Here is a 56,920-nt window from a genome sequence, read left to right as displayed (position 1 = left end):
TTCCTGAACTACGACCTCTTGGCGGTGCGCTGGGTACCGTACGCCTATATCTACCCCTATGCGGAAACGCTGGCGGGCCTGCTGATGCTCGCCGGCGCGCTGATGTGGATTTCGATTCCCGTGGCGCTCGTCATCGGCACGATCGGTGCCGTTTCGGTTTTCAAGGCTGTCTATGTCGACAAGCGGGAGCTGAAATGTGCCTGCGTCGGCGGTGACAGCAATGTCCCGCTCGGCTTCGTCTCGCTGACCGAAAATGTCATGATGGTGGCGATGGCGCTGTGGATGCTTCTGACAGGTGGCGCGGCGATGCTTTAGGCCGCTTTCCAGCGACAGTTGAACGGCGGGTCGCTTTCAGCCTGGCAGCGCGTCGCGGATCATGCGCTGGCAACGCTCCGCCATGAAGTCGATGAAGAAGCGCACCTTGGGGTCCTGAAAATTCTTGTGCGGATAAAGAGCGGCGAACTGGGCCGGAACGGGCGGTGTGTGGGTCAGAACGGCCCTAAGGGCGCCAGAGCGCAGATGCGCCTCCACCTCGAAGCGCGGCTTGTTGACGATGCCGCGTCCGGCAAGCGCCCAGTCCGTGAGGACATCGCCGTCATCAGAATCATAGGGGCCGCCGACGTTGAATTTTTCCGGCCCGTCCGCCGTGCGCAGAACCCAGAAATATTCGCGCGATCCGGGAAAGCGCAGCAGCAGACAGGCATGCCCTTCATCGATGAGCGCATCGGGCGAGGCCGGTTCGCCATGCTTGTCGAGATAGGATGGTGCGGCACAAAGGACACGCTCGCATTCCATGATGCCGCGCATGCGAAGATTGGAGTCCTCGATAACGCCGAGACGAAAGGCGATGTCGATGCTCTCGGTCATGATGTCGACATTGTGGTCGGAGAGCCGCAGCCGAACCTCGATGTCCGGATAGAGATCGCGAAACTCCGGTATCCCCGAAGCAATGAGCCGGCGACCAATACCGAGCGGTGCAGTCACACGGATCGTGCCCTTGGGGTTGCTGGTCGACGTGGCGACGGCGGCCTCGGCTTCGTCGACAGCCTCGAGAATCTTCTTGGCGCCAGAATAGAAAAGGTGACCGTGCTCCGTTGGCGTCAGCTTGCGGGTGGTGCGGTTGAAAAGCCTCACGCCGAGATGCGCTTCCAGTTCCTTGATCCGGTTGCTGGCGACGGCCGGCGAGACGCGCTGATCGCGGCCCGCTGCTGACAGGTTGCCGAGTTCGACCACGCGAACGAAAACCTGGATGTTGTTCAGGTAGGACATGGCAATTGCGCTACCACTTCCAAGAAATTTTTGAAAGTGATGGCGTGCTCTCCGTACTTCTCCGCTGCCGCTGGGTCTGTCACTTCTCGATGAAAGCGTCGGGAGGTCCGTCATGTACGAATTCGCCATCGCCTGGGAGTGGCTCGCCTTTGCCGCCCGCTGGCTTCATGTCATCACCGCAATCGCGTGGATCGGGTCGTCGTTCTACTTCATCGCCCTCGATCTCGGGCTGAGGAAGCATGCGGATTTGCCTGATGGTGCTCATGGCGAGGAGTGGCAGGTCCATGGCGGCGGCTTCTACCATATCCAGAAATACCTCGTGGCGCCTGATCGGATGCCGGAGCATCTGACCTGGTTCAAGTGGGAAAGCTACGCCACATGGCTCTCGGGCTTCGCCCTGCTCGCCATCGTCTACTATGCGGGCGCTGATCTCTATCTGATCGACCGCAATGTGCTGGACGTGACCGCACCCGTGGCCATTCTCATCTCGCTTCTGTCGCTGGCGCTCGGGTGGGCGCTCTATGATCTGTTGTGCAAGTCCCCGCTCGGCCGCGATGACACGCTCTTGATGGTGACGCTCTACGCCCTTTTGGTTGCGATGGCATGGGGCTATACTCAGCTGTTCACCGGCCGCGCGGCGTTCCTGCATCTCGGCGCCTTCACGGCGACGATCATGTCGGCGAACGTCTTCATGATCATCATTCCGAACCAGAAAAAGGTGGTCGCCGATCTTGTCGCAGGGCGCACACCCGATCCCAAGCTTGGACTGCAGGCCAAGCAGCGTTCGACACACAACAACTATCTGACGCTGCCCGTCCTATTCCTGATGTTGTCGAACCACTATCCGCTGGCTTTCGGCACGCAGTACAACTGGGTGATCGCCTCGCTGGTCTTCCTGATGGGAGTGACCATCCGGCACTGGTTCAACACGCGCCATGCCCGCAAGGGCAACCCGACCTGGACGTGGCCCGCGACAGCGGTGATGCTGATCGCGATCATGTGGCTTTCCACCGCGCCGCAGCAGATCGTGCCATCAACCGGCGAAGCGCAGGCAAGCGAAGACGCCGTCACGCAAGAGGTCGCTCCCCCATTTCAGCGTTTCGTCACTGATGCGCATTTCGAGAGTGCGCGGGATGCAGTGACGACTCGCTGCACGATGTGCCATTCGCAGACGCCAGGCTATGAAGGGATTCTGTGGGCTCCGAAGGGTGTCACGCTTGAAACTGAGGCCGAGATCGCCGCGCATGCGCGTGAGATCTACCTTCAGTCCGGCCGCAGCCACGCCATGCCGCCCGGCAATGTCTCGCAGATGACCGAAGCGGAGCGGCAGGCGATCAACACCTGGTACGAGAGCGCAGTGGAGGCGCGGCGATGAGCGAGATTCTGATCCGCGGCCGGGTACTCACCTTCAATGAGCGGCCAGCTGGCGTCGAGGACGATGCGGCATATCGCTATCTCGAAGATGGTGCGATCCATGTCATCGGCGGCAAGATCAAGGCGGTCGGCACGTTCGAAGAGTTGCGGCTTGGTGCACGGGCGGCGGACGTCGTCGACCACCGGCCGCATCTGATCGTACCCGGCTTCATCGACACGCATCTCCATTTTCCGCAGATGCAGGTCGTCGGCTCCTATGGCGCGCAGCTGCTCGATTGGTTGAACAAGTACACCTTCGTCGAGGAGCAGAAATTTGGCGACGATGACCACGCCGCCCGGATCGCGACGGCGTTCTTCGATGAACTCGTGCGCAATGGCACGACGAGCGCGGTCGCCTATTGCTCGGTTCACCGCCAATCCGCTGATGCCTTCTTCTCAGAAGCCGAGCGGCGAGGGATGCTGGTGATCGGCGGCAAGGTGATGATGGACCGCAATGCGCCAGCGCCTCTGCTCGACACGGCCCAGTCGTCCTATGACGACACGAAATCACTGATCGACAGCTGGCATGGTCGAGGCCGGGCGCGCTATGCGATCACACCGCGCTTTGCCATCACCTCGACACCGGAGCAAATGGAAGCGGCTGGCGTACTGGCCCGCGAGCACCCGGACTGCCATATCCAGACGCATCTTTCAGAGAACCGGGACGAGATCGCTTTCGCCAAGGATCTCCATGGCTGGGCGCGTGACTATCTCGACGTCTATGAGCGCTACGGGCTGTTGGGTCGCAAGAGCCTCTTCGGTCATTCGATCCATCTTTCCGATCGTGAAGTCGGCGCGATGGCGGATAGCGGCTCGGTTGCCGTGTTTTGCCCGACTTCCAACCTGTTCCTCGGTTCGGGTCTGTTCGACTGGTCACGGATGCACCAGGCGGATGTGCGCGTTGCAGTCGCCACCGACATTGGCGGCGGGACGAGCTATTCGATGCTGAGGACGATGGACGAGGCCTATAAGGTCGCGCAGCTTCAGGGCGCCAGGATCAATCCCTTGGAAAGCTTCTATCAGATCACCCTCGGCAATGCGCGGGCGCTGTCGCTGGACAATGCGATCGGACGCATCGTGCCAGGCGGCGATGCCGATTTCGCGGTGCTCGATGCGGGTGCGACGCCGGCCATGCGGCTCAGGATGGAGACGGCGACGACGCTCGCCGAAGAGCTTTTCGTCCTGCAGACGATGGGCGACGATCGCGCAGTCGACGAGGTCTATGTTGCCGGGCGCGCCATGAAATCGATGCTCGGCTCAAAAATCCTCGGGCCGGCGGCCGCCGAGCGCGGCCGTCAACGCGTCAGCGCTTGAGCGTACCAGCTGTCCGAGTTCTTCGATCCGTGCGTCGCAGAGCCTGACCGTCGGGCCGGATACCGACAATCCCGCCAGCGTCTCGCCGTGCTCTTCATAGACTGGCGCGGCGATGCAGCGCATGCCGGCCGTGTGCTCCTCGTCATCGATGGCGTACCCACGCGAACGGATGCTCTGAAGATCGCTGAGCAGAGAGGACGTACCGCCATGTGTCTTTTCTGTGAAGACAGTCAATCGGCCCGACATTCTACGTGCAACCGCTGCGTCCGCCCAGGTGGACAAGATCGCCTTGCCGATGCCCGACGCATGGATTGGACCGCGTCGTCCGGGACGGAAAAAGGCCCGGATCGGTGCGTGGCTTTCCACCTGCGCCACGAAGACGATCTCGCCCTCATCCTCGATCCCGATATTGGCGGTCTCGCCCGTTTCTTCCGATAGCGCCTTCAAGAACGGGCGTGCGACGATCTCCAGTTTGCGGCCTCGCCGGAAGGCGTTCCCGATCTCGAACGCCTTGACACCTACGGTCCAGACACCCGTCTCCGCATCACTCGTCACCATGCGGTGCTCGGCAAGCGATGTGAGCAGCCGATGGACGGTGGACGGCGCCATGCCGGTCTGTGCTGCAAGGCCGGACAGGGTGGAGCCGTCCCGCTCCGCGATGCGTCCAAGCAGCGCCAGCGACCGGTCGAGAACCTGCACGGAACTTTGCTGCACCCCCGATTTGCGGCGGCCATGGCCTTCGGTTCTGTCTTCTTCATCCGTCATGGCCGGTTCTTATCGCAGCGGTGGCGCGTGGCAAGCCATTACCCGTCAATTCGTTGAAAGAGATTGTTTTCCGTATCGTGGAATGCACTTCCATTATGGATTTCCCAATCGCTGATCATGCGCTAACGTTCCATCATTGCGACAGGAGGAAAAACCATGGCAAAGATGCGCGCTGTCGATGCAGCGGTTCTGGTTCTGGAGCGGGAGGGCATCTCGAATGCCTTCGGCGTTCCCGGAGCTGCGATCAACCCATTCTATTCCGCGCTGAAGGCGCGGGGGTCGGTTCGTCATATCCTGGCGCGCCATGTCGAAGGCGCCTCCCACATGGCAGAGGGGTATACGCGCGCCGGGCACGGCAACATCGGCGTTTGCATCGGCACCTCCGGCCCGGCCGGGACCGACATGATCACGGGGCTCTATTCTGCCTCGGCAGATTCCATCCCGATCCTTTGCATCACGGGCCAGGCGCCGCGGGCCAAGCTCGACAAGGAGGATTTCCAGGCTGTCGACATCACGTCGATCGCCAAGCCGGTGACCAAATGGGCGGTCACTGTCATGGAGCCGGCACTGGTTCCATATGTCTTCCAGAAAGCATTTCACGTCATGCGGTCGGGTCGGCCGGGTCCGGTTCTCGTCGACCTGCCACTCGATGTGCAATTGGCCGAAATCGAGTTCGACATCGACACATATGAGCCGTTGAAGCCGTACCGGCCGGAAGCGACGCGCTCGCAGGTCGAAAAGGCGCTTGCCATGCTGAACGCGGCAGAGCGGCCCCTGATCGTCGCCGGCGGCGGCATCATCAACGCCGACGCGTCAGATCTTCTGACGGAGTTCGCCGAAATCGCCGGCGTTCCGGTCGTCCCGACGCTGATGGGCTGGGGCACCATCCCCGACGACCATCCGTTGATGGCCGGCATGTGCGGCCTCCAGACGTCGCACCGCTATGGCAATGCTTCGCTGTTGGCGTCCGATTTCGTGCTTGGAATCGGCAATCGCTGGGCGAACCGGCATACGGGCAATGTCGAGACCTATTGCAAGGGCCGAAAGTTCGTCCACGTCGACATCGAGCCGACACAGATCGGCCGGGTCTTTGCGCCTGATTACGGTATCGTCTCGGATGCCGGTGCTGCGCTCAAGCTCTTTCTCGATGTCGCCACAGAATGGCGCGCGGCTGGCAAGTTGAGGGATTGGTCCGGTTGGGCCGACGCATGCGGCGAGCGCAAGCGGACCATGCTCCGCCGGACCAACTTCGATGCGAGCCCGATGAAGCCGCAGCGTGTCTATGAGGAGATGAACAGGGCCTTCGGCCGCGACACCTGCTACGTCACGACGATCGGAAACAGCCAGATCGCGGGCGCACAATTTCTGCATGTCTATCGCCCGCGCAACTGGATCAACTGCGGGCAGGCCGGACCGCTCGGCTGGACGTTGCCGGCAGCGCTCGGTGTGCGCGCCGCCGATCCGAAGCGCACCATCGTCGCGCTTTCGGGCGATTATGATTTCCAGTTCATGGTCGAGGAGCTTGCCGTCGGAGCGCAGCACAAGCTGCCTTACATCCATGTCGTCGTGAACAATGCCTATCTTGGCCTGATCCGTCAGGCGCAGCGCGGACTCAACATGGATTTCGAGGTCAGCCTGGCTTTCGACAACGTCAACGCAACCGCTGATGCCGAGGCCGGGTATGGCGTGGACCACGTTGCGGTCGCCCAGGCGCTTGGCTGCAAGGCGATCCGGGTGAAGAAGCCGGAGGAGTGCCGCGCCGCTTTTGAAACGGCGCGCGACCTGATGGCAGAGCACCAGGTGCCGGTCGTGGTCGAATTCATCCTGGAAAGGGTGACCAACATCGCGATGGGCGCCGACATCGACGCGATCAACGAGTTCGAGGCATTGGCGGAAACGCCTGCCGATGCGCCGACGGCGCTTGCCACGCACTGAGCGTGCGCGCAAACATGAGAAACGGAGGACCGACCATGCCGAAATTCGCGGCAAACCTTTCCATGCTCTTCACCGAAGTGCCGTTCCTGGAACGATTTGGACGGGCGGCGCACGCCGGGTTCGATCTCGTCGAATGTCAGTTCCCCTATGCCGAAACTCCCGAGGCGATCGCTGCGCAGTTGCGCAAGCATGGGCTTACCATGGTCCTGCACAACCTGCCGGCGGGCGACTGGGAGGGTGGCGAGCGTGGCATCGCAATTCTGCCCGACCGTATGGAGGAATTCCGCCGTGGCGTGCGTGAAGCGATCGGTTACGCGATGGCGCTTGGCGTCGGACAGTTGAACTGTCTCGCCGGTGTCCAGCCAGAGGATATTTCGCATCAGACCCTGCGAAAGACATTTCTCGACAATCTGCGCTTTGCGGCCGAGGCGCTCGGCGAAGAAGGCATCCGGCTTTTGATCGAGCCGGTGAACCGCCGCGACATCCCCGGCTTCTTCCTCGATACGGTGGAGGATGCGGTTGCGCTGATCGAGGAAACCGGCAGCAGCAACATCGCCGTCCAGTACGATCTCTATCACCAGCAGCGCACGCGCGGCGAACTTCTCGGCACCTATCGGATGAACGCTGAGCGGATCGGTCACATACAACTTGCCGACAATCCGGGTCGAAACGAACCCGGTACGGGAGAGATCAATTTCGACCACGTCTTCTCGGCGCTGGACGAAGCCGGCTATGACGGCGTCATCGGCTGCGAATACAAGCCGCGGGGCGTGACGGAAGACGGCCTTGGCTGGCTGCCACAACTGAAGATGGCTGCACGCCGCGTCGGCTGAACGACCATCCAGATCGGCATTTCATGCATTTCTTTGCTTGCGTCGGCGGACAACCTGCCGCCCGACGAGCATCCTCGTCAATCAAGGAGACAGGCTCAATGGCACATACGGGCTTCATCGGTCTTGGCATCATGGGCACGCCCATGGCGTTGCACCTGCAAAAGGCAGGGCATTACCTCTATACAAATCGCTTCATCAACCAGCCGGCGAAGGCGCTGACGGATGGCGGGCTGAAGGTGCTCGACAACCCAAAGGCTGTCGCCGAAGCTGCCGACATCATCTTCCTCATGCTTCCTGACACGCCCGATGTGGAAGCCGTTCTGTTCGGTGAAGGCGGATTGGTCGAGGGACTTTCCCCCGGCAAGCTGGTCGTCGACATGAGCTCTATCGCGCCGATCGAAACGCGCCAGTTCGCCGAAAAGGTGCGCGCGGCGGGCTGCGACTATCTCGATGCTCCCGTGTCCGGCGGCGAGGTCGGTGCCAGGAACGCAACGCTGACGATCATGGTCGGCGGCAACGAGGCATCCTTCGAGCGAGTTCGCCCGATGTTCGAGCTGATGGGCAAGAACGTCACGCTCGTCGGTGATGTCGGTGACGGACAGGTGACCAAGGTCGCCAACCAGATCATCGTCGGCCTCACGATCGAGGCGGTGTCGGAGGCCCTTGTCTTCGCATCGAAGGCGGGTGCCGACCCCGGCCGGGTGCGCGAAGCATTGATGGGCGGCTTCGCGTCATCCAAGATCCTCGAGGTCCATGGTGAGCGGATGATCAACCGGACCTTCGATCCCGGTTTCCGCATCTCGTTGCACCAGAAGGATCTAAACCTGGCGCTGCAGGGCGCCCGCCAACTCGGCGTCGCTCTCCCCAATACGGCGGCAACACAGTCTCTGTTCTCTGCCTGCGCGGCCAACGGCGACAGCGATCTCGACCATTCGGCGCTGGTGACGGCGCTGGAGCGGATGGCCAACCATCCCGTGGCATGAGACGCCGGTTCGCCGATCAGGCTTGGCCGGTGATCTCGTCGGCGATCAGTTCGATAAGTTCGCGGCCAAGAGGCCCAGGGCGACGATCACCGGGCCAGACCGCGCCGACGGTTCGCGACGGATGCAATTGCGCATCGACGCAGCGAAGTTTCCTGACGAGACCGGTAGCGACCTCTTCCCTGAAGAAGCCATCGGTCGAAAAGCACCAGCCGATCCCGTGGCGGATCAGCAGCCGGATATGCTCCAGATCGTTCGACGTCCAGACATCGGAGCTGAACAGCCGTCCGGTACGCTCCATGTCGAGGCTGTGCGAGCCGATGTAGTAAATCTGACGATGACCCTGGAAATCGCTGACCGACAATGGTTGGGGTTTGGCGGCGAGTGGATGGGTGACGGCAGCGACCGGGTTGAGCACGACCTGATGAAACGAGCGCGCCTCCATGCCAAGCGGGATCGCCGTCATGAGGGCAACGCTCAGATCGAACCCGCCGGTTCGCAGATCGTCCCAAAGGCTGTTGAGCGAACTTGTGAACAGTTGCAGGCGAACCCGTTCGTGCCGTTCGGCAAAGCGCTGCAAGGCGCGGTGAAGCGGCATCGAGGGGAATAGCACGTCGACGGCGATACGGATGCGCGTTTCCTGTCCGCGTTCCAACGAGGCGGCATGCGATTTGAACCGGCGTGCATCCTCGACCACCGATTTGGCCTCTGCGAAAAGTGCGCGTCCCCGTGGCGTGAGCTCCGACTGACGTGGGCCACGTTCCAGAAGAGGAAAGCCGCAATAGGCTTCCAGCTGGCTCATGGAATAGCTGATCGACGATACGGCGCGGTTCAACTGGCGCGCGGCAGCCGAGAATCCGCCCGTTTCGGCAACGGCGACAAACGTCGCGAGATGATCGACCAGATTTGGGTGCATTCGAAACTTTCGAACAATTCATCCGAGTTTTTCCATATTATCAGAACGCCACCCTGCTGCTAGCCTCCACTCGTCCAATATCCGTGTGGAGGCGGCTTGGACGGCTGGCTTTTGGGAGGAGGCAAGCGATGAACGCCAAGGATGCAATCCGTCTGAAAATCGCTGGCTTGCGGCTGTGATGGGCGCGCCGACAAACGGCGACCGTTCGCCGGTTCTCGTTTGCGACAATGTCAGCCGCTGGTTCGGCGGCCTGCACGCGCTCAAGCATGTGAACATTTCGGTCGCGAAAGGCGAGGTCTTCGGACTGGTCGGCCCCAACGGTTCCGGCAAGACGACGCTGGTCAACGCGATCACCGGGTTCTATCCGCCCCAGGAAGGCAAGATCCTCTTCGAAGGCCGTCAGATCAATGGCCTAAAGCCCTATCGCATCGCTGAGACCGGCATTGCCCGGACGTTCCAGAACGTCGCGCTGTTCAAGGGCATGAGTGTTCTCGACAACATCCTGATGGGGCGGCACATCTACATGAAGCCGAACCCGCTCGCCTCGCTGTTCTACTGGTGGTGGGCGAAGAAGGAAGAGATCGCCCATCGCAAGAAGGTCGAGGCGGTGATCGACCTTCTTCAGTTGGAAAGCGTGCGCGACGAGCATGTCGACGTCATCCCGCTCGGCCTGCAGAAGCGGGTGGAACTGGCGCGGGCGCTTTCGGCGGAGCCTCGGCTGCTCGTTCTCGACGAGCCCATGGCCGGGATGAACCAGGAAGAGAAGGAGTACATGGTGCGCTTCATCCTGGACGCCCAGGAAGCGCTCGGTCTGACGGTCCTTATCATCGAGCACCACATGGATGTCGTGACCGCGATCTGCGACCGCATCCTGGTGCTCAATAACGGGTCGATGATCGCCGAGGGACCGCCGCGCGAAGCGATCGCCGATCCGCAGGTCGTCGAAGCCTATATCGGGAAGCAGCGCGATGCAGCTTGAGACGAAACGGGCAGGCGCCGCGGCGCAATCAGCCGAGACGCTGCATCCCAACTGGAAGCGTGAAGACCATCTGATTGCGGTGTTGGCGAAGAATGCCCGCGAGCACGGCAGCGAAGTGGCAATGCGCGAGCGCGACCACGGGATCTGGCAGGAATACGACTGGAAGACCTATCACGATACGGTCGTTGCATTCGCCGCCGGCCTCGACGCACGGGGTATCGGCGCGGACGACATCGTCACGGTCATCGGCGACAACCGACCCAACCTCTATTTCGCCATGCTCGGCGCGATCTGTCTCAAGGCCATTCCTTCGCCGGCATATCCCGACACGCCGCCCGAGGAACTGCTGGGGCAGTTGAAGCGCGAGGCCGTCCGTGTTGCTGTCGCCGAGGATCAGGAGCAGGTCGACAAGCTGCTCGACCTCAAAGAGGACTATGCCGGGCTCGAATTGATCATCTACGACGATTCCCGCGGACTGGCAGGCAAGGAGCCCGAAGGGGTTGTCGCCTTCGACGCGATCGTCGCCGAGGGCAAGGCGCGGATCGACACCGAACCGGATCTTGCGGCCGATCTGATCTCGCGCGCCAGCATTCACGACACCGCGATCCTGCTCCATTCGTCAGGGACGACCGGGGTGCCGAAGGGTATCCCGCTCAAACACGGGCATATCCTGTCCGGTGTGCGAAACGCTGCGGCCGCGGGATATTTCCGCAATGGCGAAGTCCACATGGCCTATCTGCCGATCGCCTGGGTCGGCGACTTCATATTCTCGGTTGGGGCGGCGCTGGAACTCCGGTTCACAGTCAATATCCCTGAAGGGCAGGAAACGGCGCTTCACGATCTGCGCGAGATCGCACCGACGCTCTACTTTTCCTCGCCGCGGGCCTGGTCCAGCATGTTGACGCGAATTCAGGTGGGCGTGGCCGAATCGACCCGTTTCAAGCGGTGGCTTTACGAGCGTTTCATGCCGTTTGCGGTCGAGCTGGAACGTGCGCGGCTTGCCGGCCACAAGCCAAGCCTCGGCGAGCGCTTGCGGCATCGCGTCGGCGATATTCTGATCTACGGGCCGATCCGAGATCAGCTCGGGCTTGCGCGGGTCGAGCGACCGTATACGGCCGGGGAGGCGATCGGCGAGGATATCTTCCTGTTCTTCCGGGCGCTTGGGCTCAATCTGCGCCAGTTCTACGGCCAGACGGAGAATTGCGCGCTGGCCGTCGCGCAGGCGCCTGACGACATATCGCTTTCGACAGTCGGTCGCGCTTTTCCGGGCGTCGAAGTAAAGATCGACGAGAACGGTGAGATCCTGGTGCGGGGAGACAACGTCTTCGACGGCTATCACGACAATCCGCAGGCCACGGCCGAGGCGCTGCGGGACGGCTGGCTGCACACGGGTGATGCGGGCTATCTCGACGGCAATGGCGAAATCGTCGTGCTCGGCCGTGTTTCCGAGGTCGTCCATACAAAAGATGGCACCCGCTATATCCCCACCTATGTCGAAAACCGGCTGAAATTCAGCCAGTTCGTCAAGGATGTCTGCGTGGTTGGGAAAGACCGGCCGCATCTGGCGGCAATCGTCTGCATCGATATCGATGCGGTCGGACAGTGGGCGCAGGAGAATGGTGTCGCCTACACGTCCTACGCCGATCTGTCGCAAAACAAGGCGGTCTACGATCTGATCGAAGGGCTTGTCGCCAAGCTCAACGCGCAATTGCCTGAAGGGATCGCGATCCGCCGCTTCGTCGACCTTCACAAGGAGTTCGACCCCGACGATGGCGAGGTGACGCGCACGCGCAAGCTCAAGCGCGACGTCATCGACGATCGCTACGGCGCAATCATCGATGCTCTCTACTCACGCGATGACGAGATCGAATTCGAGGCCCGCATAACCTATGAGACCGGACAGACCGGCGTCTTGAAGCGCCGGCTGGCCATTCGCGACGTCGCCGACGGGAAGGCGTGAGACCATGGCCTATTTTCTTGAACTCGTGATCAACGGCGCGCTGACCGGTCTGATGTATTCGTTGGCCGCGCTCGGCTTCGTCCTGATCTACAAATCGGCTGGCGTTCCGAACCTGGCGCAGGGCGCCATCGTCATGCTGGCCGGCTATGTGGTCTGGCTGATCGCCTCGTTCGGGATACCAGTCTACCTCGCCATCGTGCTGGGGGCGGTGGTGATGTTCGGATTCGGGCTTCTCACCGAGCGCATCCTGCTGAGACGCATGGTCGGACAGCCGATCATCATGATCGTCATGCTGACGCTGGGGCTGGAAATCTTCCTGCGCGGGTTCGGGCCCGGCATGCTCGGTGCAGCACCCAAATCGCTGGATCTCGGCATCGGACTGGCGCCGATCATCATCGGCGACATCTTCATCAATCGCGCCTACCTCGTGGGCGGAACGGTTGCCGTTCTGCTGATCGGCGCCTCATTGTTGTTCTTCCGCACCCGTCTCGGCACGAAGCTTCGTGCGGTTTCCGACGATCATGTCTCCAGCTGGGCGGTCGGTATTTCGGTGGAGCGTGCGATCGGTATCTCGTGGGGTCTTGCCGGTATCGCCGCGGTCGCCGCCGGCACTCTGTGGGGTTCGGTTCAAGGGGTGGACTGGACACTCTCGACCTTGCTGTTCCCTGCCGTCGCGGTGGTGATCCTCGGGGGTATCGATTCCATCTGGGGCGTCCTGGTAGGGGGGCTGCTTGTCGGTATCCTCGGCAGCGTCATACCTGGATACCTCGATTCCATCGTCGGTGGCGGCACGCGCGACGTCGTCACCTCCCTGATCATCCTTTTGACGATGATGATCCGCCCCTACGGCATCTTCGGCCGCGAAGACATCGAGAGGATCTGACGGCGATGTTCTACAGACTGGCTGGCGTTCATCATACGCGCTACGAGACGGCTCGGGCCCTCTGGCCGATCCCCGCCGATCGCAAGCAGGTGATCGTCGCGGGGTTGATTGCGCTCGTCGCGCCATTCTTCCTGTCGACGCTTTATCTCGGCAGCTACATGCTTCCCTGGTTGATCTGGAGTTCGGCAGCACTGTCGCTGACGTTGCTCATGGGCATGGCCGGTCAGCTGCATTTCGGTTTCGCCTCCGTCATGGCGATCGGTGCCTATACGTCGATCCATCTGGCGCGTCTCGGCATACCGTTCGAACTGGCCCTCATCGGCGCGGGTGCGATGTCAGCCGTCATCGGCACGGTGTTCGGTGCCGCGGCGTTGCGGGTCAAAGGGCTCTATCTCGTCATCGCTACGCTGGCGATGCAGTATCTCGTCGACTGGGTGATCATCAACGTGCCGGCGATCTCCGGCGGTGCCCAGGCCACGCTTCGTACTCCGGAAGTGTCGTTTCTCCTGTTCCCCATCGAAAGCCTCACCTCGCGATATTATCTCGCGCTTGGCTGGGCCGCGCTGCTCGCGGTTTTCCTGATGAACGTCAAACGCACCAGTTTCGGCCGGGCGTTGACGGCGATCCGGGACAAGGATTTCGCCGCTGCCGTGATCGGCGTCGATCCTTTTCGCTACAAGCTCATGGCGTTCTTCACCTCGTCCTTCATGGGCGGTGTGACGGGGGCAATGCTGGCATTCTGCTTCTACCGCGCCGTGACGCCGGAGCAGTTCAGCTTCAACGTGTCGATCCAACTCGTCGCCATGGTGCTGGTCGGCGGGCTCGGCAGCGTCATCGGTGGGTTCCTCGGAGCGGCCTTCGTCCTCTTGATCCCCATCGTGCTGACGAATTTCGTCGCTGGTCTGGCGGCCTCTGGCTGGTTGGCGATTTCGTCGAACCTCCTGGCCCATGTTCCCCTGATGATCTACGGCGCGCTGATCATCGGATTCCTGCTTCTCGAGCCGCTGGGGCTGGCGAAGATCTATGACAATACCCGCAAATATTTCCTGGTCTGGCCGTTCCGCCATTCCAGAAGCTGACGTGCGTTCGGAGGAGAAACCATGAATGGAGGAATTGGCATGAGAAAGTTCAAAAGGGGATTGCTCGCCGTCGGCCTTCTGGCCGGAGTGGCTTTCAGTGGGGTGGCCCATGCGCAAGACAACGAGCCGATCAAGTTCGGCCTGCTTCAGGATTTCACCGCCGTCTACACCTTCGTCAGCGGCGAGTACAATCAGGGCCAGCAGGATTATCTGACGCTGATCAACGAGGAAGGCGGCGTCGACGGCCATATGGTCGAAGCCATCGTGCGCGACACCGGCAACGAACCGCAGCGCGGCATCGAAGCCTACAACCGTGCACGTGAGGAGGGGGCCATTCTCGTTGACTTTCTGTCGACTCCGGTGTCCCGCGCGCTCGTTGATCGTGTCCTTTCCGATGAGATCGTGATGATCACCGCTCTCCACGGACGAGGGGATGCCTCAGCCGGGGAAACCTTCCCCTATATCTTCCCGATGATGGCGACCTACTGGTCGCAGGCGACCGTGCTTGCCCAGTATATCAAGGACAATGAAGGCGGTCTGGAGGGCAAAAAGATTGCCCTCGTGCATATCGATTCACCGTTCGGCCGCGAACCAGTGCCGGTGCTGGAGGACCTCGCCGAGAAGGAAGGCTTCGAACTTTCAACCTTTCCCTATCCAAGCCCCGGCAACGAGCAGTCGGCCGTATGGTCCGAGGTGCGTCGCTTCCGGCCTGACCACGTCATGATCTGGGGCGCGGGCGGTGGACAGCCTGTCTCGGTGCGCGAGGCGATCCGTAACGGGATTCCCGCCGATCAGATCTATTCGGTCGTGTGGCTCGCCGAAACGGATGTCGAAAATGTCGGCGCCGACGTGATGACGGGCGTCAAGCGCTTTGAGGCAGTCTCGACGGGCACCGATAACCCGATCCTCGAACGGATCCAGGAAACGGTGATCGACGCCGATCTCGGCGCCGGCGAGGCCGACAATGTCGGTACGACCTACTACAACATCGGCGTTGCCACGATGGCGGTCGCGGTCGAGGCTGCGCGGCTTGCGTTGGAAACCGAAGGCGCGCCGCTGACCGGGCCGAAGCTCAAGGCCGGCTTCGAGATGATCAAAGACTTCAACGCCGAGCGGCTCATGCCGCCGGTCACGATCACGGCTGCCGACCACCAGGGCGGCGGTGCCGGCCGCGTTTCGCAGTGGAACGGAGAGGCCTGGGAGCCGGTGGGCGAATGGGGCGCAGCCTATCAGGACGTCGTTCAAATGGAGATCGACGCTGGCGCGAAAGCCTTCGCGGAGGGCAACTGACGCCATGGTCGCGCTCGCCCTTTCGAATGTCGAAGTCGTCTACGACAAGGTGTTCCTTGCCATCAAGGGCGTGTCGCTCGAAGTCGGGGAGGGCGACATGGTCGCCCTTCTCGGAGCCAACGGCGCAGGCAAATCAACGACGCTGAAAACGATCAGCGGATTGCTCGGACCGGAGCGTGGCGTCGTTACGCGTGGCACGGTGAGCTTTGACGGCCGTGACATCCTGCCGCTCGGCGCTCCGGATCGGGTTGGCATGGGGCTGGTCCACGTCCTGGAGGGTCGCCGCATTTTCGAGCATCTCACCCCGGACGAGAATCTGACCGCAGCGTTTGCGAGCGGTGGCAGCGCGGCCCGCCTCGCAGAACTCAAGGAGCGGGTCTACACCTACTTCCCGCGGCTGAAGGAGCGCATGCGCTCGAAGGCCGGCTACCTCTCGGGCGGCGAGCAACAGATGCTCGCCATCGGTCGCGCACTGATCACCGAACCGAGGCTGATCATGCTGGACGAGCCGTCCCTCGGCCTTTCTCCGATCTTGGTCCAGGAGATTTTCGCGATCATCCGCGAGATCAACGAGAAGGAAGGCGTCAGCGTGCTGCTTGTCGAGCAGAACGCGACGGCCGCGCTGGAGATCGTGCGGCACGCCTATCTGATCGAGAATGGTCATGTCGTCATGAGCGGCGCGGCCGACGTGCTAAGGCAGAACCCGGACGTGCAGGAGTTCTACCTCGGCGGCGCCGGCAAGGTGAACTACCACGAGGTCAAGCACTACCGCAGGCGTAAGCGCTGGCTCGCCTGAGCGCGGCGACCGACGAACGAAGGTTTTCCATGTCCGACCTATATGACGAACGCGACAGCGCAGCGCCCGGTATTCGCGACGCGCAGAACATCGCCAGACTGCGGTCCCTGATCGAGGCGGCGAAGACGAGCCAACCGTTCTGGGCCGAGCGCCTGGCTGATATCGATCCGGCTACGATCGACTCGCTGGACGCGCTTGCCGGTCTGCCGCCGATGCGCAAATCCGAATTGCCGGCGTTACAAAGGGCCCATCCGCCATTCGGGGGTCTCAATGCATCTGCTGTCGGCGATCTTGCAAGGCTCTTCATGTCGCCGGGCCCGATTTTCGAACCGGAAGGGCGGGGCGACGACTGGTGGGGCGCGGCACGCGCGCTTCATGCGGCGGGTGTGCGCGGCGGCGACATCGTCCTCAACACATTCTCCTATCATCTGACACCGGCGGGCGCGATGTTCGAAAGCGGGGCGCAGGCGCTCGGCGCCGCCGTCATTCCGGCGGGACCTGGCAACACCGCCGATCAGATCGCGATGATCGAGCAGTTTCGGCCCTCTGCCTATGTCGGCACACCGGATTTTCTGAAGATCCTGTTGGACAAGGCGGCCGAGTCGAAGGCCGACGCCTCCTCGATCCGGCGTGCCCTAGTGTCCGGAGCTGCGCTGCCACCGTCGCTCGCAGGCGAATTCGAGCGGCGCGGGGTGATCGTGCGGCAATGTTACGGGACGGCGGACCTCGGCATCGTCGCCTATGAGACCGGGGCGGCGGGCATGGTCGTGAACGAAGACGTCATACTGGAGATCGTGCGTGCGGGAACGGGGCAGCCTGTGGCGGCGGGTGAGGTGGGCGAGGTACTGGTCACGCGCCTTAACCGCGACTATCCGCTCTTTCGGTTCGCCACGGGCGACCTTTCCTGTTTCGTGGACAGTGATGACCCGTCGGACAGACGGACCAATCGGCGGATAAAGGGATGGCTCGGCCGCGCCGATCAGACGACCAAGGTCAAAGGCATGTTCGTCCGGCCGGAACAGATCGCGGCTGTCGCGCAGAGCGTCGATGGGGCGGGGCGGCTGAGGCTGGTCGTTCGCCGCGAAGGCGAGCAGGACGTGATGGTGCTGCGCGTCGAGCACGGCGACCCCACCATCGGGGCCGCTCTTTCTGAGACGCTGACGACAGTGACGCGGCTGAAGGGCGAGGTTGAGATTGTTCCTATCGGCAGCCTGCCGAACGACGGCAAGGTCATTGCCGATGAGCGTCGGTACGACTGACCTTCAAGCCGATACGCAAACTTCGTTCTTCGTTGCGCCGGGCTGCCGATCAGTCGCCAGAGCCGAACGCAGCTTCTCCAGTGCGCGGTTTTCGATTTGTCGAACGCGTTCCTTGGAGATGCCGAGCGCAGAGCCAAGCGACTCGAGCGTCGCGCCGTCCTCTGCAAGTCGACGCTCGCGGATTATGCGCAGCTCGCGCGGGTTCAATTGGTCGAGCGCGGTGCGCAGCCAGGCCGACCGTCGCTCGTCGTCAATCATGCGACTGACCTGCTCGTCCGGAAGCGGCGCCTCACAACGCAGAAAATCCATCCGGTCAGAACTGCCGTTGTCGCCGTCTCCGACAGGCGCGTTCAGCGACGTGTCGGCACCGGAAAGGCGTGCGTCCATGACTGCGACATCCTTGACCTGTACGCCGAGCGCCGTGGCGATCTCGGCATGGATGGCGCTGTCCGTCAAAATTTCATTGCCCTGTGCCAGTCGTGCCCGAAGACGGCGCAAATTGAAGAAGAGTGCCTTTTGCGCGGAGCTTGTGCCGCCTCGCACGATCGACCAGTTGCGCAGGATGTAATCCTGGATCGAAGCACGTATCCACCACGTAGCGTAGGTGGAAAACCGCACCTCACGATCAGGCTCGAAACGGGCTGCAGCTTCAAGCAACCCGACATGGCCTTCCTGGATGAGGTCGCTCATCGGCAGTCCGAAGTGACGAAACTTCGCCGCCATCGCAATCACCAGGCGCATATGCGCCATCGTGATTGTGTGAAGTGCCTCCTGGTCGCGATCATCCTTCCAGCGACGCGCCAGTTCGTGCTCTTGCTGTCGTTCGAGATAAGGCGCCGCCATGGCTGCCTTGACGAGTTGCCTGCGCGCTCGGTCTTCAATCATCCCTACCTCCATCGGCGGCTGATGGACAACGATACGTAAGGAGAAAGGTTGCAGATCAGATGAGCCTAAAACGACGATCGTCGCGGACAAGACAACGCGGGATTATTGCCGAAGCAGCATAGTCCCAAAGTACAACTGAGCCATTACGAAAAAACCCGGCACTTGGCCGGGTTTTTCATCTGGTTCCATGGCTGTCTGAGACGCCTCAGGCAGCTTCGTCCTGAGCCGCGTCATCCTGCGCGTCTTCATCCTCGACGGATTTGCCACGCTTGGGGCCCTTGTTGAGATTGGTCTCGATCAGGCGAACCGCTTCGGTTTCCGACATCTTGTTGACCGCTCCGATTTCGCGGGCCATGCGGTCCAGAGCTGCTTCATACAGCTGGCGCTCGGAATAGGACTGTTCGGGCTGGTTCTCGGCACGATAAAGATCACGAACGACTTCGGAAATCGAGATCAAGTCGCCGGAGTTGATCTTGGCATCGTATTCCTGCGCGCGGCGCGACCACATCGTGCGCTTCACGCGGGCGCGGCCCTGGACGACCTTGAGGGCGCGTTCGACGAAGTCGGTCTCGGCGAGCTTGCGCATGCCGATGCTCATGGCCTTGGTCACAGGGACTTTGAGGCGCATCTTGTCCTTGTCGAAATCGATGACGAAGAGTTCAAGCTTGTGGCCGGCAACTTCCTGCTCCTCGATGGCAACGATCGTTCCCACGCCGTGGGCGGGGTAGACGATCGATTCACCGGTCTTGAAGCCCTGGCGCTGCGACGATTTCTTTTGTTGGGTTGTCATTCGTTCTTGGAACTCCCTGTTACACTCCCCGGATCGCGCCGGGGCGGGCATGTGACCCGGGTACTCCCGGGCGAAAAGCGGAGAAGGCACCTTGCCTCGCCGCGCTGGACGACGTACCAGACGGGAACGCGAACAGAATCATCGAACAAAGCACTTGCGGCAAACTGGGATTTGCCATCGTGAAGTGTAGATCGATCAGAGGATTAAATCTTTCGTGGTGCTATCGCGGTCGCGTGTCGTCGTGACATCGACAATTCTGCATAGATAACACAAAAAACTTCCGAAATCAATTATTTGCCGTTGCGACGTCCACAGCGCCGGCGCACGCCCGATTCGGCATGCCCTTCAAAATGAACGTGTATCGCGGTGCGGCAGCGCGACCGTCGGATGGGCTGCGACAGACTGTCTCAGTCCCCTTCGCCTGGCGCCTCGGAGAAGTATTTTTCGAACTTGCCTTCTTCGCCGTCGTACTTTTCAGCGTCGCCTGGCGCGTCCCGCTTGACCGTGATGTTTGGCCACTTCTCGGCATACTCGGTGTTGACCTGCAGCCATTTGTCGAGACCCGGTTCGGTATCGGGCTTGATGGCTTCGGCCGGGCATTCCGGCTCACAGACACCGCAGTCGATGCATTCGTCGGGATGGATGACCAGCATGTTCTCGCCTTCGTAGAAGCAATCCACGGGGCAGACTTCCACGCAATCCATGTACTTGCAGCGAATGCAGTTGTCGGTAACCAAGTATGTCATGGGAACTCCAGGCAGTGTGCGCCGGACCGATGGCTTGAAATATGGTCCGGACCGATCGAATGCACCGGCCACCACCCTCACGGGGCGATGCAGGGTAGCGTTCAGCTACCGGCTTTGCCGCAGCTTGGCAAGGGCGGGGCAAGGCGCTGAGGCACATTCGAGAAAGCCTTCTCGCCGTACCCGTACCGGCGCAAAATCATGCCACCACGAGGGCCGAGCGGGCAAGGCGATTTCGAGACGGCAGCCTCAGTCGACGATCAGCTTGACGCGTGTTCCGGGCGCAAGCCCCGCAGCAGAGCCCAGGCCGTTCAGCGTGCGGAAAAGCGCTTCCGGGCGATCGGTGCCTTCCATGCGCCGCGAGAGAGATGCAACGGTGTCGCCTGGGCCGGCGCGCTCGACATTCACCCGCAACGGCTGGAGAGCGACCGCTTCGCCTGCCGAGAGTTCGCGGAATCCGCGCCGAAGTACTGCCGCAGTCGGTTGCAGGTCGTTACTGCCGCGGGGAGCGGCGGTCAGGAAGCGATAGATCTGGTTGTCGAGCCGAACGACGGTCACGTCGAATTCCCACCGATCGGCGGCCGCGCGTGCGCTCACTGCCTCCAGGCCGTTCACGTCCAGGGTCGTTATCGAACTCTCATCGAGACCTGTGACCCAGCCACTGCGGATGTAATCCTGAAGACCAACGCCGCGCTCGGCCTCGACACCGTCGAAGCGGATCGCGACATCGCGCGGGCCGGTTGCCAGAACGGCTTCAGCGGTATTGTCGATTTCGAATCCCTCCGGCACATCGAAGCGGATCTTCAGGCGCGGATGCAGGAATGTGCGGCCGCGGACGTAGCCTTCATCCGGGCTGTCGCCGAACAGCAATCCGGAGATCCCGTCGAGATACCGGTCGCGATCCCTGTCTCCCACGCCTTCCGGGCCGAACGCGCGGGCATGACGACGGGCCAGTTCGATGCGCTGGGGTGCGTTCGGATGGCTGGCAAGGAAGTCCATCTGCGGATCGTCATCCGGCTCGGCAGTGCGATACCGGCTGAAGGCCGCCATGGATTCCAGGAACCGCGCTGCGGCATAGGGATCGTATCCGGCCTCGCCGAGCATGCGGATGCCGATGACATCGGCCTGGAGCTCCTGATTGCGCGAAAAGGCGGCAAGGCGCATTTGTCCGCGCGCCAGGGCCTGGCGGCCGGCCAGATCGCCAGAAAGCACCTCGGAGACCACCCGGCTGGCGATCTCTTCGGCTTCCTCACGACGCTGGCGCTCTATGCCGTGATTGGCCGTGACGTGCGCCATCTCATGCGAGATCACGGCGGCGATTTCGGCCGAATCGTTGGCGAGAGCCAGCAGGCCACGCGTGATGTAGAGATATCCGCCAGGAAGAGCGAAGGCATTGATGGCGGGTGAGTTGAGAACGGTCACCCGATAGGTCTGTTGCGGATTTTCGGAAACCTCCGTCAGCTTGCCGACGATCCGGGCGAGCAGGAGTTCGGTGCGCTGATCCTTGTATTCGCCGCCATAGCTCGCAACGATGCGCGGATGCTCGCGCGCACCGAGTTGGGCGCGGGGATCGTCGCGCGACAATTGCTCGACCGTCTGCGGGCTTTGCGACGGCGTCAACAGGACGGTGTCGGTTTCCGACAGCGACGTCTGGCAGCCGGCTGTTGCCGAAGCGAGCATCAGGATCGCCAGCAGACGCGGGCGCAAGACGTTCCGGCCGCGCGCCGTCATCGCGGCGCTGTGCCGCGCCGAACGATTTCTCCAAACCCGTTGCAGCGGTCCGATTCCGTAGCTGAGTGCCATGGGTGCGAGCTTTACAACAGCCCTCGCGGTGTTGAAATAGCGCCGATCGGCGTGGGAGGGGCTTTTGCCGCTCTCCCGCGGCGGATGCCACCAAAGTGTGACATTTTTGCCGGCGCCGGTCAGCGTGTCGGATTCAAGCCGAGATAGTCGTTCCAGGCCGGCAGATCGGTTCCGTCGAACAGATTGTCCGTTGGCGCGTTCGCAGCGATCGATCCGCGGTCGATGAAGACTACGCGATCGGCGATGGCGCGGGCGTCGGAGGGCTGATGCGTTATCATCAGCGTCGTCAATCCGGCCTCCTCATGCAACGCCTTCACCAGGGCCAGCATGTCGTCGCGCAGGCGCGGGCCAAGTGCGGCGAAGGGTTCATCAAGGAGCAGCATGGGGCGCTTGCGCACCAGCGCGCGCGCAAGTGCGACGCGCTGGCGTTCGCCGCCGGAGAGAGAGGCCGGCAGGCGCATCTCGAAGCCCGAGAGCCCTACACGCTCCAGCGCTTGCGAGACGCGACCGCGATCGTCGCCAGACAGGCGCCGCCTCGGATCAATACCAAGGCCGACATTGGTCATGACGTCGAGATGGGAAAACAGGTTGTTCTCCTGGAAAACATAGGAGATCGGTCGCTCTGACGGCGCGCTCGTCGTCACGTCCTCACCGTTGATGTGGATCCGGCCGGCCTGTGGCTGCTCGAATCCGGCGATGAGGGCAAAGAACGTCGACTTTCCTGAACCCGACGGTCCCATCACGGCGGAGAGGCTCCCCGCCGGAATGGCGGTGTCGAACATCATGGGAGCACCGTCGGGCCCATAGGCAAAGCGCACGTTCTCAAGGCTGAGCGCTGGTGTTGTCATCATACTGTTCCGCTGCCGCCCGATGGCATGGAGCGCGTCCCGAGCATCATCAGCAAGAGGCATACCACCCCGATCAGCAAGGCCAGGCCCGCGGCGTCGTCGGTGCGATAGCTCCCCATGCGCTGCAGCAGCAGATAGGGCAGCGTGACGAAGTCCTGATTGCCAAAAAGCGCGACCGCACCGAGATCACCCAGCGACAAAGCCATCGCGAAGGCGGCGGCCATCGATACTGGACGAATGAGGGCTGGCACGTCGATGCGCCGAAGCCGGTTGAGACCGGTGAGGCCGAGCTGCGCGCTGAGATGGTCGGTCCGCATGGCATGGCTTCTGTGCGCCGGTTCGAGCACCCGCATGACGAAGGGCAGGGCCATCAGCGCATTGATCCCGACCACGACGACCGGAGCGGCGGCGAAAACATCGACCTTGCCACGCAGGAAGACGAACCAGCCGGCACCGAGCACGACCGGCGGCACGAGAAGAATGAGAGATGTGGTTGCGCCGAGCGTGGTGCGGAAAGCGTTGTGCCAGCGCGAGCCATTCCGTCGATCGGCGGCGTGGCGCGCGTAGATGGCGGCGGTGGCGAGGCAAAGAGACAATGAAGCGGCCATGAAGGCGACCGAAAGGCTGGTCAGCGCGGCATCGCGAACGGAGGATTCGCCCGCAAGGCGGCCAAGATCGGCGGCGAGTCCCGAAATGGCGACGGCCACGAGTGGCGAGACGACGAACGCTGCGCCGAACCCGATAAACAGGGTATCGACCGCCGTGCCGACCCGACCAGAGGCATCGAAGCGCCTGACGATGGCTCCGGCGGTCGGCCCTTCCTCGGCGCGCGGCAGGATGGAAAGTGCAAGCAGAATGGTCGCCGTCAGGCCGATCTGGAGCAGCGCCAGGAGCACGGCGCGCCCCGGATCGAAATCGAAACGCAGCGACTGGTAGATCGCAACCTCTATGGTCGTCGCGCCCGGCCCACCGCCAAGCAGCAGCACAAGCGTGAAGCTGGTGGCGCACAGCATGAAGACGAGTCCCGCAACGCCGGGCAGGACGCGCACGATCGCCGGCCACTCGATGATGCGAAAGACCCGACCGGAAGGCAGGCCAAGCTGCGCGGCGGTTCGCCAATACTCGGCGGGCGTGCGTTCGAGTTCGGCGAGGATGAGCCGCGCTGCCAGCGGCATGTTGAAGAATACATGGGCCAGCAATATGCCCGGCAGGCCGTAGATCGAGATCGGGGCGTCGAGGCCGGCAGAGCCGAGTGCGTCGTTGACAAAGCCCTGCCTGCCCCAGATCCCGATGAGGCCGAGGGCGGCTACGATCGCCGGCAGGCCGAGCGGCACGGCGAACAGCCGAAGAAGCCAGTTGCGCCCCAAAAAATGGGGCCTTCTTGCCAGTGCGCGCGCGACCGGCAGGGCAAAGCCGATCGAAAGGGCGGTGGACAGCAGGGCCTGGACCAGCGTGAACCGCGTGATGCGCCAGATATAGGCGTCAAAACCCCCGCCATCGGCCGTCATGCCCATCGAGGTGCGCAGCAGACCCCAGACGGCGACAAGGACGACCAGCCCGATGAAGACGAGGGCGCCAGCGCCGGCGGCAATGGCGCCGCGCCGTTCAGAGGTGGCCAGCAAGCGTTACTCGCTCATCACCGCCAGCCATTCATCGACCCATGCGCGCCTGTTCTGCGCCACTTCCTCCGGGGTGAAAAGCAGCGTTTCTTCGGGCGTGACGAGCCCGGCGAAGGCGTCCGGCAGAGCCTGGCTGACTGGCCCTGCGGGCATCATCCAGTTCGATGTCGGGATGGCGTCCTGAAAGTCCTCGGTGATCATGAAGCGCAGGAAGTCGCGCGCGAGTTCCGGATCAGGCGCATTCTTCAGGATGCCGGCGACTTCGATCTGGAGATAGTGACCCTCATCGAACGCGGCCGCCTGGTAGCGGTCGGTGTCTTCGGCGATCATGTGATAGGCGGGTGAAGTGGTATAGGAAAGAACCATTGGAACCTCACCGTCGGTGAAGAGCCCGTAGGCTTCCGACCAGCCCGGCGCGACGGTTAGGACACGGTCCTTGAGATCGGCCCAGGCATCGACCGCGTCTTCGCCGTAGACGGATTTCATCCAGAGCAGCAGGCCGAGGCCGGGGGTGGAGGAACGTGGGTCCTGGATGGCGATTTTCTCGTCCGGGTCGCCCTCCACGAGTTCCTTGAGGCTCGTCGGTGGATTCTCGATCGCCTCAGTGTCGTAGACCACGGCGAAATGTCCGTAATCGTAGGGAACGAACGTGTCGTCGCTCCAGTTGCCGGGCACGTCGACGGCCGTCGTATCTATTTCGTGCGGGGTGAAAAGACCGGTCTGCTTGGCGTCGACCACAAGGTTCGTGTCGAGGCCAAGAACCACGCCCGCCTTCGCCTGGTCGCCTTCCAGCAGCAGCCGGTTGAGCAGGGCGACGCCATCGGCCACCGCCACCCATTCGAGCCGGCAATCGCACTGGGATTCAAAGGCTTCCTTCACGATCGGCCCGGGTCCCCATTCGGCCGTGAAACTCTCGTAGGTGTAGACCGTCAGGGTGCGATCCTGGGCAAGTGTCTCAGCGGGCAGGGCGAAGGCCGCGGTGGACAGGAAGATGGCGGAGACAATACGCATGGCAGGCGCCTTTCGTGCCGTTTGACGGTATCGGAGGAAAGGCGCTGGCGACGCTGCTAATCCCTCCGCCGGTACAAACCGGATCAGGTTCCGCGGGTTGGCCTGGCGGCCTCTCAGCCCCCCGCAAAAAAGCGTGAGGCACCCCGTTAGAGCTATCGACGTGTTTAATGCCGACGCAGGACGCTGGCAAGGGTCGGCAAACCTGCTATTGGGACGTCCGATGACACGCGATGCCCCCTCCGACCTGTTTCTCATACTGCTCAGCGGCGACGTGACGGTGACCGAGCGCCTGCGCCGCCAAATCGACGGCGCGCGCGTCATTGCCGCCGATCGCGGCATGCGCCATGCTGGTGCATTGGGCGTCACACCGGAGCTCTGGGTCGGCGATTTCGATTCCGCCGACGCACATTTGCAGGCGACGTGGCGGACCGTGGAGCGTGAGCTTCATCCTGCGGCGAAGAACGCAACGGACGGGGAGATTGCCGTCGATGCCGCGCTGCGGCGCGGTGCCCGTTCGATTGTCATCGCGGGGCCGTTCGGCGGTGCGCGCTCCGATCATGCCTTTTCGCATTTGGCGACCGGGCTTGCCCTCGCCGAAAAAGGCACGGAAGTGATGCTGACGTCGGGCGAGGAGGAGGCCTATCCGCTTATCGGGGCGCCCTTGACGCTCGATCTTCCGGCCGGCAGCCTTTTTTCAGTTCTTGCCTTCACCGACGTCGAGAACCTATCTATCGCCGGTGCACGCTATCCGCTGGCATCTCACTTCGCCGCGTTCGGCGATACCCGCACGATTTCCAATGTTGCCGAAGGGCCCGTCACCTTCAGCCATGCCGGCGGCCGCGCAATGGTGATGGCACGCCCCTTCGATCGATCCGGAGCCTGACATGGCGCCTCCCATCCTGAAACTCGACGACATCCATCTCACCTTTGGCGGGACGCCGCTCCTTGCCGGTGCATCGCTGCAGGTTGAAGCCGGCGACCGCATCTGCCTCGTGGGGCGGAACGGATCCGGCAAGTCGACGCTGATGAAGATCGCCGCCGGCATTGCCGAGCCGCAATCGGGAGACGTCTTCCGCCATCCGTCGACGACGATCCGTTATCTGTTCCAGGCGCCGGACTTTGCCGGCTTTGCCGATGTGCAATCTTACGCGGAGGCCGGTCTCGGGCCGAGCGACGATCCTTATCGCGTGACTTATCTGCTGGAGCATCTTGGCCTTACCGGCCGGGAAGAGCCGTCACGGCTGTCGGGCGGGGAAGCGCGGCGCGCGGGCCTGGCACGCGTGCTCGCACCACAACCCGACCTTCTGCTGCTGGACGAGCCGACCAACCATCTCGACCTGCCCACCATCGAGTGGCTCGAGCAGGAACTGTCTTCATCGCGCAGCGCATTGATCACGATCTCGCACGACCGCCGCTTTCTCGAACGGGTATCGCGTGCGACGGTTTGGCTCGATCGCGGAACCACGCGCCGGCTTGACCGCGGTTTCGCCCATTTCGAGACGTGGCGCGACAAGGTGCTCGAAGAGGAAGAGCGCGACCTGCACAAGCTTGGCAAGGCTATCGAGCGCGAAGAGCACTGGCTGCGCTATGGCGTGACGGCACGGCGCAAGCGCAATGTGCGGCGGCTGTCGGAACTGCAGGATATGCGTAAGAACCATCGTGAACACCGAGGTCCGACCGGACGCATCGAGGCGGCCACTTCGGATGCTGCGCAGTCGGGCAAGCTGGTCATCGAGGCGGAGGGGCTGGGCAAGGCGTATGGCGCTTTCAAAGCCGTCGACGGCTTTTCGCTGCGGGTTCACCGCGGCGACAGGATCGGTCTTGTGGGGCCGAACGGTGCAGGCAAGACGACGTTGCTCAACATGCTGATCGGCAGGCTGGAACCCGACGCCGGCACGTTGAAGCTGGGCACGAATCTCGATGTCGCGGTTTTGGACCAGAAGCGCGAGGATCTCGACGAAAACGACACGCTGGCTCACTATCTCACCGACGGGCGCGGCGATACGCTGCTGGTCAATGGCGAGCAGAAGCACGTGACCGGCTACATGAAGGAGTTTCTCTTCCAGCCGGAGCAGGCGCGCACGCCCATTCGCGAACTATCGGGTGGTGAGAGAGCGCGCCTGATGCTGGCGCGAATTCTCGCACGGCCCTCCAATCTCCTGATCCTCGACGAGCCTACCAACGATCTGGACATGGAAACGCTGGATCTTCTGCAGGAGATCGTCGCAGGATTCGCTGGCACAGTCATTCTCGTCAGCCACGACCGCGATTTTCTCGATCGCACCGTCACGTCGGTGATCGCGCCGGCCAATCCGCTCGCCCCTGACGGGCGGTGGATAGACTATGCTGGCGGCTATTCGGACATGCTGGCGCAGCGCGGCGAAGAGCAGAAGACTGCGGCAAAGGCCGCAAAAGCCAAGCCCGCCCAATCGTCGGATCGACCTGCGGGCCGATCTACGGTGCCTTCGAAGCTCTCCTACAAGCAGAAATTCGCATTGGAGACGTTGCCCGGCAAGATCAAGGAGGCCGAGATCAAGGCCGCCAGCCTTGAGGGGCGCATGGCAGCGCCCGACTATTTCGCCAAGCAGCCCGATGCTTTCGCGAAGGATGCCAAGGAACTGGAGCGACTGAAGGCGCAATTGGCCGACATGGAAAACGAGTGGCTCGAACTGGAAATGCTGCGCGAAGAACTCGGAACCTGATCAAGGCGTTGGTCTGCGGGCAAGGCGCGCCTGCCAAAAGACGAGCAGCGGCACGACGACCAGTTCCATGAAAAGACCCGCCATATGGCCGGCAGAGGGCGCACCGAGAAGGCCGAGGGAAGCAAGGCGGGCAAGCCCACCGACGACCGTGGCGCATGCGAGCAGCCGAAAACGCGCCGTCTTCGTTTCGATCGCAGGGATGCAGCTCCACCAGGCAAGGCCGAGGGCCAGGAAAACACCCGACAGGAAACGCAGATGGCTGTCGAGATCGGTGGGGGGCGGAGCATCGAGTCCCAGAAACGCCGGTCCGCGCAGCACACCGAGCAGACCGGCCGAAATCGGTACGAGTGCAAGCGTTGCAACCGTTGCCTGCAATAGCCGGAGGCTCAACTGTGACTTGGCGGGCATCGCCATCCCTTTTCGTTGCGTCCTGGTGTCCTTCCAACGCGGACGGAAACGGTCTAGTTTCGCGCCGCACAAGAATGAGGATGCTGTTTCATGCACTTTGACGGGACCGACGCCTATATCGCCGAAAAAGATCTGACGGTCGCCGTCAATGCCGCTATCCAGCTCGAAAAGCCGCTTCTGGTGAAAGGCGAACCGGGGACGGGCAAGACCGAACTTGCGCGGCAGGTCGCCTCGGCGCTCGGCCTCGAGCTTCTCGAATGGCATGTGAAGTCCACCACCAAGGCACAGCAGGGGCTTTACGAATACGATGCCGTCTCGCGGCTGCGTGACAGCCAGCTCGGCGACGCGCGCTTTAATGACATCCGCAACTATATTCGCCGCGGCAAGCTATGGGAGGCATTCGCGACCGACCAGCGCGTCGTGCTGCTGATCGACGAGATCGACAAGGCCGACATCGAATTTCCGAACGATCTCCTCCAGGAACTCGATCGCATGGAGTTCTTCGTCTACGAGACGGGGGAAACGATCCGCGCGCGCAACCGGCCGATCGTGATCATCACGTCGAACAATGAAAAGGAGCTGCCCGACGCGTTCCTGCGCCGTTGCTTCTTTCACTACATCAAGTTTCCTGATGCCGAGACCCTGTCGCGGATCGTCGATGTCCATTATCCGGGCATAAAGCGATCCCTCGTCAACGCGGCGCTGGCGCAGTTCTACGATCTGCGCGAGGTGCCTGGCCTGAAGAAGAAGCCGTCGACTTCGGAGGCGCTGGACTGGATCCGTCTCCTCGTTGCGGACGACGTTCAACCGGAAGATCTGCGCGGCGACGCCAAGAACGCGTTGCCGAAGCTCCATGGGGCGCTCTTGAAGAACGAGCAGGACGTTCATCTCTTCGAGCGGCTTGCCTTCATGGCCAGGCGGCAGGGCTGAGTTTTCATGATCCGCGCATTCGCGCGATAGGGTGAGCCATGTTCATTCCCTTCTTTCTCGAGCTCAAGGCGGCGAAGGTTCCCGTTTCGCTGCGCGAGTTCCTGACATTGCTGGAAGGACTGGACGCCGACCTCGTCACCTATGACGTGGAGGGGTTCTACTATCTGGCCCGCGCAGCGCTGGTGAAGGATGAGCGTTTCATCGACCGTTTCGACCAGGTTTTCGCCCATGTCTTCAAAGGCATCGAGGCGGTTTCCGGTGACGGCGGCGTCGATGCCGCCAATCTCCCGGAAGAGTGGCTGCGGCGTCTTGCCGAGAAGCATCTGAGCGAGGAAGAGAAGAAGCTGGTCGAGGCACTGGGTGGCTTCGACAAACTGATGGAGACGCTTAAGAAGCGGCTGGAAGAGCAGAAGGGGCGCCATCAGGGGGGATCCAAGTGGATCGGAACGGCCGGAACGTCGCCGTTCGGCGCCTATGGCTACAATCCGGAAGGCATTCGGATCGGGCAAGACGCCAGCCGCCATCGGCGCGCCGTCAAGGTCTGGGACAAGCGCGATTTTCGCAATTTCGACGACAATGTCGAAATCGGCACGCGCAACATCAAGGTCGCGCTGAAGCGTCTGCGCCGCTGGGTCCGCGCCGGTGCCGACGAGGAATTCGACCTCGCCGGCACGATCCGATCGACAGCCGAGCATGGGTATCTCGACGTCAGGACCCGGCCGGAGCGGCGAAACGCCGTCAAGCTCTTGATGTTCTTCGATGTCGGGGGATCGATGGACGACCACATCCGCGTCGTGGAGGAGCTTTTTTCCGCGGCGCGCGCCGAATTCAAGCACATGGACTATTTCTACTTCCACAACTGCCTCTACGAGGGGGTGTGGAAGGACAATCGGCGACGGCACTCCGAGGTGCTTCCAACATTCGATGTTCTTCGCACCTACGGCTCGGACTACCGCGTCATCTTCATCGGCGATGCCGCGATGAGCCCATATGAGATCGCCTATCCGGGTGGTTCGGTCGAGCACTGGAACAAGGAGGCGGGTCACGTCTGGCTGTCCCGGCTGCTCGGCCATTTCCCCCATGCCGCATGGATCAATCCGACGCCGCAAAATCACTGGAATTACACGCATTCCATCGGCATGATCCGGGAGCTTTTCGCAGGCCGCATGTATCCGTTGACGCTTGGCGGTCTCGACCAGGCGACGCGGGAGCTGTCACGCTGAGCGGCAATTCGACGGAACGCCGGGCACCGCTCGTCGTTCGCCTGATGACACGACTGATGAACGAAGGGACAGGATCATGCTCACACGCACAAGCCGTTTTCTGAAGGAAGCCAACCTGATCGGTGGCGAATGGGTTCAGGCCGATAGCGGCGAGACGATCGACGTGGTCAATCCGGCGACAGGCCAGCGCATCGGCGGCGTTCCGAAATCGGGCGCGGCCGAGACCAAGCGCGCGATCGAGGCGGCGCACAAGGCATTCGGCGAATGGAAGGCCACATCCGCGGCGCACCGTGCAAAGCTGATGCGCGCGCTGCACGATGCGATCATGGACAACCAGGATGCGCTGGCGGAGCTCCTGACGATGGAGCAGGGCAAGCCGCTGGCCGAGGCCAAGGGCGAGGTCGGCATGTCGGCCGGCTATGTGCTCTGGTTTGCCGAAGAAGGGCGCCGGATCTACGGCGAGACGATACCTTCGTCATGGGCAGACCGCCGCATGATGGTCATCAAGCAACCGGTCGGCGTCGTTGCGGCGATCACGCCGTGGAATTTCCCGTCTTCCATGCTGGCGCGCAAGATCGGGCCAGCGCTCGCAACCGGGTGCACGAGCGTCGTAAAGCCGGCGACGGCAACGCCCTATTCCGGCATTGCGTGGGGCATGCTGGCCGAAGAGGCCGGCATCCCGGCCGGTGTCATCAACGTCGTGACCGGCAGCTCCGGCGCCATTGGCGGCGAACTCACGTCCAACCCGCTGGTCCGCAAGATCACCTTCACGGGATCCACAGAGGTCGGCCGCAAGCTGATTGCCCAGTCGGCAGACACCGTGAAGAAGGTATCGATGGAGCTTGGCGGCAATGCGCCGTTTGTCGTCTTCGACGATGCCGATCTCGACCGCGCCGTGGATGGGGCGATCGCGGCGAAGTTCCGCAACACGGGCCAAACGTGCGTATGCACCAACCGGTTCATCGTCCAGTCCGGCATCTATGACGCCTTCGTTGCCAAGCTGAGCGAAAAGGCCAAGGCGATGAAGGTTGGTGATGGCCTCGAAGACGGGACGGTCCAAGGACCGCTGATCGATCAGGACCAGCTGGAAAAGGTCGAGGAACTGGTCGCCGATGCCAGGGAAAAGGGCGGCAAGATCGAGACTGGTGGCAAGCCGCATGCGCTCGGCGGCACGTTCTATGAGCCGACCGTCATTTCCAATGCGACGAAGGAGATGCGCTTCACGCAGGAAGAGATTTTCGGGCCTGTGGCCCCGGTCTACAAGTTTCAGACCGAGGAAGAAGGTGTCGCGCTTGCCAATGACACGATCTATGGCCTTGCATGCTACTTCTACACCAAGGATCTCGGCCGCGCCTATCGTGTCATGGAGAGCCTCGACTATGGGCTCGTAGGTGTCAACGAAGGCGTGATCACTGCCGTCGAAGCGCCGTTTGGCGGCGTCAAGCAGTCTGGTCTCGGCCGCGAAGGCGGCCATCAGGGCATCGAGGAGTATCTTGAGGCCAAATATGTCTGCCTTGGCGGCCTCGGCTTCTGAGCCGCAATGGCGTGCACGCTATTCGGAACCATGCCGGCGGGCGAAGCCGTCCGCCGGATCGCCATCACCGGCGGCGGCCTGACGGCGCATATCCTGACCTATGGGGCGGTGCTGCAGGACCTGAGACTGGAGGGGCATCGACCACCGCTCGTGCTCGGATTCGACAACCTCCCGGACTATCTCAACCACTCCCCCCATTTCGGTGCGACGCCGGGGCGCTTTTCGAACCGCATCGCCAGGGCGAGATACACGTTCCAAGGCCGGACAGTCGAGCTTGAAGCAAACGAGAATGGCAATCACCTTCATGGCGGTTCGGCCGGGCTTGGCCGGCGCAACTGGCAGGTGACAACGCAGACAGACGACAGCGTCACGCTATCGATCAGCGTTGTCGACGGAGACATGGGCTATCCGGGCGAATGCACGGTCGAAACCACCTATCGGCTCAAGCCCGGCGGGGAACTTTCGATTATGCATGTGACGCGAAGTGACAAAGCCGCGCCTGCCAACATCACCCATCACAGCTATTTCAATCTCGATGGCGCGACGACCATCCTCAACCATGAACTGGCGCTATCTGCCGACCACTATTTGCCCACGGACGCCGAACAAATCCCCACGGGCGAAATTGCGCCGGTTGCCGGCACGGTGTTCGATTTTCGACAGATGCGCGCAATCGGCCTTGAAGGCGGGCCGCCGAAAGTGAATTACGATCACAATTTTTGCGTCGCGCGGCAGCGGCGAGCCATGCGGCCAGTGGCGCTGGCGCGAGGTGTCTTGTCCGGCGTGGAAATGGCGACGCACAGCACCGAGCCGGGCGTGCAGTTCTATTGCGGGCACAAGATTGGCGTCCCGGTCAAAGGCCTGCAAGGTCGAGAATATGGACCCTATGCGGGCTTCTGCCTGGAAACACAGAACTGGCCCGACGCACCCAACCATCCAGAGTTTCCGCCGTGTTTCGTCGAGCCAGGCGTGCCGCTGCGGCAGGAGACCTCTTATATCTTCAAGCGGCGCTGACTGGTCAGTTGAGCAAGATCCGCCCGACGATCTCGGGCAGCTCGCCGCCTTCCGGGACTGGTGCGAGAATGATGGCTTCGCCTTCCCGCGCGTCGCTTCCTGTCAAGGCGCGGATATTGCCGGCATGGGTGATCAAGACCTGGTTGCCCGGTCCTTGAAATCCGTTGATCAGCGCGATCATGGCATCGATCTGCGCCGCTTCGTCATCCGAGGCTTCCAGCGGGTTCAGTGCCGCGCTTTCTTCGACCGGATATGAGCCGAAAGCCAGATCGGCGGTCTCGAGGGTCCGGCAATACGGGCTGGCGATGATCGCAGTCAGGTTGACGGCACGTGCCGCAAAGCGTGTGCCCTGCCGGCGCGCCTGCTGGCGGCCATTGTCGGAAAGATTTGCCTGCGTCGAACAGTCGGATATGTCGACGCCCGGAGGATCGCGCGAGCCCAGCATCTGCGTGTGGCGAAGAAGGATCGTGTATCCGCCATTACCGATTCTGGCCCACGCGGCTTCCGTCGCCTCGGCAACGGGCGCCAGAAGAAGCGCGATCAAGGGCCCGGCGAGCCAAATCCAGCTTCGTGAAGAGAACGCTACAATCATCTCACCGGATACTTAAGCTTTGTGACAGCCATTGAAAGGGGCGAGTGGTCGCGGGGCACGCTGAGGACGCACAGCCCGCTCGCACCGCGGCGACCGCGAACTATCCGTGCGGGTGCTGGTCGATTTCGTGGTCGCGGCTGCCGATGTCCCAACTCCATCGCATTGACATCGGCAACCGGCTGTATCACTTCAAGCAGGCAGTCGGGACCAACGACGCCGGATCGAACCATGCTTGACAAGACTGAAACATTCCTGACCGAGCCGCTCAGGCGCCGCGCCTCGGTGGCAGTTGACGTGGGCGGCGTCATGGTCGGGGGTGGCGCGCCGGTGGTCGTCCAGTCCATGACCAACACCGACACGGCTGATATCGACCAGACGGTCGCGCAGGTTGCCGCATTGCACAAGGCGGGCTCCGAGATCGTTCGCATTACGGTTGATCGGGCGGAGAGCGCGCGCGCCGTGCCGCGCATCAGGGAGCGTCTCGACCGGCTCGGGGTCGACGTGCCGCTCGTCGGCGATTTTCACTATATCGGCCACACGCTTCTCGCCGAGCATCCAGACTGTGCAGCGGCCTTGGCCAAATATCGGATCAATCCCGGCAATGTAGGCTTCAAGGACAAGAAGGATCGTCAGTTCGCCGCCATCATCGAGACGGCCATTCGTCATGACAAGCCGGTACGGATCGGCGTCAATTGGGGTTCGCTCGACCAGGAGCTTCTGACACGGCTCATGGACGACAATCAGGACAGGGGCTCGCCTTTGACGGCGCAAGAGGTCACGCGCGAGGCGATCGTGCAGTCCGCGCTCCTGTCGGCCAGCCTTGCCGAAGAGATCGGCCTGCCACGCAATCGTATCATCCTGTCGGCCAAGGTGAGCCAGGTGCAGGATCTCATTGCAGTCAATCTCGAACTGGCGCGGCGCACCGATCACGCCCTGCATCTCGGTCTGACAGAGGCCGGAATGGGCACCAAGGGCATCGTCGCGTCGGCGGCCGCGATGGGCATCGTGCTGCAGCAGGGCGTAGGCGACACGATCCGGATTTCGCTGACACCGGAGCCGAATGGGGATCGTACCCGGGAAGTCCAGGTGGCGCAGGAACTCCTGCAGACGATGGGGTTCCGCCAGTTTCTGCCAGTTGTCGCCGCCTGCCCAGGTTGCGGGCGTACGACATCGACGGTCTTTCAGGAACTGGCCCAGACGATCGAGCGGGATCTGAGGACGAACATGCCCGTCTGGCGCGAGCGTTATCCCGGGGTCGAGGCCCTGCAGGTCGCCGTCATGGGATGCATCGTCAATGGTCCGGGCGAATCAAAGCACGCGGATATCGGCATTTCATTACCCGGTACGGGGGAAAGCCCGGCGGCTCCGGTTTTCATCGACGGCAAGAAGGCCAAGACCCTGCGCGGACCGACGATCGCCAATGATTTCCAGGCGATGGTGGCGGAATATATCGAGCAGCGTTTCGGACGCGGGGAAGGTCGGCACTAAGCCCTGCGGCGGACGGAACTGCGCTCCTCCAGCCAATGGGCGATCTTTGATGCCAGCATGTCCGGCGAGATGGGCTTGGACATGTAGTCGTCCATTCCCGCTTCAAGGCATTTCTCGCGATCGCCCTTGAGCGCATGTGCGGTGATGCCGACGATCGGCGTGCGTGGCAAGTCGAGCGCTTTTTCCCTCTTGCGGATTTCCATCGTGGCTTCGTGGCCGTTCATCTCCGGCATGGAGACGTCCATGAGGATCAGCGCCGGACGAAGGAGTTCCCACTTCATCAGGGCCAACCGGCCATTGCCGACGATCTTGAAGCTGTGGGGCAACTCCTCCAGCGCCTGCGTGAAGACGATTTGGTTCACCTCGTTATCTTCGGCGACGAGGATGTCGATCCGGCGCTGGTCTGCCGCTTCTGTCGGAGCGTGCGTTTGCGGCGGCTGCGTTGCCTGTGTGACATCCTTGGCGGGGCGTCTTGGTTCAGCCGGCGTTGGGGCATCCGGCACCACGGTCACGGCCCGCTCCGCAGCACCCGCGCGGCGCGTCTGAATGATGGAGGTCACCGTCTCCAGGAGCAGCGATGAACGGGTCGGTTTGCTGAGGTGCGCTTCGATCGCAAGCTCACGCACAAAACGCATGTTTTCAACCTGGTCTACCGACGAGAGGACCATGATCGGCGTTGCGGCGATGTTCGGCTCGCTGCGGATGATCTCAGCGACATCGGCGCCCGTCATGTCCGGCATCTGGTAGTCGAGGACGACAAGATCGACGCTTGCGCCCATCGCGTGAGCCTGGCGCAGGAAGGCGATGCCTGATGGCCCGTCTTCAACGGCGGCGCAATCGAAGTTCCAGCTTTCGAACTGCTCGATCAGGATGGCGCGGTTCACGGCATTGTCTTCGATAATCAGGATTCCCGCGCCGGAGATATCCATCGGTGCCACAATGCGGCGTGAAACGGCGTGTTCATGGACGGGCAGATCGATCGTGAAGCCGAAACGGGATCCTTTGCCGACTTCGCTGGAGGCGCCGATGTCGCCGCCCATGAGCTGGACGAGGCGCCTTGCGATGGCAAGTCCAAGGCCGGTTCCTTCATGGCGGCGCGTTGAAGATGCGTCGACCTGGCTGAACTTTTCGAACACGCTCTGCAACTGGCTCTCGGGTATGCCGATGCCGGTATCCTCGATGGTGAAGGTGAGCGTGGCTCGGCGCTCCGAAACGCGTCCGGATACGTCGACGAGGACATGCCCCACCTCGGTGAATTTAACGGCGTTGCCGACGAGGTTTGTCAGGACCTGCCGCAGCCGGCCGACGTCACCGGCCAATGTCTGCGGCAGGTCCGGTTGAACGCGTACGATCAGTTCCAGGTCCTTCTCCGCGACCCGGCCGGACACGAGTGTCGCGACATCTTCCACCGTTTCGGGCAGGTTGAACGGGGCAGGATCGAGTTCGATCTGGTTGGCGTCGATCTTGGAGAAGTCGAGAATATCGTTGATGATCGTCAGGAGAGCGTTGCCGGACTTGACGATGACGTCCGCAAAGGTGCGTTGGCGGGCATTGAGATCGGTCTTGGAGAGAAGCTCTGCCATGCCCAGAACGCCGTTCATCGGGGTGCGGATTTCGTGGCTCATATTGGCCAGAAACTCCGATTTGGCCCTGTCCGCCGCAAGCGCCTTGATCATCGCCTGATCCGCTTCGGCGGTCTTTTTCGCAAGCCTGCGCATCATCCTCTGGATCGCGATGTCGACGGGAATGAATACCAGCAGCAGTAGTGCGGCGAGCGCTGCGAGGGTGATCAGAAAGAAATGCGCGAGGCTGTTGCCCTGCTTGCGCGAAAGATCTTCCAGATACCCTCGAATCTCCGCCTGTGCATGGCGAGTCGATAGCGAAACATTGTTTTCGTAGAGCGACTGAAATTCCTTTGCCGACCAGTGCAAATCGTATTCGGAAACGGCTTCTTCCAGCCGGCTGGCATCGAGCAGGCGCGCGTAGGTCTGGAAGGGCTCATTGTGCGGCATGTACCGGGCATTGGAGAGGATACGCTCGCGCAGTCCGGGCGTCACATCTCGCCAATGAACGCGGAGGGCGTCGAAGGACTTGTTGGCCTGGCCGAGCCGATAGAGGAGACCGGTCTTGGCGGATTTGACCTGCGAAGGGACGGGCTGGCTCGCCATGAACGCGCGACGCTCCGCACCGGACATGCGTCGGGCCTGCAAGCTGAGAGTCGGCATTTCGGAAGAGAACCGGTTGGCGACGCTTTCGGCCTGATAGCTGATGTCGGTCAGTTCGGCATCGAGGATCGCGAATTCTTCGGCCAGAGCGCCTACACGGTTGGTCTGGATGTTCTGATTGCGCTGCTGAACGAAAAAATACGCACAAATTGCGCCGATCAGAGCCAACGCCGTGAGATAGCCGATCCTGAGCGCCCAGGTGGAGACGCTCGTTCGACTGAAATACCGATTCGCCTGCAAGGAATTGCCCCGACTGTTGCCCCGCGCAAGGATCGACGGTCAAGGTTAACAAAGCGTGGAGGCGGTCGGCGTTCACCATTTCCGGTTGTCGTGCGGCGATGATCCGACGTTAGCGTTTGCGATTGGCGACGAAGCGAGCCGTTTCGTTGAGGGTCAGCGCGCGCCCAGTGAAAGGGGTCAGCAGGCTCTGCGCTTCTGCGACAAGGCCATCCAACTGCCGGGCCGCCCATTGCGCACCGTGCATCGACACCAGCGTGGCCTTGCCACGATCCTGATCCTTGCCGGTGGCCTTGCCAAGATCACTCGCATCGGCGGTCACGTCGAGAAGATCGTCGGCAAGCTGGAAGGCAAGCCCGATCGTTTCTCCGAACTGGCGAAGGCGCGTGCGGTGTTCGGCTGTCGCTCCTGTCAGGATCGCCCCCGCCTCGCATGCAAAGCGGATCAGCGCGCCGGTCTTCATGGCTTGCAGCCGGATGATGCCGGCTTCGTCCGGCTGCTCGCGTTCCGCCTGGAGATCGAGCATCTGACCACCCGCCATGCCGCCGAGACCAGCGGCGCGCGAAAGGGCGCGCACGAGTGACAGGGACCGATCGGACGGCAGCGTGTCCGCGCCAGCCGCCAATATGTCGAAGGCGAGCGTCAGAAGTGCATCGCCGGCCAGGATCGCCGTTGCCTCGTCGAAGGCGACGTGCAGCGTCGGCATTCCCCGCCGCAGGGCGTCGTCGTCCATCGCCGGCAGATCATCATGCACAAGCGAATAGCAGTGGACACATTCGAGAGCCGCCGCAACGTCCAGAGCGGCATTGAGAAGTGCAGCATCGTCGGTAAGGAGCCGTGTGGATTCCAGAACCAGAAACGGGCGCAGCCGTTTGCCGCCATTGAGGACGGCGTAGCGCATGGCGCCGAGCAGGCGCTCGGGGCGTGCAATTTCGTCGTTCGCGGCATGCACATGGAGGTGGGCAGCAAGCCGCGCCTCCACCGACACGGACGAGAGGGCAAGTTTCTGTTCGAAGTCGATTGCGGCCGTGTCCATGCGCGCCTCATGGCATTTCGCAATCGCATCGGCAATGTTTTCTTGGCTCTCCCATCCAACATGCTGGCCTTGACCCTGAGGGGTGGTTATGAGGAAGGATACGCGTCGCTGAAAGGGCGTGCGATTGGCACGACGAATGAGAGAACGGCATTTCGCCGAGAATTTCGAAGAGGAGCCGGCATTGCCGCGTCGCCGCCGCAAAGGCAGCTTCATCGGCCGCTTGGTCCGGCGTGCCGTCCTTCTTTTGGTCCTGATCGCGCTTCTGCCTTACCTGCTCTTGCCGATATACCGGATGGAGAGCGTGCGACCGGTCTCGACGCTGATGCTGGCCGACCTTGTGACCGGGCGGGAGTTCCGGCGCGAGTGGGTCGATTTCGACGCGATCGCACCTGTGCTGGTCCAGTCGGTCATGATGTCCGAAGATGGCCGGTTCTGCGCCCATGACGGCATCGACTGGGATGCGTTCAACACGGTTCTGGACGGGGCGATGGCGGGCGAGCGCACGCGCGGGGCGAGCACCATTGCCATGCAGACGGCCAAGAACCTGTTCCTGTGGCCGGGCCGGTCGTTCGTTCGCAAAGCGCTGGAAGTGCCCCTGGCGCTTTCGGCAGACTATGTTTGGACCAAGCAGCGCACTATGGAACTCTATCTCAATATTGCCGAATGGGCGCCGGGCGTCTACGGGATCGGAGCCGCTGCACAACACCATTTCGGTGTGCCCGCCAGCCAGCTGTCGCCATCGCAGTCGGCGCTTCTGGCGGTGACATTGCCCAATCCTCATGAACGTGACCCGGCAGCACCCTCTGCAGGTTTGCGCCGTCTGGCGGGCAATATCGAGGCGCGTGCGCGCCAGTCTGGCGCATATATCAAGTGCCTTTATGGGTGATCGCGGCGAATTGACTAGTGAAAGTCTCGTCTCCGCGTAGTCTTGCGGCTTTCCTCAGAAGGCATGAAACACCCGATGGCGCAGCTCACACTTCATATCGCCAACAAGAATTACTCTTCCTGGTCCTTCCGCCCGTGGATTGCCATGCGGGTTGCGAAGATCGAGTTCGTCGAGAACCTTGTTCCATTCGACTTTCCCTCCGGCAATGCCGCGTTTCGGCGCTTCTCCCCAACCGGTTGTGTTCCAGTTTTGCAGGATGGTGATCTTGTGGTGTGGGAGTCGCTGGCGATCATCGACTATTGCGCCGATCGCTTTCCCGAGCATGGATTGTGGCCGGACCAGCCTCGGGCAAAAGCGACAGCCCGTGCGATGGCTGCGGAGATGCATGCAGGTTTTCACGCTCTGCGCTCCGCCTGTCCGATGAACATGCGGCGTGAGCGCCGGGCGATTTCTGTGTCGTGTGCGGTCAAGGCCGATGTCCGCCGCATCGTGACCTCATGGTTCGAGGCGATTTCACGATCAGGCGGCCCCTTTCTCTTCGGCGCATTCAGCGCGGCCGACGCGATGTACGCGCCGATCGTCAACCGGCTTGACGTGTACGAGTTGACGGAAGACCGCATCGCCCTCTCGTATATGGAGCGTATCAAGGCACTTCCAGCCTGGCAGGAGTGGGAGCGCGCCGCTCGGGCGGAGCCGTGGGTCGTGGCCGAGGACGAGGTCTGATCCGTGCCTGCTCCGCCGTCGATAAAAATCGCGCCGGGTGCTGGTCAAACCGCCCTCAAGCATGTATGTACCGGCCCGATTTCCGAATTCGGCAACGTACGCATACGACCGACACGATGGTCGTGGGTCCTTTCGTTGCCCCCCGTGAGTGGAGTGTCCCATGGCTGTACCCAAAAGAAAGACCACGCCGTCCAAGCGCGGCATGCGCCGTTCGGCCGACGCACTGAAAACCCCGACCTATGTCGAGGACAAGAATTCCGGCGAACTGCGCCGTCCGCACCACATCGACCTGAAGACAGGCATGTATCGCGGTCGCCAGGTCCTGGCCGTCAAGGACGACGCCTGATCGATTTTCGCGCTTGCGCGGGAATTCATGATGATGCGTGAAGGCTGGCAGTCGCCGGCCTTTTTGCGTTAGCCTTGGCGTAACGTCGGATCAGCGTTCGGAGAATGCGCGTGCTTGCTGCTCTGCCCCTCATGATCGTGCCATTCGCGTTCTACAACATCGCGATGTTCGGCTTCATCGGCCTTGGTGGCCCGCAATGGCTTGAGCGGCAGATCGTCAGTCTGGAGATGATCTCCGGTGCTGTCTGGACGATGAGCTTCGGCGACCTCATCATCGTCATCGCGCTCGCTATGCTTTTCATTGAAATCCTGAAAGCGACACGGGGTGGGCGCTTCCAGATATTCGACCACCTGATGTCGCTGCTGGTCTTCGTGGTCTTCCTGGTGGAATTCCTGCTTTTTCAAAGTGCGGCGACGGACGTCTTCTTCATATTAATGGCGATCGCCTTCATCGATGTGATCGCCGGATTTGCCGTCGCGCTGCGTTCGGCGCAGCGCGACGTTTCGATCGGCCTTTGAGCGCCGTCAGTCTGCCTGCGCGGTCAGGCCGGCGTGTTCGATGCCGGCGATCGCTGCCGCTTCGTCATTGTCCGCCGTATCGCCGCTGATGCCGACCGCGCCGATGATCGTGCCGCGCTTGTCGAGAACCAGAACACCGCCGGGTACGGGCAATATCCGATTGTCCGAAACGCCGACCATGCCTGTCAAGAAATGGGGCCGGGTCTCGGCCTGGTTGTGGAGCCAGCGCGAGCCCGAGCCGATGGCCAGGGCGCCATAGGCCTTTCCGGCTCCCATCTCGATCCTCAACATCGAGGCGCCGTCCTGGCGCTGGCTTGCCTTGATGTGGCCGGCAGAGTCCAGCACCACGACCCCAAGCGGCTTCCAGGACATCTCCCGCGCCTTTGCGAGGCATCCTGAGATGATGCGGTTGGCCTTGCTCAGCGAAATGTCAGCCACGTGGTCTTCCTCTCATGTTGTCTATTCGTCGCGGCGAGAATGCATCGCGCGCGGGGCGGGCGACAGATCGCCGGCGTTGAAACTGAATTGCCCCAGACGAAAAGGTTATTCGCCGAGCCGGTCGATCTTTTCCTGAAGCGTGCGCAGCTGATCCTTCAGATCATTGATGTCGCGCCCTTCGTTCGATTTCGGCTTGGCAGCGTCCTTGTCTTCACGCTGCCCGCCACCGAACGGTGAGAACATCTGCATGGCCTGCTGGAATATCTCCGTGTTGCGACGCACCTGCTCCTCGACCATCTGCATCGGCAACTGCATGTTGCGCGCCATCGGATTGTCGCCGAAGGCCTTGGCCATCTTTTCGCGCATTTCACCCTGCTGGGCCGTGAACGCATGCATGGAGTGCTCGAGATAGCTCGGCACCACCATCTGCATTTGATCGCCGTAGAAAGCGATCAACTGGCGAAGAAAGGAAATCGGAAGAAGCGTGTTCCCCGTTTTCGATTCCTGCTCGAAAATGATCTGCGTGAGAACGGAGTGTGTGATGTCGTCTCCGGATTTGGCGTCCTGAACAACGAAATCATCGCCATTCTTCACCATTACCGCCAGGTCATCGAGGGTTACGTACGTGCTCGTGTCGGTGTTGTAGAGGCGCCGGTTGGCGTATTTCTTGATGATGATCTCACCGTCCTTTTTGGCCATGCTCTCCCCTTGCAACCAAAACGCGCCTGTCAGCATTGCTGCTGATGTTCAACTCTATGCGAAATCGTCGCAGCATGACAAATGCTTTGTGCGATGCGGCGAAGCCTTGCTCCCAGCAGCGTTTTTTGCGCGCGGGTTGTGGTCGTCATCCGCTCTTCACGGCAGTGCAAGATCGGTTTGACTCCGACGGCGCGCTCGTTCAGTTTCGTTGCAAAGACGCTTCATGACAGCCGGCCGAAAGCCGGTGAAACATCACAATCAAAACGGGATGAGACCATGGCCTCCGGACAATCGATCGTCATTGCCAGCGCGGCACGCACCGCCGTCGGCTCTTTCAACGGTGCTTTCGCCAACACGCCCGCGCATGATCTTGGCGCCGCCGCGATCAAGGGCGCGCTGGAGCGGGCAGGTGTCGATCCCAAGGACGTGGACGAAGTCATCATGGGGCAGATTCTGTCGGCCGGCCAGGGACAGAACCCGGCTCGCCAGGCGGCCATGGCGGCGGGTATCCCGCAGGAGGCCACCGCCTGGGGCCTGAACCAGCTTTGCGGATCGGGCCTTCGCGCCGTCGCTATCGGTATGCAGCAGATCGCTACCGGCGATGCGAACGTCATTGTCGCGGGTGGCCAGGAATCGATGTCGATGGCGCCGCACTGCGCGCATTTGCGGTCGGGCGTGAAGATGGGCGACTTCAAGATGGTCGACACCATGATCAAGGACGGCCTGATGGATGCGTTCTACGGCTACCACATGGGCAACACGGCCGAGAACGTTGCCCGTCAGTGGCAGTTGTCGCGGGACGATCAGGATGCTTTCGCCGTCGCCTCGCAGAACAAGGCGGAAGCTGCGCAGAAGGCGGGTCGTTTCAAGGACGAGATCATTCCGTTCACGGTCAAGACCCGCAAGGGCGAGACTGTCGTGGAAAATGACGAATACATCCGCGAGGGCGCCACGATCGAGGGAATGCAGAAGCTCAAGCCGGCTTTCGACAAGGAAGGGTCGGTGACCGCAGGCAACGCTTCCGGGATCAATGACGGTGCGGCAGCTGCGGTGCTGATGAGCGAGGCGGAAGCCGAAAAGCGCGGTATCACACCGCTGGCGCGGATCGTTTCCTGGGCGACAGCCGGTGTCGATCCCCAGATCATGGGAACCGGACCGATCCCGGCTTCGCGCAAGGCGCTCGAAAAGGCGGGCTGGAAGGTCGACGACCTCGACCTCGTCGAAGCCAACGAGGCCTTCGCCGCACAGGCCTGTGCCGTCAACAAGGATCTCGGATGGAACCCGGAGATCGTCAATGTCAACGGCGGCGCGATCGCCATCGGCCATCCGATCGGCGCCTCGGGCGCGCGCATCCTCAACACGCTGCTCTTCGAAATGAAGCGTCGCGACGCGAAGAGGGGTCTCGCAACGCTTTGCATCGGTGGCGGCATGGGCGTCGCCATGTGCTTGGAACGCTGACAACAAAAGGGAGGACAGCATGGCACGAGTGGCACTCGTCACGGGAGGGTCGCGCGGTATCGGCGCGGCCATTTCCAAGGGGTTGAAGGACGCCGGTTACACCGTCGCGGCGACCTATGCCGGCAACGACGAAAAGGCGAACGCGTTCAAGGAGGAAACAGGCATCTCCGTCTACAAGTGGGATGTTTCGAACTACGACGCCTGCAAGGAGGGGATCGCTAGGGTAGAGGCCGACCTCGGCCCGATTGATGTGCTCGTCAACAATGCCGGCATCACACGTGACGGAATGTTCCACAAGATGACGCCCGAGATGTGGAACGAGGTGATCAATACGAACCTGACGGGTCTGTTCAACATGACCCACCCGATCTGGACCGGCATGCGCGACCGAAAGTATGGCCGTGTGATCAATATCTCTTCGATCAACGGGCAGAAGGGCCAGATGGGTCAGGCAAACTATTCGGCGGCGAAGGCCGGCGATCTCGGCTTCACGAAATCGCTTGCCCAAGAGGGGGCTCGATCGGGCATCACGGTCAACGCTATCTGCCCCGGTTATATCGCCACCGAAATGGTGATGGCCGTACCGGAGAAGGTCCGCGATTCCATCGTGGCGCAGATCCCGGCTGGCCGCCTGGGTGAGCCGGAAGAAATCGCGCGTTGCGTCGTCTTCCTGGCATCGGAAGATGCAGGCTTCATCAATGGCTCGACGATTTCCGCCAATGGTGGCCAGTTCTTCGTTTGATGGCATAGCAGTTCATCAGGGCCGCTCGGTCTGGCGGTCCTGATGCAACGCGCGGAAGCGGCTTGGCTGGAGGCCGGTCCGTCTCAGGAAGAAGCGGGAGAAATACGCGGTGTCCTCGAAGCCGAGCGATAGCGCGATCTCCTTTACCGGTTGTGTCCCGAAAATCAGATCCCGTTTGGCTTCCTCGACGAGGCGTTCGGCCAGGATCGTCTGCAGCGTCTGGCCTCGCTCCTGTCTCAGAATGCGTGTCAAATGCGTCTGAGACATGCCGAGCATCTCGGCATAGTAGGCAACAGGGCGGTGGGCGCGAAAATGTGCCTCGATGAGCCCCGCCAGCCGGTCCATTCGCTGGATATCGCGCCGGCAGCCGCCTTGCTCGGCGGGCCAAAGGTCTTCGAGGCGAGCGGAAAGGATGAGGGCGCGCATCAGGAGGCTTTCCACGATCCTTTCGTGGCCTCGACGCCGCGCGCGATACTCCAACGAAAGTTCACCCAGCGCCTCGGTGACCGCGCCGCCCGGATGCAGCGCCAGCGCGTCGGCTTGGTCACGCGCAAGCAGCGGTTCGGCGTCCGCGCCCAGCAGGCCGGACAAGCGCATTGCCGCAATCGTCAGGACGTAACCGTCGACGTCGTGTGAAAAACGAAAGCCGTGGATGCTGCCGGTCGGAACGCGGATGAGGCATGGCAGGGCGAGTGACCGATAGCCCGCGCCGATGGTCAGTTCCGCCCGCCCGCCGATTATGTGGAGAATTTGATAGTAGTGTCGGTGGCGATGGGGACGGATCTCCCAGCCATGTTCCCTTGAACGCTCGAATATCGGCTCGAAGTGAAGCTGAAATTCCGGCGTTGCCTGAGGCCGATGCGCCTCGTCGCCATAAAGATCATAGGTAGGAACGGTGATTGCCATGGATCATATGCTTCATGCGGCATGGTCGAAAAGTCCAGTCGTATGATCCGATCGTCCCTTTCTTTGAAACGCCCGGACGGTCAATCTTCCTGGTATTCATGCGGAGGAAATCCATGTCCAGGACACGTACCCAGGTTGTGATCATCGGCTCCGGCCCATCAGGTCTCCTGCTCGGTCGGCTCCTGACAAAGGCAGGTATCGACAATGTCATCCTCGACCGGGTCAGCGCCGCGTATATCCTGGGGCGCGTGCGCGCCGGTGTTCTGGAAGAAGGCACGGTGCACAAGCTCGAAGAAGCGGGCGTGGCCGAAAGGATGCATCGGGAGGGACTGCCGCATTCCGGCTTCGACCTGACCTTCGACGGGCGACGCCACCGTATCGATCTTGAGCACCTGACCGCCGGCAAGAAGGTGATGATCTACGGCCAGACCGAGGTAACGCAAGACCTCATGGACCAGCGCACACGCGATGGGGCCTCGACCATCTATGAAGCGGAGGATGCGCAACCTCATGCTTTCGACGGCAGCCAGCCATACGTGACATATCGCAAGGACGGCGTTACGCATCGCGTGGATTGCGACTTCATCATCGGTTGCGACGGCTATCACGGACCAAGCCGCAAGGCTGTGCCGGAAGCGGCGCTGAAGACGTTCGAGAAAGTCTATCCGTTCGGCTGGTTGGGAATCCTAGCCGAAGTCCCCCCCGTCAGCCACGAGCTGATCTATGCCAATCACCCCCGCGGCTTCGCGCTGTGTTCGATGCGCACCGAGACGCGCAGCCGCTACTATGTCCAATGCTCACTCGACGACAAAGCGGAGAATTGGACCGACGACATGTTCTGGGATGAGATTCGACGGCGGCTGCCCGATGAGGTGGCGCAGGCGATGACCACGGGCCCATCATTCGAAAAGTCGATCGCGCCGCTGCGGTCGTTTGTCGTGGAGCCCATGCGTTTCGGCAAATTGTTCCTCGTCGGCGATGCGGCGCACATCGTGCCGCCGACGGGAGCAAAGGGGCTCAACCTAGCCGTATCCGACGTGCACTATGTGATGGAAGGGCTGGCAGGACACTATCTCGACAAGTCCGATGTCGCGCTCAACGGCTATTCGGAGCGGGCACTTTCGCGCGTGTGGAAAGCGGTCCGTTTTTCCTGGTGGATGACGACGATGATGCATCGGTTCGACGACAACGGCACCTTCGGTCAGCGCATCCAGGAAGCCGAACTGGACTATCTGGTGCATTCGGAGGCGGCATCGAAGTCGCTGGCGGAGAATTACGTCGGTCTGCCCTACTGATGGTCGCGCATGTTGGCATGGCGGGCGAGGCTGGATAGCGCCAGAACCACCAGAAACAACATCGGCAAGGCAGTGAAGACGATCGAGAAGCTCGTGAACTCGGCGATGAAACCGATCAGAGACGGCGCGACCAGAATCCCGGAGTAGCCCATGAAAGTGACGACGGACAGCGCTATGCCTTGCGCCATACCCGGTAGGTTGCCGGCAGCGGAAAAGGCAATCGGGACCATGTTGGAAATCCCGATGCCGGATATGGCGAAGCCGACGATCGCGATCGTTGCAGTCGGAGCCTGACCCGCAATCATCATGCCCGCGAAAGCAAAAAGCGCGCAAACCCGCAGCGTGGTGACGGCACCGAGCTTTTCGCGGATTGGATCGCCGGCAAAGCGCATCAGTGCCATGGTGGCGGAGAACGCGCCGAAGGCCAGACCGGACTGGGTCAGCGTCGAAGACAGTTCCTGCCTCAGGTAGAGCGCGCCCCAATCGAGGATGGCGCCTTCCGGCATCATGGAAAACAGAGCCATGATGCCGACGAGATAAGGAATTGGGCTTTGTGGCAGGCGTAGCGGTACCTTTTCCTCGGTGTGGGTCGTCTTGTCTTCGCTCACCATGCCGACAACGCCAAGGACCACGGCGGTCAGGAATAGTGTGACCAACAGGACATGGGCCATGATGCCGACCGCGCCAATCAGGAGGCCGCCGAGCGCCGCGCCAAAGAGACCGCCCAGACTCCAGAAACCGTGACAGGACGACATGATCGGCCGGCGCATGCGCTTTTCCACCAGGACAGCATTGGCATTCATCGCCACGTCCATCGCGCCGATCAATCCGCCGAGCAGGAAGATGGTGATCGCTGCAACCGGCACCGTCGGTGCGAGCGTGAGAAGCAGCAGCGTGGGAAGACCGAGAATGCTGGTGACCTTCACCAGTCTTGATGATCCAAGGCGTGCGATCATGCCGCCGACGACCGGCATCATCAGCAACGAGCCCAGGCCGAATGCCAGGATCATGAGCCCGAGCGCGCTCTCGCCGAGGCCGAGCCGGCTGGCGAATTCGGGAATCTTCGGGGCCCAGCTGCCAACCGTGAAGCCATTGGCAAAGAACAGCGCTGAGATCGCCATCCGGCCCCTCGGAAACGAGGAGACGCGCATGGTTTCGTGCGTCGCGTCGATTGGACTATGCATGAGCATGCCTTGGAAAAAAGAGAGTGGTATTCCCGCTCCCTTAAATCGATTAGATGACAAAGAAAAGGCAGCTCGCGCCAAATAGCGCTCCCGCCGATCAATCTGCCTCGAATGCCGCGAGAAGGTCCTTTGCATCGATCTGGTCACCGGCCTTGACCAACACCTCGGCGATCGTGCCATCGCGGTCGGCATGGATTGCCGTTTCCATCTTCATCGCTTCGATCGAAAGCAGTACGTCACCGGAGGAGACCTTCTGGCCGGGCGATACGGTGACGCTTGAGACGACACCCGGCATGGGCGCGCCGATGTGGTCTGCATTGCCAGCTTCGGCCTTGCGACGCGCGCCGCTGCCGGCGCCCTGGCTTCGATCGGGCACCTTGATGCGACGCGGCTGACCGTTCAATTCGAAAAAGACGGTGATCATGCCCTTGTCGTTGGGCTCGCCGATCGCCTGGTTGCGAACGACCAGTGTCTTGCCCTTTTCCAGATCGACATAGAGTTCGTCGCCGATATCGAGACCATAGAAATAGGCCGGTGTCGGCAGCACGCTCACAGGACCATAGGTCTCGGCGGCCAGCGCATAATCGGTGAATACCTTGGGGTACATGAGGTAGGAGGCGAACTCCTGTTCATCGATCTCGCGTTCCAGTTTTTCTTCGATCTCCCGACGCTCGGCGGGCAGGTCCGCAGCTTCGAGGAGCGCGCCGGGCCGCTCGGTATAAGGTTTTTCATCCTTCAGGATGCGTTCCTGCAAGTCCTTGGGCCAGCCCGAGGGTGGCTGGCCGAGGTCGCCGCGCATCATGGAAATCACGGAATCGGGGAAGGCGATGTCCTTCTTCGGATTCTCCACGTCGGCAACGGTGAGGTCCTGGCTGACCATCATCAATGCCATGTCGCCGACGACCTTTGAGGAGGGAGTGACCTTGACGATGTCACCGAACATCCGGTTGGCGTCGGCGTAGGTCTGCGCGACCTGGTGCCAGCGCGCTTCAAGCCCCATGGATCGCGCCTGTTCCTTCAGATTGGTGAACTGTCCGCCGGGCATCTCATGCAGATAGACTTCCGAGGCCGGGCCGCGCAGGTCGCTTTCGAAGGCGGCATACTGATTGCGCACGGCTTCCCAATAGAAGGAAATGCGGCGGATCCATTCCGGATCGAGTTCCGGATCGCGCTCGGTTCCGCGCAACGCCTCGACGATCGAGCCGAGGCAAGGCTGGGACGTGTTGCCGGAGAGGGCGTCCATCGCTGCATCGACGGCATCGACACCGGCGTCGACAGCGGCAAGCACCGTGGCGGCGGAAATGCCGGAAGTGTCGTGGGTGTGGAAGTGGATCGGCAGGTCGGTCGCCTCGCGCAGCGCCTTGAAAAGCTGTTTCGCGGCTGCCGGCTTCAAGAGGCCGGCCATGTCCTTCAACGCGATGATGTGAGCGCCGGCCTGATCGAGTTCGCGGGCCAGCGCGACATAGTATTTCAGATCGTATTTCGGTCGGGAGGCATCGAGGATGTTGCCCGTGTAGCAGATCGTCGCCTCGCAGAGCTTGTCGGCTTCGCGAACCGCATCCATCGACACGCGCATGTTGTCCACCCAGTTGAGGCAGTCAAAGACGCGGAACAGATCGATGCCGCCGGCGGCGGCCTGGCCGACGAAATGCTTCACGACATTGTCGGGGTAGTTCTTGTAGCCGACGCCGTTGGCGCCGCGCAGCAGCATCTGGAGAAGGATGTTGGGCGCGCCCTCCCGCACGAGCGCCAGCCGCTCCCAAGGGTCTTCTGTCAGGAAGCGCATGGCCACGTCGAATGTCGCGCCGCCCCAGCATTCCAGTGAGAAGAGGTTCGGCAGCGCGCGGGCGTAGGTGCCGGCGATGCGCGCGATATCGTAAGTGCGCATGCGCGTTGCCAGCAAAGACTGGTGGCCGTCGCGCATGGTTGTATCGGTGAGCAGCACGCGTTTTTCCGCGCGCATCCATTCGGCGAACTTTTCAGGGCCGAGCGCGTCGAGCTTCTGCCGCGTGCCATCGACGACTGTGTCGTCTTCGATGTGCGGTACAACCGGTTTGGCCGCTTCGGCCGGGGGCAAGGGTCGCCCCTTGACCTCGGGGTGGCCGTTGACCGTGACGTCCGCAAGGTAGGTGAGAAGCTTCGTGGCGCGATCCTGGCGGCTGACCTGTTCAAAAAGCTCGGGCGTCTCGTCGATGAATTTCGTCGTATAGGAATTGTCGCGAAACTGCGGATGACCGATGATGGCTTCGAGGAAAGTCAGGTTTGTGGCGATGCCGCGAATGCGGAATTCGCGCAAAGCCCGGTCCATGCGCAGAATCGCTTCTTGCGCGGTCGGCGCCCAGGCCGTCACTTTTTCCAGCAACGGATCATAGTAGCGCGTGATGACGGCGCCGGAATAGGCGGTCCCCCCATCCAGCCTAATGCCGAAGCCGGTGGCGCCGCGATACGCGGTGATCCGCCCGTAATCGGGAATGAAATTCTGCTCCGGATCCTCCGTGGTGATGCGGCACTGCAGAGCGTGGCCGTTCAGCCGTATCTCCTCCTGCCGGGGGACGCCCGATTCCGGCGTACCGATCGCCTCGCCTTCGAGAATATGGATCTGCGCCTTGACGATATCGATGCCGGTTACCTCTTCGGTCACCGTGTGCTCGACCTGAATGCGTGGATTTACCTCGATGAAGTAGAATTCCTGGGTTTCGACATCCATCAGGAATTCGACGGTGCCGGCCCCGACGTAGTTCGTCGCCTCGGCGATCTTCCGAGCATAGCCCGCGAGCTCGGCGCGCTTGCCGTCGGACAGATACGGCGCAGGGGCACGCTCGACGACCTTCTGGTTCCGTCGCTGGATGGAACAATCCCGCTCGAAGAGGTCGACCACGGTGCCATGGGTGTCGCCGAGGATCTGGCTTTCGACGTGGCGCGCCCGTTCCACGAGCTTTTCCAGATACACCTCGTCCTTGCCGAAGGCTGCCTTGGCCTCTCGTTTGGCTTCGGTGACTTCTCGTGCGAGATCGCCCGCCTCGCGGATGACGCGCATGCCACGGCCGCCGCCGCCCCAGGAGGCTTTGAGCATGACGGGAAAGCCGACCTCTTGCGCCATCCGGCGTACTTCGTCCATGTCATCGGGCAGCGGTTCGGTGGCAGGAACGACCGGCACACCAAGTTCGATCGCAAGATTGCGGGCGGCGACCTTGTTGCCGAGCTGGCGCATCGTCTCGGCCGAAGGCCCGATGAAGATGATGCCGTTTTCGGCACAGGCATCGGCGAATTCCGGGCTTTCGGAAAGCAGGCCATAACCTGGATGGATCGCATCGGCGCCGGATAGCTTGGCAACGCGGATCACTTCCGGGATCGACAGATAGCTCTCGATCGGGCCGAGGTCCTTTTCCAGATGGGGCCCACGGCCAACCTGATAGCTCTCGTCCGCCTTGAACCGATGCAGCGCGAGCTTGTCCTCTTCCGCCCAGATCGCGACCGTCTTGATGCCCAGTTCGTTGGCCGCTCGAAAGACGCGGATCGCGATCTCGGAACGATTGGCGACGAGGATTTTCGAGATGGGCAAGGGCGTCTCCCAAAGGAAAGAAACGAGAAGGAAACCGCCGCGGCAGCGACGTGTCGTATCGGAGACTGTTTACCTAGCGCAGTTTTGTTGCACTGCAAACGGGTCGGATGGCCGGTCGGCTACGATATCAATCCGAGGCGAAAGGCGATCGCGATGGCGTGATGGCGATTTTTGGCCTGCAGCTTTTGCTGGATACCGTTCATGTACCAATCGACGGTGTGGTTCGACAGTTCGAGTTCGGTGGCGATCTCCGGCGAGGTGAGCCCTTCCGACAGGTAGCTCAGCGCTTCCATCTCCCGATGGGTCATCTTGATCTCGACATTTTGCGCGAGTGCGCTTCCGACGTCGGGCTCCACCAGTTCGAGAAGTCGCCAGAACGCGCAGCGTGCGAAGCTGTCGAACAGCGCAATGTCCGCCCGCGTCAGGTCCACAGGACGGCCGCCGACGGTCAGGTGTCCCAGCAAGCCGCGTCGGCCGTGCACCGGGAAGCAGTAGCCATCCTCCAGGCCGAACTTCTTCGCGTCGGCCATCATCCGTTCCATGCGGCGACCATGAGAGTCGTTGACGTGCACGACGGCGCTCTCGGTCCACCGGAAGCCGTGTCGCACATGATTGAGGTATCGGATCACCGGGTCGATCAGGACATATCTCTTCTTGATGTAGGTTTCGGGCCAGCCTTCGGGAAAGCTGCCGGTCAAGATGAGACGCATCGGGTTTTCGTGCGGCTTTGGCTGGCGCAGGATTCCGAAATAGTCAAAGCCGTATTGCCGCGTCAGATCGGCAATGATCGATACAATCTCTTCGACGGTGTCTACGCCCTCGATTTCGTCGATCGCCGCAAGAATGGCATTTGGATTCAAGATTGGCGCTCCGGGCGAGATTCTGGACAAGTTCAGTCGGGTCCAGCCGCCGAACTACCCCACAAAACTACTGGGAAAATCGCTGAAAGTGCAACGGGAAAGGCGGCACAATCGACAACTGCGTTTCCCAACCGGCGGTGGTGCGCTGCAGCGAAGGCCAACCAAGAGCCGTAGTTCCAAGGGATGCTGCCAACCTTCGGTGATCACATGCAGTACTAAAGAGCTGGTTTGCCGGGTCAGACAGGAGAAAAAGTCGCGGCGCTCAGGAACAGCAGCACCGAAGATGCGTTGGGCCGGCATGGCGGGGAACGCGCTTATCAATTCAACAAGGACCATGGATATGCCCAAGATCGAAACGGCAAGAATCGCCATTCTCGCGACCGACGGATTTGAGCGGTCGGAACTGCACGAGCCCTACGATTTTCTGAAGTCGAAAGGTGCCACCGTCGACATCGTTTCGCTGAAAAAGGGCGACATCAAAAGCTGGGATGAAAACGATTGGGGCGACACGATCGCCGTCGACAAGACGCTCGACGAGGTATCGGTCGAAGACTACGACGCGCTGGTTCTGCCAGGCGGCCAGATCAACCCAGACCTGTTGCGCGTCGAGACCAAAGCCGTTGACTTGGTGCGTGCTTTCGCTCAATCGGGAAAGACGCTCGCCGCCATCTGCCACGGCCCCTGGCTCCTGGTGGAGGCCAATGTGGTTCGCGATCGCGACGTCACATCCTATCCGTCGATCAAGACGGACGTGCTTAACGCCGGCGGTCGGTGGACCGATCGGGAAGTGGTTGTAGACGAAGGCATCGTGACCTCTCGCAACCCCAAGGACCTGCCGGCGTTCAACGCCAAGATCGTCGAGGAGATCGAGGAAGGCCGTCACCAGCGTGGTATCGCAGCGGAATAACGCCGAAGGGACGGCGGTTCTCGTGACCTGAAATGGGGCGGCCAGTGCCGCCCCTTTTTGTTTATCCGGACGAAGGCGTTTTCCTGAAGGGGTGCGGCTTGCCGTCTCAGACAAGTTCGTCAGGTACGAGCCACGATCTTCGGGCATGGGCGTCCAGGTGGCGGCGCGGAAAAGTGACGATGAAGCCCTGGCGCTCGTCCGCATCGCCCTTGGCGTTTGCCTTGGCGATCCGGTTCCACTGGGAAAGATGATCCGAGGTCCAGTCCGAGGTGTCCATATCCAGCGCGTGTTGCCACAACAGTACGCGATAGTCGCGCACCCGGGTGCCCGCCAAGTCACGCCACACGATCGCGGTTTCGGTATCCGTTACAAGGCTGCGTTCGTTGAGATTGGCAGAGCCGATGATCGCAGTCTTGTCGTCGCAGACCAGCGTCTTGGCGTGGATGTAGATCGTGTTCTTGATGATGTCGTCGGCATCGTCCTTTTCAGGATCAGGCAGAATGTCGTCGCGGGGCATTTGCATGGAGTAGATGCCGATCCGCTTGCCGAATGCGTCATAGAGCAGATCGGTGTTTTTCTCTCTCAGATACTGGCCGTGGCGCGTTGCTATGTTCGGCTCTTCCTCAACGAAAGCGTCCTCGGGAATCAGTGGCAGAACAAGGATCAGTTCGAGCTTCTTGTTCGCCGTTGCACGATCGGCCAGAGCTTTCGCGATCGGCGTTGAGCGGATGTACTGGTTCTCGATGTAAAGGAAGTCCTCCGCCTTGGAGATGACATCCAGATAGGCGTCCTTGATCTCCATGATCTGCTTGCGCGGTGAGCGGGAGAACCAGGCGCGGTTCTGGCGAGACAACGTGCGTAGCGGCTTGACCTCCACACCATCTTCAATCGCGGGACATTCGGCCACTTCGGTATCGAGTTTCGGGATGCCAATTCCGTCGGGCAGAGGCGCGATCGAGTCAGGCGGCATGGCGTTCTTCATGAAGGCAAGGCTGTCCTCGCGCTCCTCATTCCACCGGCTGCGGAAGTGGCTGGCGAAGAATCGCGCGACCGGGCCCTCCAGCCTGCAGGCGACGTCGTGCCACGGAAAGGCATTGTCGTGATCCCAGTCGTCTTGCCGCTTGGCGTTGATGTCGAGGCCGCCGAGGAAGACGATGCGGTCGTCGATAACGCACAGTTTCTCGTGATGGGCGGCCGGGTAGAATCCTGGAAAGGCGTTTTTCCTGACCTTCGCAGATTTGCCGTCGAACGTGATGAATGGCCAGAGGCCGGGGGCATTGGCGATGGCGTCGCGGCGCTCCTTGAGCGGCTCGATCTCGTTGATCTCGGCGATCTTTTCCGCAAGCTTGAACCTCAGGATCGGCTGCGCCGCAGCGCGCGCAACAGGTCCCCATCGGGTGTCGTGCCTGGAGCACATGACGGAGAGGCGGTTCGTCGCGTCCTTATCCAGGCCTTCCGTGATCCTGGAGAGCTTGCGGTAGGAGTTCCAGGCGTCGAGATGAAATGTCGATCCGATGACCGGGTCGAAATCGGCGATCACGATGCGCAGTTCGACGCCACGCTTTACCACCTCTCGCAGCAGGTCGGTCAATGTTTCCGCCTTGATGTTCTTCGTTGTCTTCAGGGCGGGGTCGAGGGTCCAGTATGCCATATGGATCGATCGGGATGCTTCCTCGATCGCCCTTTCTATGGCTGCAAAAGTTGCCTGGCCCCCGATCAGTGGTTCGATGCGATGGCCTTCAGTGAAATCTACCGGATCCGGGTGGGTAGCGAACAGTTCGTCGTCACGGTCTGCTGATTTCATCGGCAACTCCAAGCCTTCCGAGCGGTTTTGTCTGCGTGCCGGTCACAAGGCTGAGCCGGCCCCGTCGATCGTGCCTGTCGGCGGTGTAGGTGACGACACTGAATGCGTACGATGAAATGCTAAAACACACGATGGCTGAAGCGGTTCCAGAAAGACTGTGTTCTCAAATTCACCGCAATCCGGGAAGAAATCTGCCGGCTGGTGATCGGGCACGGCGTGCGCCTCGTAGAAGGCTCCATGGAAAACAGACAGTCCACCCTCGTGCACGGGCACGTTGATCGTCGTCAGGGGCGCGCCCTTTATCGCCAGACGGTCGGCGTCGTGGCGGCGGCGGGCTTCTGCCTGATGATCGCCAATGTCTATGCATCCTCGGTCGCGACCTTCGGTTTCGTTGCCGCCCTGACATCAACGGCGATCTATCTGACCGTCAGCGCGATCATCGTATCGAGAATCCTTGCCTTCCACCCCCACAGCGTTTTCGGCTGGCCGAACACGGTGACGCTGGCACGCACGGTGCTCGCCGCCCTCATTGCCGGCTACGCGGCGGAGGTCTCGCATTGGACGCTGCAGCCGAGCAGTCATCTGGCCTGGACCTTTGCCGGCATGGCCGTGCTTGCCGTCTCGCTCGACGGGCTCGATGGCCTGCTGGCGCGGCGGGTTGGTCCACGATCGGCCTTCGGCGCCCGCTTCGACATGGAGAGCGACGCGCTCGTCATCCTCATCCTGTCCGTTCTTGCCTTCGTGCTCGACAAGACAGGCCCATGGGTCGTGCTCATCGGGCTGTCGCGTTACGTCTTCATCGGCGCGGCATATCTGTGGCCCTGGCTTTCGCGCCCAATGCCGCCATCGCTCAGGCGGAAAGGGGTCTGCGCGCTGCTTGGTATCCTTCTCAGTGGCCTCGTCATGCCGGTCGTGGATGGGACGTTCGCCGTCATCATTGCCGCGTCCGCGCTCGGTCTGAACCTGATGTCCTTTGCGATCGACATCGTCTGGCTCAGCCGAAACCGCGCCGGAACCGACGTGCAGAGCGTACCATGACACGCCGGCTCAGGACCGCCTGGGGCATGTCGCGGTCCCTCGTGATCTATCACGGTCAGCCGTGGCGCAAATGGCAGTTGCGACGGCACTACGGGCGCATCATCCGGCGCGGGGATTTGTGCTTCGATATCGGCGCGCATGTCGGCAACCGCAGTGCGGCAATGCTTGCGGCAGGTGCGCGGGTCGTTGCGTGCGAGCCGCAGCCGGCCTTCCGCTCCTTTCTTTCCCGTTTCGTGCGCAGCGACCGCTTCCAGCTGGTCGGAAAGGCCGTTGGGCGCGAGCCGGGACAGATGACGCTTCACATTTCCAGCCGGCATCCAACGGTCACCACGCTCTCGGCGCAGTGGATCGAAGCGGTTGGCGACAGCGCCGGGTTCGGCGGAGTGGAATGGGACACGCGCGCCGAAGTCGAGGTAACGACGCTCGACGCCTTGATTGCTGCATACGGCGTTCCTGCCTTCTGCAAGATCGACGTGGAGGGGATGGAAAGCGAGATTCTTGCCGGTCTCAGCCAGCCGATAGCCCTCGTGGCATTCGAGTATTTGCCGGCGACCATCGACATGGCCCATGCCTGCATCGACAGGCTGAACACGCTCGGCGCCTACGAATACAATTTGGTGTCGGGGGAAAGCCATCGGTTCGAAAGCGAACAATGGTTATCGGACATCGATTTGCGGTCGCGGCTGGCCGATTGCGCGGCGAGCGGCCGGTCCGGTGATATCTATGCCCGGACTCTCAGCCTCGGCCCGGACGGTCGTTGACCGATCTCAACGACGCCTCTTCCAGACCAGAAGC

The 56,920-nt window shown here is 61.8% G+C and carries 52 protein-coding genes and 1 riboswitch (2 of these 53 cut by a window edge); of the genes, 30 read left to right on the top strand and 22 right to left on the bottom strand.

Annotated elements, in window-relative coordinates; translation table 11 throughout:
* Window positions 1–315, top strand: partial view of a MauE/DoxX family redox-associated membrane protein gene (locus CN673_RS16065; protein ID WP_198586023.1) — the end only. It extends 459 nt beyond the left edge of the window; only the last 315 of its 774 coding nucleotides appear in the window; the start codon falls outside the window, past its left edge; the stop codon is at window positions 313–315.
* Between the two features lie 36 nt (window positions 316–351).
* Here CN673_RS16065 and CN673_RS16060 read toward each other — a convergent pair whose 3' ends face one another.
* On the bottom strand, window positions 352–1,269 hold the full coding sequence (locus CN673_RS16060) for a LysR family transcriptional regulator (protein WP_099867385.1): 918 nt from the start codon (window positions 1,267–1,269) through the stop codon (window positions 352–354).
* A 112-nt stretch (window positions 1,270–1,381) separates the two neighbouring features.
* Here CN673_RS16060 and CN673_RS16055 point away from each other — a divergent pair, with 112 nt between their 5' ends.
* Both CN673_RS16055 and guaD read left to right on the top strand, forming a co-directional pair.
* Window positions 1,382–2,644: a urate hydroxylase PuuD gene (locus CN673_RS16055; protein ID WP_099867384.1), complete on the top strand. Its 1,263-nt coding sequence runs from the start codon at window positions 1,382–1,384 to the stop codon at window positions 2,642–2,644.
* Window positions 2,641–3,996 carry a guanine deaminase gene (gene guaD / locus CN673_RS16050; protein WP_099867383.1) on the top strand — a complete coding sequence of 452 codons (1,356 nt, stop codon included), beginning with the start codon at window positions 2,641–2,643 and terminating at the stop codon, window positions 3,994–3,996. The genes CN673_RS16055 and guaD overlap by 4 nt, the downstream gene beginning before the upstream one ends.
* Here the strand turns inward: guaD and CN673_RS16045 are convergent.
* The gene (locus tag CN673_RS16045) at window positions 3,940–4,761 is read right to left on the bottom strand and encodes an IclR family transcriptional regulator (RefSeq protein ID WP_099867382.1); all 822 of its coding nucleotides are present in this window, start codon (window positions 4,759–4,761) and stop codon (window positions 3,940–3,942) included. The two genes, guaD and CN673_RS16045, sit on opposite strands and share 57 nt — an antisense overlap.
* Window positions 4,762–4,917: 156 nt before the next feature.
* Between CN673_RS16045 and gcl the strand changes: the two genes are divergently transcribed.
* From gcl to CN673_RS16030, 3 genes are all read left to right on the top strand, one after another.
* Window positions 4,918–6,696: a glyoxylate carboligase gene (gene gcl, locus CN673_RS16040; RefSeq protein WP_099867381.1), complete on the top strand. Its 1,779-nt coding sequence runs from the start codon at window positions 4,918–4,920 to the stop codon at window positions 6,694–6,696.
* A gap of 35 nt (window positions 6,697–6,731) precedes the next feature.
* Window positions 6,732–7,529, top strand: coding sequence for a hydroxypyruvate isomerase (hyi, locus tag CN673_RS16035; RefSeq protein WP_099867380.1), 798 nt, complete (start codon window positions 6,732–6,734; stop codon window positions 7,527–7,529).
* A 98-nt stretch (window positions 7,530–7,627) separates the two neighbouring features.
* The gene (locus CN673_RS16030) at window positions 7,628–8,512 is read left to right on the top strand and encodes a 2-hydroxy-3-oxopropionate reductase (protein ID WP_099867379.1); all 885 of its coding nucleotides are present in this window, start codon (window positions 7,628–7,630) and stop codon (window positions 8,510–8,512) included.
* Between the two features lie 16 nt (window positions 8,513–8,528).
* Here the strand turns inward: CN673_RS16030 and CN673_RS16025 are convergent, their stop codons facing one another.
* The gene (locus CN673_RS16025) at window positions 8,529–9,425 is read right to left on the bottom strand and encodes a LysR family transcriptional regulator (protein ID WP_099867378.1); all 897 of its coding nucleotides are present in this window, start codon (window positions 9,423–9,425) and stop codon (window positions 8,529–8,531) included.
* A gap of 178 nt (window positions 9,426–9,603) precedes the next feature.
* Between CN673_RS16025 and CN673_RS16020 the strand changes: the two genes are divergently transcribed.
* From CN673_RS16020 to CN673_RS15990, 7 genes are read left to right on the top strand one after another with little or no spacing between them, the layout of a single operon-like run.
* Window positions 9,604–10,404, top strand: a complete 801-nt coding sequence (locus CN673_RS16020) for an ABC transporter ATP-binding protein (RefSeq protein WP_099867377.1) — start codon at window positions 9,604–9,606, stop codon at window positions 10,402–10,404.
* On the top strand, window positions 10,394–12,364 hold the full coding sequence (locus CN673_RS16015; protein WP_099867376.1) for an AMP-dependent synthetase/ligase: 1,971 nt from the start codon (window positions 10,394–10,396) through the stop codon (window positions 12,362–12,364). Before CN673_RS16020 ends, CN673_RS16015 begins: the two co-directional genes overlap by 11 nt.
* A gap of 4 nt (window positions 12,365–12,368) precedes the next feature.
* The gene (locus CN673_RS16010; protein ID WP_099867375.1) at window positions 12,369–13,247 is read left to right on the top strand and encodes a branched-chain amino acid ABC transporter permease; all 879 of its coding nucleotides are present in this window, start codon (window positions 12,369–12,371) and stop codon (window positions 13,245–13,247) included.
* A 5-nt stretch (window positions 13,248–13,252) separates the two neighbouring features.
* Window positions 13,253–14,326: a branched-chain amino acid ABC transporter permease gene (locus CN673_RS16005; RefSeq protein WP_099867374.1), complete on the top strand. Its 1,074-nt coding sequence runs from the start codon at window positions 13,253–13,255 to the stop codon at window positions 14,324–14,326.
* 39 nt (window positions 14,327–14,365) lie between these two features.
* Window positions 14,366–15,616 (top strand): ABC transporter substrate-binding protein, encoded by a 1,251-nt coding sequence (locus tag CN673_RS16000; protein WP_099867373.1) that lies wholly within the window; start codon window positions 14,366–14,368, stop codon window positions 15,614–15,616.
* Window positions 15,617–15,620: 4 nt separating this feature from the next.
* Window positions 15,621–16,412, top strand: a complete 792-nt coding sequence (locus tag CN673_RS15995) for an ABC transporter ATP-binding protein (RefSeq protein ID WP_099867372.1) — start codon at window positions 15,621–15,623, stop codon at window positions 16,410–16,412.
* Window positions 16,413–16,441: 29 nt separating this feature from the next.
* Window positions 16,442–17,671, top strand: coding sequence for a phenylacetate--CoA ligase family protein (locus CN673_RS15990; protein ID WP_099867371.1), 1,230 nt, complete (start codon window positions 16,442–16,444; stop codon window positions 17,669–17,671).
* A 3-nt stretch (window positions 17,672–17,674) separates the two neighbouring features.
* On the opposite strand, the gene CN673_RS15985 is transcribed toward CN673_RS15990, so the two are convergent.
* The 7 genes from CN673_RS15985 to thiB all read right to left on the bottom strand — a co-directional run bounded on the left by CN673_RS15985 (window position 17,675) and on the right by thiB (window position 25,370).
* The gene (locus tag CN673_RS15985; protein ID WP_099867370.1) at window positions 17,675–18,556 is read right to left on the bottom strand and encodes an RNA polymerase factor sigma-32; all 882 of its coding nucleotides are present in this window, start codon (window positions 18,554–18,556) and stop codon (window positions 17,675–17,677) included.
* Window positions 18,557–18,761: 205 nt separating this feature from the next.
* Window positions 18,762–19,346 (bottom strand): CarD family transcriptional regulator, encoded by a 585-nt coding sequence (locus CN673_RS15980; protein ID WP_099867369.1) that lies wholly within the window; start codon window positions 19,344–19,346, stop codon window positions 18,762–18,764.
* Between the two features lie 407 nt (window positions 19,347–19,753).
* Complete coding sequence (fdxA, locus tag CN673_RS15975) at window positions 19,754–20,092, bottom strand: ferredoxin FdxA (RefSeq protein ID WP_099867368.1); 339 nt, start codon at window positions 20,090–20,092, stop codon at window positions 19,754–19,756.
* Between the two features lie 246 nt (window positions 20,093–20,338).
* Window positions 20,339–21,820, bottom strand: a complete 1,482-nt coding sequence (locus CN673_RS15970) for a M48 family metalloprotease (RefSeq protein ID WP_099867485.1) — start codon at window positions 21,818–21,820, stop codon at window positions 20,339–20,341.
* A gap of 191 nt (window positions 21,821–22,011) precedes the next feature.
* Window positions 22,012–22,740 (bottom strand): thiamine ABC transporter ATP-binding protein, encoded by a 729-nt coding sequence (gene thiQ, locus CN673_RS15965; protein ID WP_099867484.1) that lies wholly within the window; start codon window positions 22,738–22,740, stop codon window positions 22,012–22,014.
* Window positions 22,740–24,362, bottom strand: a complete 1,623-nt coding sequence (thiP, locus tag CN673_RS15960) for a thiamine/thiamine pyrophosphate ABC transporter permease (RefSeq protein ID WP_099867367.1) — start codon at window positions 24,360–24,362, stop codon at window positions 22,740–22,742. The genes thiQ and thiP overlap by 1 nt, the downstream gene beginning before the upstream one ends.
* A gap of 3 nt (window positions 24,363–24,365) precedes the next feature.
* On the bottom strand, window positions 24,366–25,370 hold the full coding sequence (gene thiB, locus CN673_RS15955; RefSeq protein WP_099867366.1) for a thiamine ABC transporter substrate binding subunit: 1,005 nt from the start codon (window positions 25,368–25,370) through the stop codon (window positions 24,366–24,368).
* A 43-nt stretch (window positions 25,371–25,413) separates the two neighbouring features.
* A riboswitch (TPP riboswitch) is annotated at window positions 25,414–25,526 on the bottom strand.
* Window positions 25,527–25,590: 64 nt separating this feature from the next.
* Between thiB and CN673_RS15950 the strand changes: the two genes are divergently transcribed.
* Both CN673_RS15950 and CN673_RS15945 read left to right on the top strand, forming a co-directional pair.
* Window positions 25,591–26,253 (top strand): thiamine diphosphokinase, encoded by a 663-nt coding sequence (locus tag CN673_RS15950; protein WP_099867365.1) that lies wholly within the window; start codon window positions 25,591–25,593, stop codon window positions 26,251–26,253.
* A gap of 1 nt (window position 26,254) precedes the next feature.
* On the top strand, window positions 26,255–28,072 hold the full coding sequence (locus CN673_RS15945) for an ABC-F family ATP-binding cassette domain-containing protein (RefSeq protein ID WP_099867364.1): 1,818 nt from the start codon (window positions 26,255–26,257) through the stop codon (window positions 28,070–28,072).
* Here CN673_RS15945 and CN673_RS15940 read toward each other — a convergent pair whose 3' ends face one another.
* Complete coding sequence (locus tag CN673_RS15940) at window positions 28,073–28,480, bottom strand: DUF4345 domain-containing protein (RefSeq protein WP_099867483.1); 408 nt, start codon at window positions 28,478–28,480, stop codon at window positions 28,073–28,075.
* Window positions 28,481–28,570: 90 nt separating this feature from the next.
* On the opposite strand from CN673_RS15940, the gene CN673_RS15935 reads away from it, so the two are divergent.
* The 4 genes from CN673_RS15935 (at window position 28,571) to CN673_RS15920 (ending at window position 33,181) form a co-directional block, all read left to right on the top strand.
* Window positions 28,571–29,410, top strand: coding sequence for an AAA family ATPase (locus CN673_RS15935; protein ID WP_099867363.1), 840 nt, complete (start codon window positions 28,571–28,573; stop codon window positions 29,408–29,410).
* 38 nt (window positions 29,411–29,448) lie between these two features.
* On the top strand, window positions 29,449–30,633 hold the full coding sequence (locus CN673_RS15930) for a vWA domain-containing protein (protein WP_099867362.1): 1,185 nt from the start codon (window positions 29,449–29,451) through the stop codon (window positions 30,631–30,633).
* A 76-nt stretch (window positions 30,634–30,709) separates the two neighbouring features.
* Window positions 30,710–32,167: an NAD-dependent succinate-semialdehyde dehydrogenase gene (locus CN673_RS15925; protein WP_099867361.1), complete on the top strand. Its 1,458-nt coding sequence runs from the start codon at window positions 30,710–30,712 to the stop codon at window positions 32,165–32,167.
* A gap of 6 nt (window positions 32,168–32,173) precedes the next feature.
* A complete protein-coding gene (locus CN673_RS15920; RefSeq protein ID WP_099867360.1) occupies window positions 32,174–33,181 on the top strand; it encodes an aldose epimerase family protein in 1,008 nt (335 codons plus the stop codon).
* A 4-nt stretch (window positions 33,182–33,185) separates the two neighbouring features.
* Here CN673_RS15920 and CN673_RS15915 read toward each other — a convergent pair whose 3' ends face one another.
* Window positions 33,186–33,725 carry a histidine phosphatase family protein gene (locus CN673_RS15915; RefSeq protein WP_245409952.1) on the bottom strand — a complete coding sequence of 180 codons (540 nt, stop codon included), beginning with the start codon at window positions 33,723–33,725 and terminating at the stop codon, window positions 33,186–33,188.
* A 276-nt stretch (window positions 33,726–34,001) separates the two neighbouring features.
* Between CN673_RS15915 and ispG the strand changes: the two genes are divergently transcribed.
* Entirely contained in the window at window positions 34,002–35,261 is a 1,260-nt protein-coding gene (ispG, locus tag CN673_RS15910; protein WP_099867358.1) for a flavodoxin-dependent (E)-4-hydroxy-3-methylbut-2-enyl-diphosphate synthase, read from the top strand.
* Here the strand turns inward: ispG and CN673_RS15905 are convergent.
* Window positions 35,258–37,726 carry a response regulator gene (locus CN673_RS15905; RefSeq protein ID WP_245409951.1) on the bottom strand — a complete coding sequence of 823 codons (2,469 nt, stop codon included), beginning with the start codon at window positions 37,724–37,726 and terminating at the stop codon, window positions 35,258–35,260. The genes ispG and CN673_RS15905 overlap by 4 nt on opposite strands.
* A gap of 109 nt (window positions 37,727–37,835) precedes the next feature.
* Window positions 37,836–38,759, bottom strand: coding sequence for a polyprenyl synthetase family protein (locus CN673_RS15900; protein WP_099867357.1), 924 nt, complete (start codon window positions 38,757–38,759; stop codon window positions 37,836–37,838).
* A gap of 136 nt (window positions 38,760–38,895) precedes the next feature.
* Between CN673_RS15900 and CN673_RS15895 the strand changes: the two genes are divergently transcribed.
* The 4 genes from CN673_RS15895 to CN673_RS15880 all read left to right on the top strand — a co-directional run bounded on the left by CN673_RS15895 (window position 38,896) and on the right by CN673_RS15880 (window position 41,232).
* Window positions 38,896–39,645 carry a biosynthetic peptidoglycan transglycosylase gene (locus tag CN673_RS15895; protein WP_099867356.1) on the top strand — a complete coding sequence of 250 codons (750 nt, stop codon included), beginning with the start codon at window positions 38,896–38,898 and terminating at the stop codon, window positions 39,643–39,645.
* Window positions 39,646–39,720: 75 nt separating this feature from the next.
* On the top strand, window positions 39,721–40,368 hold the full coding sequence (locus CN673_RS15890) for a glutathione S-transferase family protein (RefSeq protein WP_099867355.1): 648 nt from the start codon (window positions 39,721–39,723) through the stop codon (window positions 40,366–40,368).
* Window positions 40,369–40,528: 160 nt separating this feature from the next.
* Entirely contained in the window at window positions 40,529–40,714 is a 186-nt protein-coding gene (gene rpmF / locus CN673_RS15885; RefSeq protein WP_099867354.1) for a 50S ribosomal protein L32, read from the top strand.
* 110 nt (window positions 40,715–40,824) lie between these two features.
* Entirely contained in the window at window positions 40,825–41,232 is a 408-nt protein-coding gene (locus tag CN673_RS15880) for a hypothetical protein (RefSeq protein ID WP_099867481.1), read from the top strand.
* A 6-nt stretch (window positions 41,233–41,238) separates the two neighbouring features.
* On the opposite strand, the gene CN673_RS15875 is transcribed toward CN673_RS15880, so the two are convergent.
* Entirely contained in the window at window positions 41,239–41,670 is a 432-nt protein-coding gene (locus tag CN673_RS15875; RefSeq protein ID WP_099867353.1) for a GlcG/HbpS family heme-binding protein, read from the bottom strand.
* Between the two features lie 105 nt (window positions 41,671–41,775).
* Complete coding sequence (gene phaR / locus CN673_RS15870; protein WP_099867480.1) at window positions 41,776–42,369, bottom strand: polyhydroxyalkanoate synthesis repressor PhaR; 594 nt, start codon at window positions 42,367–42,369, stop codon at window positions 41,776–41,778.
* Between the two features lie 276 nt (window positions 42,370–42,645).
* On the opposite strand from phaR, the gene CN673_RS15865 reads away from it, so the two are divergent.
* Window positions 42,646–43,827: an acetyl-CoA C-acetyltransferase gene (locus tag CN673_RS15865; RefSeq protein WP_099867479.1), complete on the top strand. Its 1,182-nt coding sequence runs from the start codon at window positions 42,646–42,648 to the stop codon at window positions 43,825–43,827.
* 19 nt (window positions 43,828–43,846) lie between these two features.
* Window positions 43,847–44,569 (top strand): beta-ketoacyl-ACP reductase, encoded by a 723-nt coding sequence (locus tag CN673_RS15860; protein WP_099867352.1) that lies wholly within the window; start codon window positions 43,847–43,849, stop codon window positions 44,567–44,569.
* A 15-nt stretch (window positions 44,570–44,584) separates the two neighbouring features.
* On the opposite strand, the gene CN673_RS15855 is transcribed toward CN673_RS15860, so the two are convergent.
* Complete coding sequence (locus tag CN673_RS15855; RefSeq protein ID WP_099867351.1) at window positions 44,585–45,475, bottom strand: helix-turn-helix domain-containing protein; 891 nt, start codon at window positions 45,473–45,475, stop codon at window positions 44,585–44,587.
* A gap of 113 nt (window positions 45,476–45,588) precedes the next feature.
* Here CN673_RS15855 and pobA point away from each other — a divergent pair, with 113 nt between their 5' ends.
* Window positions 45,589–46,770 (top strand): 4-hydroxybenzoate 3-monooxygenase, encoded by a 1,182-nt coding sequence (pobA, locus tag CN673_RS15850; protein WP_099867350.1) that lies wholly within the window; start codon window positions 45,589–45,591, stop codon window positions 46,768–46,770.
* Here pobA and CN673_RS15845 read toward each other — a convergent pair.
* The 3 genes from CN673_RS15845 to CN673_RS15835 all read right to left on the bottom strand — a co-directional run bounded on the left by CN673_RS15845 (window position 46,764) and on the right by CN673_RS15835 (window position 52,376).
* On the bottom strand, window positions 46,764–47,954 hold the full coding sequence (locus CN673_RS15845; RefSeq protein ID WP_099867478.1) for an MFS transporter: 1,191 nt from the start codon (window positions 47,952–47,954) through the stop codon (window positions 46,764–46,766). The two genes, pobA and CN673_RS15845, sit on opposite strands and share 7 nt — an antisense overlap.
* A gap of 97 nt (window positions 47,955–48,051) precedes the next feature.
* Window positions 48,052–51,516 (bottom strand): pyruvate carboxylase, encoded by a 3,465-nt coding sequence (gene pyc, locus CN673_RS15840; protein WP_099867349.1) that lies wholly within the window; start codon window positions 51,514–51,516, stop codon window positions 48,052–48,054.
* A gap of 119 nt (window positions 51,517–51,635) precedes the next feature.
* The gene (locus tag CN673_RS15835; protein ID WP_245409950.1) at window positions 51,636–52,376 is read right to left on the bottom strand and encodes a helix-turn-helix transcriptional regulator; all 741 of its coding nucleotides are present in this window, start codon (window positions 52,374–52,376) and stop codon (window positions 51,636–51,638) included.
* Between the two features lie 340 nt (window positions 52,377–52,716).
* On the opposite strand from CN673_RS15835, the gene CN673_RS15830 reads away from it, so the two are divergent.
* Window positions 52,717–53,283, top strand: coding sequence for a type 1 glutamine amidotransferase domain-containing protein (locus CN673_RS15830; protein ID WP_099867476.1), 567 nt, complete (start codon window positions 52,717–52,719; stop codon window positions 53,281–53,283).
* A gap of 106 nt (window positions 53,284–53,389) precedes the next feature.
* Here the strand turns inward: CN673_RS15830 and CN673_RS15825 are convergent, their stop codons facing one another.
* Window positions 53,390–55,087, bottom strand: coding sequence for a phospholipase D-like domain-containing protein (locus CN673_RS15825; RefSeq protein WP_099867348.1), 1,698 nt, complete (start codon window positions 55,085–55,087; stop codon window positions 53,390–53,392).
* A gap of 237 nt (window positions 55,088–55,324) precedes the next feature.
* On the opposite strand from CN673_RS15825, the gene CN673_RS15820 reads away from it, so the two are divergent.
* Window positions 55,325–56,125 carry a CDP-alcohol phosphatidyltransferase family protein gene (locus tag CN673_RS15820; protein WP_099867347.1) on the top strand — a complete coding sequence of 267 codons (801 nt, stop codon included), beginning with the start codon at window positions 55,325–55,327 and terminating at the stop codon, window positions 56,123–56,125.
* Between the two features lie 26 nt (window positions 56,126–56,151).
* Window positions 56,152–56,886, top strand: coding sequence for an FkbM family methyltransferase (locus CN673_RS15815; protein WP_245409949.1), 735 nt, complete (start codon window positions 56,152–56,154; stop codon window positions 56,884–56,886).
* A 6-nt stretch (window positions 56,887–56,892) separates the two neighbouring features.
* Here the strand turns inward: CN673_RS15815 and CN673_RS15810 are convergent, their stop codons facing one another.
* A protein-coding gene (locus tag CN673_RS15810; protein ID WP_245409948.1) for a lysylphosphatidylglycerol synthase transmembrane domain-containing protein crosses the window boundary here: on the bottom strand, window positions 56,893–56,920 show its end. It continues 950 nt past the right edge of the window; the window shows 28 of its 978 coding nt (coding positions 951–978); the start codon falls outside the window, past its right edge; the stop codon is at window positions 56,893–56,895.

The sequence above is a fragment of the Neopararhizobium haloflavum genome (genome assembly GCF_002750855.1).
Classification (GTDB): Bacteria; Pseudomonadota; Alphaproteobacteria; order Rhizobiales; family Rhizobiaceae; genus Georhizobium; species Georhizobium haloflavum.
Note: the sequence above shows the minus strand (reverse complement) of the source record. Positions and strands in the feature narration are given on the sequence as shown.

Bases quoted from the DNA above. Each gene is read 5' to 3' on its own strand.
- rpmF (WP_099867354.1), top strand. From the start codon at position 40,529: ATGGCTGTACCCAAAAGAAAGACCACGCCGTCCAAGCGCGGCATGCGC.
- CN673_RS15995 (WP_099867372.1), top strand. From the start codon at position 15,621: ATGGTCGCGCTCGCCCTTTCGAATGTCGAAGTCGTCTACGACAAGGTG.
- CN673_RS16045 (WP_099867382.1), bottom strand. From the start codon at position 4,761: ATGACGGATGAAGAAGACAGAACCGAAGGCCATGGCCGCCGCAAATCG.
- CN673_RS15985 (WP_099867370.1), bottom strand. From the start codon at position 18,556: ATGATTGAAGACCGAGCGCGCAGGCAACTCGTCAAGGCAGCCATGGCG.
- CN673_RS15900 (WP_099867357.1), bottom strand. From the start codon at position 38,759: ATGGACACGGCCGCAATCGACTTCGAACAGAAACTTGCCCTCTCGTCC.
- CN673_RS16055 (WP_099867384.1), top strand. From the start codon at position 1,382: ATGTACGAATTCGCCATCGCCTGGGAGTGGCTCGCCTTTGCCGCCCGC.
- CN673_RS16020 (WP_099867377.1), top strand. From the start codon at position 9,604: ATGGGCGCGCCGACAAACGGCGACCGTTCGCCGGTTCTCGTTTGCGAC.
- CN673_RS15930 (WP_099867362.1), top strand. From the start codon at position 29,449: ATGTTCATTCCCTTCTTTCTCGAGCTCAAGGCGGCGAAGGTTCCCGTT.
- CN673_RS15945 (WP_099867364.1), top strand. From the start codon at position 26,255: ATGGCGCCTCCCATCCTGAAACTCGACGACATCCATCTCACCTTTGGC.
- CN673_RS16010 (WP_099867375.1), top strand. From the start codon at position 12,369: ATGGCCTATTTTCTTGAACTCGTGATCAACGGCGCGCTGACCGGTCTG.
- CN673_RS16000 (WP_099867373.1), top strand. From the start codon at position 14,366: ATGAGAAAGTTCAAAAGGGGATTGCTCGCCGTCGGCCTTCTGGCCGGA.
- thiB (WP_099867366.1), bottom strand. From the start codon at position 25,370: ATGCGTATTGTCTCCGCCATCTTCCTGTCCACCGCGGCCTTCGCCCTG.
- CN673_RS15980 (WP_099867369.1), bottom strand. From the start codon at position 19,346: ATGACAACCCAACAAAAGAAATCGTCGCAGCGCCAGGGCTTCAAGACC.
- CN673_RS15925 (WP_099867361.1), top strand. From the start codon at position 30,710: ATGCTCACACGCACAAGCCGTTTTCTGAAGGAAGCCAACCTGATCGGT.
- CN673_RS15855 (WP_099867351.1), bottom strand. From the start codon at position 45,475: ATGGCAATCACCGTTCCTACCTATGATCTTTATGGCGACGAGGCGCAT.
- guaD (WP_099867383.1), top strand. From the start codon at position 2,641: ATGAGCGAGATTCTGATCCGCGGCCGGGTACTCACCTTCAATGAGCGG.
- CN673_RS16025 (WP_099867378.1), bottom strand. From the start codon at position 9,425: ATGCACCCAAATCTGGTCGATCATCTCGCGACGTTTGTCGCCGTTGCC.
- CN673_RS16015 (WP_099867376.1), top strand. From the start codon at position 10,394: ATGCAGCTTGAGACGAAACGGGCAGGCGCCGCGGCGCAATCAGCCGAG.
- hyi (WP_099867380.1), top strand. From the start codon at position 6,732: ATGCCGAAATTCGCGGCAAACCTTTCCATGCTCTTCACCGAAGTGCCG.
- CN673_RS16030 (WP_099867379.1), top strand. From the start codon at position 7,628: ATGGCACATACGGGCTTCATCGGTCTTGGCATCATGGGCACGCCCATG.
- CN673_RS15865 (WP_099867479.1), top strand. From the start codon at position 42,646: ATGGCCTCCGGACAATCGATCGTCATTGCCAGCGCGGCACGCACCGCC.
- CN673_RS16060 (WP_099867385.1), bottom strand. From the start codon at position 1,269: ATGTCCTACCTGAACAACATCCAGGTTTTCGTTCGCGTGGTCGAACTC.
- CN673_RS15970 (WP_099867485.1), bottom strand. From the start codon at position 21,820: ATGACGGCGCGCGGCCGGAACGTCTTGCGCCCGCGTCTGCTGGCGATC.
- thiQ (WP_099867484.1), bottom strand. From the start codon at position 22,740: ATGACAACACCAGCGCTCAGCCTTGAGAACGTGCGCTTTGCCTATGGG.
- CN673_RS15940 (WP_099867483.1), bottom strand. From the start codon at position 28,480: ATGCCCGCCAAGTCACAGTTGAGCCTCCGGCTATTGCAGGCAACGGTT.
- CN673_RS15845 (WP_099867478.1), bottom strand. From the start codon at position 47,954: ATGCATAGTCCAATCGACGCGACGCACGAAACCATGCGCGTCTCCTCG.
- CN673_RS15935 (WP_099867363.1), top strand. From the start codon at position 28,571: ATGCACTTTGACGGGACCGACGCCTATATCGCCGAAAAAGATCTGACG.
- CN673_RS15820 (WP_099867347.1), top strand. From the start codon at position 55,325: ATGGAAAACAGACAGTCCACCCTCGTGCACGGGCACGTTGATCGTCGT.
- CN673_RS15990 (WP_099867371.1), top strand. From the start codon at position 16,442: ATGTCCGACCTATATGACGAACGCGACAGCGCAGCGCCCGGTATTCGC.
- CN673_RS15815 (WP_245409949.1), top strand. From the start codon at position 56,152: ATGTCGCGGTCCCTCGTGATCTATCACGGTCAGCCGTGGCGCAAATGG.
- pobA (WP_099867350.1), top strand. From the start codon at position 45,589: ATGTCCAGGACACGTACCCAGGTTGTGATCATCGGCTCCGGCCCATCA.
- CN673_RS15830 (WP_099867476.1), top strand. From the start codon at position 52,717: ATGCCCAAGATCGAAACGGCAAGAATCGCCATTCTCGCGACCGACGGA.
- CN673_RS16005 (WP_099867374.1), top strand. From the start codon at position 13,253: ATGTTCTACAGACTGGCTGGCGTTCATCATACGCGCTACGAGACGGCT.
- gcl (WP_099867381.1), top strand. From the start codon at position 4,918: ATGGCAAAGATGCGCGCTGTCGATGCAGCGGTTCTGGTTCTGGAGCGG.
- CN673_RS15860 (WP_099867352.1), top strand. From the start codon at position 43,847: ATGGCACGAGTGGCACTCGTCACGGGAGGGTCGCGCGGTATCGGCGCG.
- CN673_RS15890 (WP_099867355.1), top strand. From the start codon at position 39,721: ATGGCGCAGCTCACACTTCATATCGCCAACAAGAATTACTCTTCCTGG.
- fdxA (WP_099867368.1), bottom strand. From the start codon at position 20,092: ATGACATACTTGGTTACCGACAACTGCATTCGCTGCAAGTACATGGAT.
- CN673_RS15895 (WP_099867356.1), top strand. From the start codon at position 38,896: ATGAGAGAACGGCATTTCGCCGAGAATTTCGAAGAGGAGCCGGCATTG.
- CN673_RS15950 (WP_099867365.1), top strand. From the start codon at position 25,591: ATGACACGCGATGCCCCCTCCGACCTGTTTCTCATACTGCTCAGCGGC.
- ispG (WP_099867358.1), top strand. From the start codon at position 34,002: ATGCTTGACAAGACTGAAACATTCCTGACCGAGCCGCTCAGGCGCCGC.
- phaR (WP_099867480.1), bottom strand. From the start codon at position 42,369: ATGGCCAAAAAGGACGGTGAGATCATCATCAAGAAATACGCCAACCGG.
- CN673_RS15920 (WP_099867360.1), top strand. From the start codon at position 32,174: ATGGCGTGCACGCTATTCGGAACCATGCCGGCGGGCGAAGCCGTCCGC.
- CN673_RS15825 (WP_099867348.1), bottom strand. From the start codon at position 55,087: ATGAAATCAGCAGACCGTGACGACGAACTGTTCGCTACCCACCCGGAT.